Genomic DNA, 57,671 nt, shown 5'->3' with positions numbered 1-57,671 from the left:
CCCGCCATGACCGTAAACAACTCTCAACCATTAGGCGTGATGGCATGGTTGAAAATAGCTATGTCTTAAAAATTGTCAACAAAACCAATGAACGCCAAGTTTATCAAGTTCGTTTAGATGCAGAGAATACAGCTGGCATGACTTTACGCTCACGCTTTAAAGAATTACCATTGCAAGCCAGTGAGCTGTACGATTTGCCTGTCAGCATCATCGGCGACCCAAATATCATCAAGCCTGGCAGCACACCTGTAACCATCACTGTATATAGTAAAGATGGTCAATACAGTGCATCAGCTCAAGATGTCTTTATTTACGAACCAAAAAAATCCAAGCAGCCCAAATAACTAACCTTAACAACCAAGCTTGGTTTTTCACCTAAATGGGTCTGACTGTGCTACAATAAGACCCATTTTAGCTCAACCTACTTTGATGACAATCATTGGCAAATATCATGAAACTGACACCCAAACCCAATAAACAGGCAAATATTTGGTACAAAAACTATATGGTTTTAATTTTTGTCATTGGATTGCCTGTGTTGGTTGTAGTGATTTGTTTATTTTTTATTTTTTATTCCATAAAAATTCAAGACTCAACCGTCCGTGATGATTGGTATATGGATGGCAAAACCTTATACCAAGACTCATCTCGTGATCAATTAGCACATGATTTGGGCGTTTTTGGTGTCATGCGACTATCTTGGCATGCCAATACAACCGATATACGCTTTGAATTAAATTATCCCACCCAAAATCTTTCAACCCAAAACTTTCATAATGATACACCATTAACCTACCCAGATGAGTTATCGGTGCATATCTCGCATGCCACTGATGATACAAAAGATCGTGATTTTACCATTGTCCATCAAAAAGATAATGTGTATGTTGGCAAAGTGCAACTTGATGACACCCCTGCCAAATATTACTTGCAAATCAGTAGCCCCAAGCCACAAAACTGGCGATTAATTCAGCACGAAAATTTACCAAAAAGCAATATTATCTTCTTACCGCTGTCAAGTTTTGATGAGGAGCGTCGCATATTGCCCGACCAACGCAATAAACGCCCTTCTGCCAAACCATAAAATATCGCTTAAAGACACCTTAGATGGCTGCTATGCTTTGATGACTTGATTTTCTTCAGCAATGACTTGTCGTGCCACATGCAAAATTAACTGGCGTAACCAGCGATGAGCAGGATGATGCTGAAGAAGCGGTGACCATGCCATGGTCAGCTCAAACTCGGGAATAAAAAATGGCGGTTCTTTGATGATAATATTAGGATGATTATCTGCTTGTAAGCGAGCGACTCGTGTGGGCAGTGTTGCAATTAAATCTTTATTCGCAACAAGCATTGCAGGCATCTGATAATGCCTAGTAAATACACTGATTTGCCGCTTTTGACCAAGTCTTTGGAGTGCTTGGTCAATGGAGCCAAGACCACCTGACTTTTCAGGATTGACACCAAATCCCACGCCCATACCTGTCTTTGATACCCAAATATGGTGTGCTTTTAGGTAATTTTTTAAATTAAAACGATTGGCATAGGAACTGTCTGCCGATAAAAGGCAGCTGAATGTATCTCTCCAAACCAAAACTTGATGAAAGCTTTGTGGTATCTCATTAAAGCGATTAATCGCCAAATCCACCCGCCCTTGCTCCATGTCTCGATAAGAGACATCTGATGGCGTCAAAAAATCCAAGATAACATTAGGTGCTTCACTACGCAACGCTTTCACCAAACGAGGTACCAGTGTTGCTTCTGCATAATCACTGGTCATAATGCGAAACACTCGAGAAGTACTATATGGACGAAACTCGGTGCGTGGCTCAAGTAATGTTGTGATGTCTAACAATACCTCACGAATGCGTGGCTGTAACTCAAAAGCTCGTTCAGTTGGTGTCATGCCCTCAGATGAACGCACCAAAAGTGGGTCATTAAATAATGAGCGTAGTCGGCGTAGAATATTGCTCATTGCAGGCTGCGTGATGCCAAGCTGTTCAGCTGCACGAGTGACATTTTTTTCTCGTAATAAGACATCTAAATAAAATAATAAATTTAGGTCAACTTTTTGTAAATTCATACAACTACCTTTAGGTGGTGCTTTAATCAATTGGTGCGATCAACAAAAATTATTTTTCTTGCAATGATGATATCTGACAACCGTCAATTACTTTTACTTTGGCAAATGCCATCTTTGTGGTATCAAGTCATCGTATTAAGATGGTGTATCATTGAATCAGTACCAAATCTCCAACCTCAACCTTATCAAATAACCAAACAATCTCATCAATACGCATTCTGACACAGCCGTGCGACATCGGCCGACCCATAGGCTCTGTGTCGGGCGTTCCGTGAATATAGATATACCGTAACTTAGTATCAACCAATGCCCCTGTCTTATCCACGCCATGATTATAGCCATTGATTTGACCTTCAAGCCACAATATCCGCCCAAGTATCCAATCTCGATTAGGGAAATTTTGACCCAACTGTACATCATAAAGCTCGCCAGTAAATTGCCTTGCAACAAACACGGCATTGGGAGGCAAGCCACCGCCAATCTTTTGACCGATGACATGTTCACCAAGTGGTGTGCAACCTGTACCCTCTAGCTGACCTGTGCCGTTTTTTGCGGTTGAAACGGCAAATTGACGCAACAAAATATTACCTTGATACAAAGTTAAGCACTGTGATTGGGTGTCAATCACGATACGCCGATCTATAGTCATGATTAACTCCTAAACCATAATTAATTCCTAAATAATAGCTATCATTTTTTAAAATGATAGTATAACAAAAGCATCGCATATTTGGCATAATAAAGTGTTATAAAACTCATATTTTTACAACAAAAAGCAAATTATCTTAGGTTTCATATCCAATCATCATAAAAAATGTTATAATTTATTGATAATTTTATTTAGCCATATATCAAGGATATTCATATGAGCAACGCAACTATTTTGCAGCATCTGCCTATCGGTAAAAAAGTCGGCATCGCTTTTTCGGGTGGTTTGGATACCTCAGCTGCCCTGCTTTGGATGAAGCAAAAAGGGGCGCTGCCTTATGCTTACACGGCCAATTTGGGCCAGCCAGACGAAGATGACTACAATGCCATTCCTACCAAAGCTAAACAATATGGTGCGGTCAAGGCACGGTTGGTAGATTGCCGTTTACAGCTTGTTCAAGAAGGCATTGCTGCCATTCAGTGTGGGGCATTTCATGTAACCACAGGTGGCATGCCTTATTTTAACACCACACCATTGGGTCGTGCGGTGACAGGGACGATGCTGGTTACTGCCATGAAAGAAGATGATGTTCATATTTGGGGTGATGGTTCAACCTATAAAGGCAATGACATTGAGCGATTTTATCGCTATGGTTTGCTTGCCAATCCTGAACTAAAAATCTATAAACCTTGGCTTGACCAAACATTCATTGATGAGCTAGGTGGTCGGACTGAGATGAGTCAGTTTTTGATTGATAATGGCTTTGATTATAAAATGTCTGCTGAAAAAGCCTATTCAACGGATTCTAACATGCTTGGTGCAACGCATGAAGCCAAAGATTTGGAGTTTTTAGATGCCAGCATGCACATCGTTGAGCCAATCATGGGGGTGCGTTTTTGGGATGACAGTGTCAGAGTTGCTACCGAGACGGTTACAGTCAGTTTTAAAGAAGGTGTGCCAACAGCGTTAAATGGTGAGCATTTTGATAGCCCTGTTGATTTGATGTTAAAGGCAAATGAGATTGGCGGTCGTCATGGGCTTGGCATGACTGACCAAATCGAAAATCGCATCATTGAAGCAAAATCTCGTGGTATTTATGAAGCTCCCGGTATGGCATTGTTGCACATCGCTTATGAACGACTGCTGACAGGCATTCACAATGAAGACACCATTGAGCAGTACCGTATTAATGGCTTGCGTTTGGGCCGTCTGCTTTATCAAGGGCGTTGGTTTGATTCACAAGCACTTATGCTTCGTGAAACCGCTCAACGATGGGTTGCCAAAGCCATCACAGGTGAAGTCACGCTTGAGCTACGCCGTGGCAATGATTATAGCATTTTAAATACCAAATCACCAAATCTAACCTATGAAGCTGATCGCTTATCTATGGAAAAAGTTGAAGATGCTGCCTTCACATCGCTTGATCGTATCGGTCAACTCACCATGCGTAATCTAGATATTGCAGATACACGCCAAAAATTGGGGCTGTATGTCCAATCAGGATTATTAGGCTTCGGTGGTGGCAATGCTGTACCACAGCTTGACTATCAAGATAAACACTAATCTTAGAAAACTCCCAATCAAGCAATTGGGAGTTTTTGATATCTCCACTTAGTGATATAAGCAGCCTAAATTTGGATATCAGCTGTCATTTTTATCAAATTTGCTCTTAAGCCTTGACAAAAATACCAATCCCTACAATAATGAATTTTTTGTATACTTTTAGACCAAAGTAGATGATGACAAAGACATTAACTCTCATTCAGCCAGATGACTGGCATATCCATCTGCGTGATGGTGAAGCTCTGGCAACCACCGTTCGGCATGCGGCAACCAGTTTTAACCGTGTGATTTGTATGCCTAATTTGGTGCCACCTGTTAAAACTGCCAATCAAGCCATCGCTTATCGTGAACGCATCTTAAAGGCATTAAAAGACAGTGATTTACCGGCCACTCGCAAAGATAGTTTCGATCCACGCATGGTGCTTTATTTAACCGACCAAACCACTGCCAAAGATATTGACGATGCCGCACAAACAGGCATTGTATCGGCAGTTAAGCTATATCCTGCTGGAGCAACCACCAATTCAGCTGATGGTGTAACTGATATTTTGGCACGCAGCTTGGTATTTGAGGCCATGCAAAAGCATGGCATACCGCTACTGGTGCATGGTGAAATTACCGATAGCAACATTGATATCTTTGATCGTGAAAAACGATTTTTGGATGATGTGCTAAATAAAATTATCACACAATTTCCGAATTTAAAAATTGTCATGGAGCATATCACTACCGCCGATGCAGCGGATTTTTGTCTTGCTCAAGGCAATCACATCGCAGCGACAATTACCCCGCAGCATCTTTTATTTAATCGCAATCATCTGCTGGTTGGCGGTATTAAGCCGCACTATTATTGTTTGCCCATTTTAAAGCGTGCTGCACACCAAAAGCGTTTGCTTGAAGTGGCAACCAGTGGCAATCCTAAGTTTTTCTTAGGGACAGATTCCGCCCCTCATGCCACACACACGAAAGAATCATCGTGTGGCTGTGCAGGTTGTTATAGTGCCTTGCACGCTCTACCACTCTACGCCATGGCATTTGAAAGTGTCAATGCACTTGATAAACTTGAAAACTTTGCCAGCCGATATGGTGCACAATTTTATGGCTTAGCAATCAACACCACTCAAATCACCCTAATAAAACAACCACAGACCATACCTGAGAGTTTTCATTATTTAGGCAATAAGACGCTGACACCGTTGTTGGCAGGTGAAGTTTTACCTTGGCAAGTGGTTGGTATATGAGCAAGATAGTCAAACCAACCAAAACTCTCATCGCTGAACGATTTCGTGGATTTTTGCCAGTCGTGATTGATGTGGAGACTGCTGGATTTAATGCTGCCACCGATGCATTGCTTGAAATTGCTTGTGTGCCGATTTTGATGGATAATGATGGGAATCTTTATCAAGGTGAGCCATTAAATGCACACATTGAGCCATTTGATGGTGCCAATCTTGAGCCAGCTGCTCTAAAATTCACTGGCATTAATCCTGATAGCCCCTTTAGAAAAGCCATCAGCGAAAATGAAAAAACCGCCTTGTGTCGTATTTTTAAAGCATTAAAAGCCCTAAAAAAAGAACATGGTTGCCGTCAGTGTATTTTGGTTGGGCATAATGCACATTTTGATTTGGGATTTTTAAATGCTGCCATTGCACGAACCAATAGCAAAAACCATTCACCCTTTCATACTTTTAGTGTATTAGATACGGTGAGTTTTGCTGCATTGACTTATGGTCATACCGTTTTGGCAAAAACTTGTATGATTGCTGGGCTTGAATTTGATAATCAACATGCACATTCAGCACTATACGATGCCCAAAAAACTGCTGAACTGTTTTGCCATATTGTCAATCAAAATACACTTTTATCAACCAATCATGCCAATTTAACTCAAAATGACACGCCAACCAGCCCCCATCAGACGCCATCGCTGACTTGATGGATAAATTTAAAAATTACTTAAAACCAATTATAAGGAGAATTATCATGCCATCTTTTGATGTGGTTTCAGAATTACAAGTTTTTGAGGTTAAGCACGCAGTTCAAAATACTGAAAAAGAGGTTGCCAACCGCTTTGATTTTAAAGGCAGCGATATCAGTATTCAACTGAATGAAAAAGCCAAAACAGTTACCATTACCACTGATAATGAATTACAATCAGATAATGTGTATGCGATTTTTGAAAAACAATTGATTAAACGAGGCGTTGATTTACAATCACTTGACCCACAAGATAAAAGCCAATCAGGGAAACAAACCAAGCAAATCATCCATCTAAAAGATGGCTTAGACAGCGATACCGCCAAAAAAATCTCAAAAACACTCAAAGAATCTGATTTAAAAGTATCTGCCAGTATCCAAGGCGATAAAATTAGAATCAGTGATAAGAAAAAAGATAATCTGCAACTTGCTATGGCTTTTTTAAAAGAAAAGACATTTGGCATACCTTTACAATTTAATAACTTTAAAGACTAGCAGACCAAATTATTTTATTGAAAATCAATGACTTATTAATTTTTATCAAAATTTTTATATAAAATGATTGACGATTAAAAATATCATGATATAATGGCAACCAATTTCGGATCAATGGTGAAAGCACCGAAATTCAGCAAAGGTTAGGCTTTGCAAACTGCGTCCCATTCGTCTAGAGGCCTAGGACACCGCCCTTTCACGGCGGTAACAGGGGTTCGAATCCCCTATGGGATGCCAATATTTTAACACGCTCAGTACATTACTGAGCGTGTTTTTTATGCTTAATTTTTATTTGACAACAATCATAATCATACCAACGGCATCAATAAACCTTACCTTAATGAATAAATGAATTAAGGCTGATTGGTATTGGGTGCAATATCCATTGGCACATCCATCAATAAGACTTGGGCGTCGCTGGTCGCAGTCAATTCAAAACCATCCACATCCCAAATACCCAAACCATCACGCTCGCCAAGTTGTCGATCGCCAATGTTTGCACTACCTTTGATCACAAATACATAAACACCATTGCCTGACTTTTTGATTTGATAGTAGCGACTGGTGTCTTTATCAAAGTTGGCTAATGAAAACCAAGCATCTTGATGAATCCATACCCCATCATCATCTGCATTTGGCGATAAAATTTGTTGAAAATCATTTGGCTTGGCTTGATCGGCAATGGTGACTTGTTGATAGCGTGGTTTTATGCCATTTTTACGAGTTAAGACCCAAATTTGTAAAAACTTCACTGGCTTATCAGCGTTAGCATTCATTTCGCTGTGAGTAATGCCTGTACCAGCAGACATAACTTGGATATCACCATTTTTAATGATACTGCCATTACCCATGCTGTCTTTGTGTGCCAAATCACCACTCAAAGGCAGTGAAATAATTTCCATATCTTGATGCGGATGTCTGCCAAAGCCCATTCCGCCTTCAACACAATCATCATTAATGACACGAAGCACACCAAAGCCCATACGCTGTGGATCATAATACTCTGCAAAGCTAAAGGTATGACGGCTTTTTAGCCAACCATGTTCGGCATCACCACGAGAATCAGCGGCATGAAAGACGGTTTTCATCATTTTCTCCAAAGGTATTGATTATTAATGAATTATAAGGCAATTCATTGATGCGATAAACGATCATTTATAAGACTTAATGACAAATATAGAAATTATATCATTAAGAAAAACCAAGCAACAATTTAAGGGCAAAGATTATCAATATCAACCCTTTTAGCGATTGTATTTATCTATTTTTAGATTTAATTTATTTAATTTTATTAAAATTTATTATTATTTTATATATTTGCATTTGATTTTATCATAAAAATTAAATCATAAAAATGAAAAACATTATCCCTTTAAATATCAGATCTAAAGGGATTTAGCGGCTTAAGATTAACACAAGCCTATAAAATAACCGTTTTGTGCTGTCAATCAAAGAAAATATGTAAGCAATAGGAATGAAATAGCGCTGATAGTTGCTGCTGCTGGTAAGGTAATAACCCAAGCCAAACCAATAGGTTTCATCAAACGCCAATTGGTATTTTTATTCACCAAACCAATACCAAGCACAGCGCCCACCAAAATGTGCGTACTTGAAACAGGAATGCCCAAGCTAGAAGCACCCATGACAACTGCAGCTGCTGCAAGCTCTGCTGAAAAACCTGAAGCTGGATGCATTTCGGTAAGGTTGGTACCAACTGTTTGAATAACCTCTTTACCAATAAACCATAAACCTACAATCAGTGAAACGCCAAAGGTTAGCATGACAGGTGCTGGCACCGTTGCCTGAGCCTCAACTGCGTTATTTTTAATCACATCCATAATGGCAACAAAAGGACCGACTGCATTGGCAATATCGTTGGAACCATGGCTAAAAGCAAAGGCACATGCTGTAAATACCTGCATCCAGCTGAACATAACAAAAGTCGCTTTACCTAAGGCTTCTTTATGTTTACCACGAATGGTTTTGGTATAAATAAAAGCGGTCAACCATACCAAAGCACCCAGCATACCCATCACCAAACCAGCTTGGAGAATGGATAATTGTAAACCTGTATTTGCCAAACCCTTAAATACAACCATCGCTGTCATAATCACCGCACCCAAAGCGGCAATGAGTGGCACCCATGTCTTTAAAGCCTTTAGTGTATCAAGATTGTCACGGCGGCGTTCAAGGTCAAAAATGGCACGGTAATATTGGGTTTCTAAATCATCACGCTGACAATCACCGTCTTTAAAAGCCTCTTGGTCACGCAGCAGTGCATTGGTATATGGCAACTTTTCTTTATCATCAAGTGTCTCAAAATACTCTTTTTGTTCACGCTTAAGTGCCTTTTTTTTGGCTTTAATGGTCTTAACGACCAATTCCGCTTTATCATTATATGCCAATATATTTTTTTTAATAATACTGTATAATAAATATGATAATGCCCCGCCTAATACAGGCGATATCACCCAAGAAAGTGCAATATCACGAATCTTTGACCATTTGACCGTTGAAAATGCAAAATCAACCCCACCGATACTAATGCCAAGCACGATTGAACTGCCCACAATACCACCAATAATGGCATGTGTGGTTGATACTGGTAGACCACGCTTCGTTGCAAATAATAGCCAAAATGCCGCTGCAACGAGTGCTGAAAGCATCAAGTAAATAAACTGATTTGGGGAAACGCCCAATTGACCGATATCAACAATGCCGCTACGAATCGTATCTGTGACCGCTGCCCCCGCCAAAACGGCACCTGATACCTCAAAAATTGCCGCAACTGCCAACGCCTGAGTGACTGATAGCGTACCTGCACCCACGGATGTGCCAAATGAGTTGGCAACATCGTTACCGCCAATGTTGAATGCCATAAAAATACCAAAGAAACTTGCAATCATAAACAATAGCACCTGCTGATGCATTGTGTAGACCAAGCCCCATTGGATAAAATAGATACTCATTCCAGCCAATAGCAAACCAAAAAATAGATTGACTGCTATCGGCGTGGCTTGTTTTGTAGAATTTACCATAAATTCACCAAAGATAAACGAAAAAACCACTTCAAACAACCTAAGTTTCCAAGGTTTTTATGCAGTGGCTTAGTTACTTAAGCTGTACAAATTATAAATTTGGTTTATGACAATTTGATGACAATTTAGCAAAATGCCAAAAAGTTTCTTTAAAATAACAGAAAATAATAGGCAGTCAATTTTTATAAATTTATAACATGATAAGATTATCTAAAATAAATCAAACAAAAAATCACCGTCATGGTCAAAATATACCGCCCCACCCAAACATTTTCTTTAAAGGCGATAAAGCACGCTAAGCGTTCACGATTGGCGATAAGCTGATATTGCCGAAAAAACATCGCAAGCACAGGCATAAATGTCATAATGCACAGCCATTTGGGCAAATCATCAAAATAATGCCAAAATGAAACACTCATCAGCACCGTAAAGATAAGGTTCAAACCTATGATAATTGTGACATCATATCTACCAAAGAGTATGGCGGTTGATTTTACACCAATTTTAAGATCGTCATCTCGGTCACACATGGCGTACTCAGTATCATAAGCAACCGTCCAGCACATATAGGCAATAAATAGCACCCAAGTCCATAAATCAGGCGCACCTTGTACAGCGACAAATGCCATCGGAATTGCCCAGCCAAATGCTGCTGCCAATACCAATTGCGGTATATTGGTAAATCGCTTCATAAACGGATAAATAAATGCCAATAATACCGCACCCAAAGACCAATAAAAAACTGATTTGGGTAAAAAAAACAGCAAGCACGCCGCCAATAATGATAAGCCAATAAAAGTGAGTACTGCCGTTTTTGGTGACAGCCTGCCGTCTGCCAAAGGTCTTGCATGGGTGCGTTTGACTTGTCCATCCACCTTTCGGTCAGCAAAATCATTGATGGCACAGCCAGCAGCACGCATCAAAATCGCTCCCAAGGCAAAAATCACAATATGCCAAAAATTTGGTAATGCATTTTTACTTGCATAGACCAAAAATAATGCCCAAAGCGTGGGATGTAATAACAGCTCAGTGCCAACAGGTTTATCAAAGCGTGTCAGTTGCAACCATGCAATGAACTTTTCGTTAACCGTCATGGGTGCGTGGGTCTTAAGATTTTTCATGAGTGATTCTTTGGTGGGCTTACCATGACGTACAACTGCACGGCTTGCCTTAAGCTAATTTCTGGAAATTTGGCACGAATGGCTTTGATGGCTTTGACTTGTGGTAAATTTGCTTGCGATTGTGCGTACTCAAGCCATTCTTGTTTTTTATAGACAAACAACGCATCTTCAAGTTTTCTGATGCGAGTTTTTTGTGTGAAATTTTGTATTAATATCAAAACATTTAAGGCAAGGTATGCCCATATGATCCAGCCATCCATTTTAAATTCTCCCAAATAAATAGGTTTTCATAACCAGCCTATTGATAAATGATCATTACCCCAGATGTAAGGCTGAGTATCCGTTTTTATCATAGCGATCAAATCTTAATGCGTCGTTTTGAATGCTGTGATTTGGTGGTTGTTGAACAAAATATGGTGCGCCGATTGGTCTTTTGATAATCAGTCTGCCATTTGGTTTAATCATGTTCATCGACCGACAAAAAATCTGGTGTGCTTCTGATTGTGTTGGTGGTGCTGCCAATTCATGCAACGCTTGCATCTGCTTATTTACCTTGGCTTTATAGCTATCTTTGGGAAACATCGGATCTAAATACACACAGTCAAATTCCCCTGTCATCTCACTGGTATCTTTGTAAATAATATCCATACGACCCAAAAGTCCTTGCCAATTTGCCACTTGAGCCATTGCCTGATATTCATAATAGAGTAGTAATGCCATCACAGGATTGCTCTCGCACAAAGTCACATGAGCGCCACTACTTGCCAAAATTAGGGCATCATGACCAAAACCTGCTGTGCCATCTAGTACCGTCATACCTGCTTGAGGTTTACATGCCTGCAAAATTAGCTCTGATTTACGCCCTGCTGTCACAATGCGATGCTGAAGTGCTGACCAATTTAGTGTAGATTTGATGATTGTTTTGTCTTCGACTTTGATTAATGTTGGTGTGTTTTTTAAGATGGCGATGATGGGTGTATCGCCAGTTTGTTTCAACTGTAAAATTTGCTTATCATTGAGCTTATTGTGCCGGTGTACCACCCAGTCAAGTGGCAAATCATACGCCTGACAGATAGACAAAAGCTCATCTACTACGGTATTTGGCTTGTCATAAATCAATGATAATCGCACAATCGCTCTCTAAAATGTCAGTTTATTACTTAAAAGGATGACTCAAGCTTGGATTTGATAATTAAACCCAAAAAATGCAATCAACACCAAAACACCTGTCGCAATTCGCAACCAAGCAAAAATCATAAAGTCTTTTTGGCTCACCCAAGCCACCATCAATCGAATGCACAAAAGTGCGATAACAAAAGACACCCCCGTCCCAATCAGCAAGATCAGCCAATCAGTTAAGGTCTGTATTGCATCAAAATGCTTAATTAAATCAAGCAATGCAGCACCAATAATTACAGGAATGCCTAAGAAAAAAGAAAACTCCGTCGCCGCCTTGCGAGATGTCCCCAAAAGCAGCGCTCCAATAATCGTCGAACCTGAACGACTCGTCCCTGGAATCAATGCCAAGCACTGACACAGACCAATACCAAGTGCTGTTTTAAAGCTGATATTTTCAGCTTCTGGTGCGTGGATTGGACGAGGGTTTTTTTCAGCATAAATGATAATCAATGCACCTAAAATGAGCATGGTTGCCACCACCAAAGGATGAAACAGTGCATTGGTGATAAAATCCGCCATCGTAAAACCAACCACAACCACAGGCAAACTTGCAATCATCAAAGAAAAGCCAAGCTGTCTTGGCTTGGTAAGATCTGGTGAATGCCCTGTCACCAATCCTATGAACGCACCCCAAAGCCTGCCCCAATAATCATAAATGACCGCTAAGATTGCACCCAATTGAATAAATACAATGAATAAATTGCGAAATTCACCACTTAAAAAATTCATGATATCTGCAGACAAAATCAGATACCCTGTGCTTGAAATGGGCAAAAATTCAGCAATGCCTTCCACCACGCCCATTATGATCGCTTTGATAATCAGCAAAATATCCATCAATCATCTCAAAAATAAAAAAATAGACACGCCACCGCTTCAACCAACTTGAACACCATCAGCCCAATAAGGCTTGATTGGCTGTTAAATTAAATACTACCATTGACCAAATACATCACGATAAAGTGGTCAATCGTCGTTATTTGCCTTGCTCAGCCAAAGTTTTCCAAGCATTATCTCTAAGATAAACAGGTAAAGCGTGTTCTGCACGCACTGCATGACCTTGTTGATATTCACCCCAAGCCAATCGAGCGATATCGCTTGCTGTTGGTTGAAGTTTTAGTTTAATATTGGCATTTGTGTTAATTAAAGATACGCCATCACCAACGATAATATCAGCAGGCATGGTACTGCCATAATCTACCAAAAATTCGTTGCCATAGACATTGCTGATATCTACGATTGGCTGAATATTATCATGTTTGATCATAAAATTACCAGCATAGACTTGATTTTGGCGTGCATCCATAACCGCCGTGATGTACGATGATTCTGCAAATCGGTGTATCTGATGTGCCGTGTCTGCCAGTGCAGTCAAACTTGAAACACCTACGCACAAAGTTTCATGTGCCACCGATAAAGCTTGTACCACTGCGGTATTAATGCGAATGCCACTAAATGCACCAGGACCACGATTAAACGCCAAACAGTCTATGTTTGATAACTTAATATTCGTCTGAGACAACGCTTCATCCACCAAAGATAAGATAATCTCGGTTTGACCACGACCACCTGGCACAGTCTGTTCATAAATTACAGTACCATCTGCCAAAAGTGCAATCGAACATTGCTCAAATACCGTATCAAATGCCATTAAATTTGACATAACAGCCACCACCCATCAAAAACGCTTTTTAAAGTTTGGTGGAAGCTGACTTTGCATTTCTTGCATCTTTTTTTGCATCTCTTCCATGCTGGGCATATCTTCTGGCTTTAGACCCAAATCTTGCATGGATTTTTGCATGTCTTGCATATTGGGCGTACCTGCTTGATTAGTGTCTTTATTACCAAATAAAGGGCCACCACCTGACATACCACGAGCCAGACCCTGCACCGCTTTCATCATTTTACCAATCCCATCAGGGCGGCTGATCATTTTCATCATTTTTGCCATTTGTTTGTGCTGCTTGAGCAGGCGATTAACATCTTGAATCTGCCTACCTGAGCCTGCAGCGATACGGCGTTTGCGACTTGGTGTGATTTTATCTGGATTTTGGCGTTCAAACGGTGTCATTGAGTGGATGAGTGCTTCCATTTCTTTGACTTTTTCTTCAGGACGAGCTTCTTCCATGGCTTTTTGGATATCAGCACCGCCCAAGCCTGGCATCTTATCCAAAAATCCTGCCATCCCACCTAAGTTTTTCATCTGCTGGAACTGGGTCAGTAAGTCTTCTAAATCAAACTCGCCACCTTTTTGAATTTTTTTTGCCATTTTTTCGGCTTTTTCACGGTCAATTTTTTGTTCAACTTCCTCGACCAAAGACAGCACATCACCCATACCTAAAATACGCTGAGCAATACGCTCTGGGTGGAACAACTCAAGCGCTTCTAGTTTTTCACCACGACCCAAAAACTTAATCGGCTTACCTGTAATTGCACGCACTGAAAGTGCTGCACCGCCACGCGCATCGCCATCGGTTTTGGTTAAAATCACACCCGTCAAAGGCAGTGCATCATTAAATGCTTTGGCAGTATTGGCCGCATCCTGACCTGTCATCGAATCCACCACAAACAGCGTCTCCACAGGATTGACTGCCTTGGTTAACTCCTTGATTTCACTCATCATCTCATCATCAATATGCAGACGACCTGCGGTATCAATGATCAAAATATCTTGATACTGAAGTTTAGCCTCATCGATGGCTCGGCGTGCGATATCAATTGGGTTTTCATCGGTTGTTGAAGGTACAAAGCTTGCACCGACTTGTGCTGCCACCTGTTCAAGCTGCTTGATGGCTGCTGGACGATATATATCAGCTGATACCAGCATGACCTTTTTATTTTGTTTGTCTTGCAAAAACTTAGCCAGCTTGCCTGCAGTAGTCGTCTTACCTGCACCCTGCAAACCTGCCAGCAGATACACCAAAGGTGGCTTACCCGTCATCTCAAGCGTCTGATTGGCACTGCCCATCATCTCAGTGAGTTCATCATAAACGATTTTAACAAACGCTTGCCCTGGGGCGAGTTCTTTGAGTACTTCTTGACCAAGTGCTTGTTCCTTGACGCGTGCGACAAAGTTGCGTGCAACTGGCAATGCAACATCCGCTTCAAGCAGTGCCATGCGTACTTCTCTTAGAGTGTCTTTGATGTTGTCTTCGGTCAGCTGTCCTGTACCTGCGATATGACGCAAACTACCAGAGAGTCGTTCAGTTAAAGTATCAAACATAATTTTTCCAATGTGTTATTTCAAAGTTTGGACATCGCTTAAGATTTATCTGTCATCATTTGGATATCCATAAAAGTATTGCTACAAATACCTGCTATTTTATGCTAAATTAGGTAAATATTCCAATTTAATTGCACGATTTATGCTGATTGTTAGGATTTGGAGCAAAATTCTTTTACCGATATTATCCAAATGATTAATCAGACATCAACAAAGGGGTAGCCGTGCTTGTTATTTTTTTACTGTGTCTGATACTTTATATAGGATCAGGTCTTTATTTGGCATATGCCTTATTTCAAGATACACCGATTCATCGGTTGGTGCTTGGCATATTGATTTTTGCCATCTTATTACATGGTTGGGTGTTGACACCTGAAATCATCACGCTCTACGGACTAAACTTTAACTTATTTAACACGCTAAGCTTAACTAGCCTATTTTTTGTACTATTTTATGTATTATTTGGTCTGTATCGCCCAATTTTAAGCTTAGGGATTTTGGCGGTACCGATGGCAGCGGCTGGGGTGAGTTTGGGCTATTTTGGTCAAGTAGCTTATAAGCCACTCACGGATTTATCAAACACTCTACAAATTCACATTTTGCTATCATTTGCTGCATATTGTGTGCTACTGATGGCAGCCGTTCAAGGGGTGCTATTACGCTTACAAATTCGTGAGCTTAAACGCAAAACCATTCATCGATTTTGGGTCAGTCGCCTGCCATCTTTACAGAGTATGGAGAGTCTTTTGTTTGATATGGTGCTGACTGGATTTGTGATTTTGAGTATCGCACTTGGGTTTGGTCTGGTTGCAACTTATGACATCTTAGATCAACATTTGGCACATAAGATGGTATTTAGCTTGCTGAGCTGGCTATTATATGGGCTTTTGATTGCTGGTCATTATCGCTACGGCTGGCGGGGTAAGCGTGCCGCAAATTTTGCGGTATATGGATTTTTATTGCTGGCGATCGGTTTTGTCGGCTCAAAGGCGGTGATGGAATTTTTAATCGGCTAGCTTTTGATGATACTACTTTAATTTTGACAAAATTCCCCCATCTTATCTCTACACCAAAATTATTTAGGATAACTCATGACCAATACGCCAAAAACCCCAACACGCACCGAAATTCAAACGCCTGAGCTTTGGAATTTTCCTATGGATTATCCCATGAGCATCATCGGACACGAAGGACATCATGAAACATTGATCAATGAAGTCAAACTAATTTTAGCAGAAATTTTTCCTGAATTTGATGCAGCGACCATGCAGGTTCGTCCATCTCGCACAGGTCGCTTTCATTCTGTACGCGTGAATTTGTATTTAACCGATGCCGATCAAGTCAATCGCTTGTATACCGCTTTGGATAAAGCTGCAACTGTGCGTACCGCTGTTTGACCCAAGACCGCTGTTTGCGGTCTTTTTTTGATAATTTGGCAACTGTCATGACGATATTTAAAACACATCTAACCCATCAAAGCCCCATAACACCTGCCCTACCCAAGCCCAAGGATTCGCTGCGGCTATTACATACATCTGATTGGCATTTAGGCAAGCTTTTATACAATCAGTCACGCTATGATGAATTTGCTAAATTTTTAGATTGGCTGATTGAGGCTTTGATATTACATCAGGTGGATATTTTAATTATTGCTGGCGATATCTTTGATACCATGACGCCAAGCAACCGTGCAGAATACCTTTACCATCACTTTCTTGCCTCCGCCTTTAAAAATCACATTCAGCACATCATCATTGTCGCAGGCAATCATGACTCTCCCACCAGCCTACAAAAAACCAAAGAAGTACTCGGCGTGCTAAATACCCATGTGATTGGCAGTGTCAGCCAAGACAAATCTGATGAGCTCATCGTTCTAACAGATGATGTAGGCATCCCAAGTGCCATCGTGATGGCAGTGCCTTATATTCGTGATCGTGATGTCAGAAGTGGGATTGATGCCAACTCAATCCACCAAAAAAATCAGCTCTTACTGGAGGGTGTGGCCGAATATTATCACTCTTTAACCAATCTTGCCAAGGATAAGCAGCAAGCCGTTTATCACACTCACCAAAAAACCATCCCCATCATTGCCACAGGGCATCTTTATGCTGCTGGTGCTGCTGTCTCATCCACCGATGATGGCATGCGTGATATTCAGATTGGAACACTTGGTCAGATCAGTAGCCAGATTTTTGATGATGCCATTGATTATGTGGCACTTGGTCATATTCACGCTGCCCAAAAAGTTGGTCAAAAAAACCACATCCGCTACAGCGGCTCGCCAATTGCGATGGGATTTGGGGAAATTGGACGCCATAAACAAGTGCTGATTGTTGATTTACCACTCAATAAAAGTGTACCGATATCAAAGTTGCCAAAGAATGATGATTTGCATGGCGAAAATCAAGATAACAATGCCATATCAATCCATAGCCTACCTGTGCCAATTTTTCATAGCCTTGCTAAAATCTGTGGCGATATGGCGTTTATTACCAACGCCATCGATACACTAAAAACGCATGATGAGCCTATTTGGCTTGAGATTGAATATGTTGGCGACACCTTAGTCGCTAATTTAAAACAGCACATTTCCAATCTGCTGGAAGGCTCAAACATCTCTGCAATTAGTATCAAAAATAAAGCCATCCATCAAGGTAGCCTAAAATTGCACACCCCTACCCTAAATTTAGAAAAACTTGATGAAATGGATATTTTTTATCAGCGGCTTGATAAGGAAAACTTAAATCAAGATGAAAAAAATGATCTCATTGGTGCTTATCAAGAGTTAATCAAAGCCATCCAGGAAACTGATCATAAAGCCGTCTAATTTTAAGGGTTAAATCAAAATGAAAATCTTAAAACTCAGCTTTGAAAATATCAACTCCTTAAAAGGCAAATGGCAAATAGATTTTGAAGATGCCGCTTTTTATCACCATGCTCTATTTGCCATCACAGGCCCCACAGGTGCTGGCAAAACAACGATTTTAGATGCCATTTGTTTGGCGTTGTATGGTGAGACGCCCCGTCTGAATATTTCTGCCACACAAAATGAGCTGATGAGTATTGGTACTGCTTTTGCAGCCAGTAGCGTGATTTTTCGTGCTAATGACAAAATTTATCAGGTCAGTTGGTCACAGCGTAGAGCCAAACAAAAAACCGATGGCAATTTACAAGCCGTCAGCCGAGAAATCAGCTTACTTCAGCATGCCAACGACACGCATGGAAAAATTCTTGAAGAAAAAGCAAGCTTAGTTAATAAGGAAGTTGAGCGTATTTTGGGCATGAATAAAGTCCAATTCACTCGGTCGGTCATGCTTGTGCAAGGTGAATTTGCAGCGTTTTTACAGTCAGATGCCACTGAGCGTGGTCAAATTCTTGAGCAGATTACAGGCACACACATCTATGCCAAAATTGGTCAAGCGGCCTTTGAAAAGCATAAAGAACAGCTTAATTTATTAAAAAATCTACAAATTAAATTAGGAGAAGTCAATTTATTAAATACAGAAGAATATGATGGATTAATTAAGAAAATTAGCGAAATCACGCAACAAAAAAACTTGCTTGAAACACAAATTAAGCTGATGAGCGATCGCCAGAAAATTGCCAATGAATACCAAACCTTAAATCAGGAAATGGCTCATTATCAAGCAAAACTGATCGAGCATCAAGAAGCCTTAACAAACTTTGAGCCAAATATACAGCGCATGAAACACGCTCATGATGCCAAAAATTTGCAGCCGCTTTATACAGCGTTTCATGAGTACCATCTTGAGTATAACAATAAACAAGATCAATTGATTATACTAAATCATCGCTTAAATGAAATCCAATTAAGCCATCAAAAGCGTAGCCAAACACACAGTGAGCTTAAAGAAAAATTTAACAAAATAACTGATGATTATGAAAATTTAAAGCCAACTTTGCAAGCGGTTCGCAGGCTTGACCAACATATTGCCTCTTTGCGTAAAGAGCATCAAAGCATGATCCAAACCCTTGAAAAAACAAAGCAGGACTATACATCTACACAAAATTTACTCAAAGAAACTCAGTCAAATCAGTCAGCTTTGGTACAAGATATTGACACCATTCAACAAAAAATTAAAGGCATTGACAGCGAAAATTTAAAGAAAAACTTAAAATTATGCGATAATCATATCTCACAATACGATACACTCATTCAAGCAATAACACACGCCCATCAACAGCAGCTTTGGCGTATCAATGTATTTAGCAATCATCTTCATGAACTCAAAGATAAGCGAGAGCATTTTAAGTCTGTTAATCTAAATCTACAGTCTATAGATAATCAAATTGGCACTATAAACATAAAAATTATTGATAATTTAAACTTAACAAAAAAAGATGATATTAATGTAGATATTTTACAAAAAAATATAGAAGATCAGTACGAAAAAATCAAGCAGCAAACACATCATTTATATACGCTAGAGCGAATCTTGAAAGATTATGAGCAATATGCACGCATTCAATCTGACATCAGCGATACAAACCGTAAGATTATCAACCTACAAGAAGAAAAAATCAAAATTCAGGATATCTTAGAGACAGTTTCTCAAAATATCCATCAAGCAAGCCAAACCCACAAAGCCATCTTGGAAAATTATGAGCTACACAAGCAAATTTTATACATGAAAATGCACTTTGACCAACTGCAAGATGGTAGTCCTTGTCCACTTTGTGGCAGTACCGAGCATCCTTTTAAATTACAGCCCAATCATTTGGACGATGAACATGCCAAACAAGCCAAAGAAAAATTAGTATTCTGCGAAAATCAGCTTAACGAACTCAATCACACCGCTACTCAGCACACGACCACATTACACAAACTGCAGATGGCTTTGGATGATCATCAAGAGCATCTAAATACTGCACAAAATACAAGTAACTCTCTTTATCATGATCTTAATGCCCTATGGCAAACGATCGCCAGTGAATGCAGCCTAGAACATGCAAATACCCTACCAAGCCGAAATACTATTGGAAAATTTATTAAAAACAGTCAAGATAAAATTAAAAATCTAGAAGAGTCTTATCAGCTGAGCAATCGGCTATTGCATGAACTTAATCAGCTGATTGCTCAAAAAGATAGACAAATGATCGAAAAAGAAAACTTGAAAATCAATGGTCTAAAGCTTCGTGATGATGCTTTGGTGCTGATGCGTGAGATATATGATGGTAAAGTACATTTTTGCGATCAACTATTATCTGCATTTTATCAGCTCATCCAAGCACAAAATACCATCAGCCTGCCAAATGAGCTTAACGCCATTAAACAGCATTTGTCTAAAATCACCACTTGGTACGATAATATCACACATCACACCCAAGGCGATGTTCTACCAGAAGCTGAAGCATTCAACCCTAGCCCGTTAACGCTCAAGGAAGAAGAGTTTGGCAAAGTTCAGTATGTGTTATCACAAACCAAGCAAATGCTTGAAAATCAAGCCAATCAAGCCACCGCACTCAATGAAGATTATATCAATAAGCAAACCAAGCTGATTCACCTAGACGCTCAAATCAACGCACATACCAAAAAAATCCAAGAACTCACACCTGTTATTGCTGAGCTTGAGCATACGATGGCTAATAAAGTGCTTGAAATTAAAACACAAACCAACGAACGCATCACTTTATTGGGTGATAAAAATCCTGATCATACTGAAAACAATTATCAAGATAAGCTAACACAGATAAGACAGCAGTTAGAAAATGCCACTAAAAATGTACATGATGATATTGCCGACTTACATGCCCAAAAAGCAACCATTGAGAGCCTAAATCTAACCATAAAAGAACTGGCCAATAAACTCAGCCAAAGCAAGGTAAGCTTTGAGCAAGCACTGATGGCATCGGAGTTTGATACTCAAGCGGAGTTTTTGGCGGCATTAATCTTAGAAGATGAGTTAATCGAGCTAAAAACCGCTCATGATACTCTCATTAATCAACTAAGCCAAACGACAATATCAATCAATAACTGTCAAGAAAAACTTGATAATTTAATCAAATCAAATCCCAATGTTCATCAATTCAAGCTTGAAGATTTACACACAGAGCTCATCAATCTGCAACAACAGCTAGAGAGTGTCAACCAATCTATTGGCGAACTTAACGCCATCAAAAATAGTGAGCTTCAAAACCGTCAGCGGCATACACAGATTCTTAAAGACATCCAACGCCAAGAACAAGAAAATGCAATTTGGGCAAAACTTGATATGCTGATTGGCTCAGCAGATGGTAAAAAATACCGAAACTTTGTGCAGGGTTTAACACTGGATTTGGTGCTACATCATGCCAATCAAATTTTAGCAAAAATGAACGATCGCTACTTGTTGACCTTTGATGCAGACAGCTCAAGGACACTTGAAATCTTAGTGACAGATCTTCACCAAGGCGATGCGGTACGCAGCAGTAAAAATTTATCAGGTGGTGAAAGTTTTATCATCTCACTGGCTTTAGCGCTCGGTTTGTCGCAGATCAATAGCCAAAATATACAAATTGAATCACTATTTTTGGATGAAGGCTTTGGTACACTGGATGAAACCGCTTTAGATTTGGCACTTAATACCTTATTTGAACTACAGCAAAGCGGTAAAAGCATTGGTATTATTAGCCATGTCGCCAGCCTAAAAGAACGCATTGATACCCAAATTATCGTTGAAAAACATGCAGGCGGATATAGCACCTTATATGGTGCTGGTGTCAAAAACCTTTCTTAAATCAAATCAATTTTAACAATAAAAAACCTTGTTAGCCATAACAAGGTTTTTATGAAATCGCTACTATTTTAATGTGTAACGATTACTCATTATTATTACGCTCAAAATGGTTATGTTCCACTTCATAAAGTGCACCTAATCTTTCTTGCTGTTCTTCATCCAATAATTTTTTAGCTTGGATAAAAAACTTCTTTTCTTCTTCTTTTAGATGATGTCGTAGCTCATGGATTAGGGCATGGCAAGTTTCTTTCCAAGTATCATCACTGATACGCCCATCATTTAATTTATGCATCATCTCATCCATTTCATGATGTTCAGCAATGGCATGACGAGATAAATCCAGCCCATCATCATATTCCATGACAGGTGCATACAGATGACGCTCTTCGGCGGCAGCATGTGCCTGTAGCTCAATCTCAAGCTCAGGGTAGACTTTTTTGGCAGCATCAAGGTCAGAATCCATCAGCGATTCAATCTTATCACACAATTTACGCTGTCTATCATGTGATTCGGTTAGGGCTTGGAAAATATCTTGTTGGCTCATCATAGCATCCTTATCATTATTTGGCTTAATACCAAACGGTATCAGCTAAGTGTATAAAAAATTTTAATGAATTTTAATGGCTTAACCATCTTTCATTGGATTATTCTTATAATAACAATTTAGCCAAAATTTACCACTAATCATTTGTTGTGTTTGTGCTACAGTTTGTATACACAAAAAAATAATAGAGGTTAAGCCCAGCCAAGCACCCTTAACAATGCCATGCCCACCGCCATGCCAATCATCCCAAAGACTGTCGTAAACCCCAAAATGTTTGCTGCCAGTATATCATTACCGCCCATCGCCTTTGCCATGACATAACTTGCGGCAGCTGCTGGGCTTGCTACCATCAAAAATAACACGCCAAATTGCAAAGGTTCTAAGGCAAATGCCACACCCACCACCACCGCTAAGAGTGGTGCAATGACAATACGCCCAATGCTTGCCTGCATGGACAATCCTGATAAGCTTATCATGGATTTGATATTCAAAGTAGCACCAGCACAAATCAGTGCAAGTGGCAATGCGACCGCCCCTAATAATCCGCCTGTTTTATTAATAAATTCTGGCAACATGGGCAAATCAAGTGCTTTATAAACGAAGGCAGACACCAAAGCGATGATCAGTGGGTTTTTGATGATTTTAACCAAGATACTTTTGGCTTGCATAAATACGCTGTCCGCTTTTTGGGTGGTACGTGATAAGGTGATGACCGCCAAAACATTATATAAAATGGTGATAACCCCCATATAAATTGCACCCACACCCAAGCCTTCGCTACCGTATGCATTAAAAACGGTCGCAAGACTAACAATTGCCATGTTTGAGCGAAACACCCCTTGCACAAACACGCCCTTATCTTTAAGCTCGCTGATAAAAAACTTAGCGTAAATCTCTGCCAAAAAAAACAATGTAAAAGTTGTGATAAATCCTGCCAGCAAAAGCTTAGATTGTGCCAAAATCTGCACATCACTTTTTAGGACACTAAAAAATAATAAACAAGGCAGACAATAATTAAACACAATGCTTGACGCTACCTCGATAAATTCAGCATTGAGTGCTGAACGCCTTTTCATATCATAACCCAAAGCCATCAAAAAAAGATTTGGCAAGACAATTGAAAAGGCAAAGCCAATGGCTTGTAACATCACATTCCTTAATCTACCCAAGAGGTCATTTGAACTGTTTTGATGAACTGTTGATTTGATTGGGTTCCAAAATGATTTTTCAATGCTAAAATCTGCTTAGATAAATTCATCATAACACTCATCAAACTGCTTATAAATCTCTTTTACCAAAGCATAAAACAGCTACAGCAAGCTATTACCAACTTGCTGATAGGCTTGGCATCGCTAACAGAAATCTTAAGTTGTTAAAAAAATCCCTGCAAATAAATCAATGGCTTTTAAGTGAATTTGGGGGGGGGTGATTTTGCCCAAACTCAAAAGATATTTGCTTCATATCACGCTCAATCATATCATCACTGCTTGCGTTTTTTTAAGTTTCTTTATCGTCATCGCCAAAAGACTGACCGCCGCAGGGGTGACGCCACTGATGCGACTTGCCTGCCCAAGCGTTGTCGGACGGATTTGGCTTAATTTTTGGACAATCTCATTGGATAAACCAGACACACTTTTATAGTCAAAATCAAGCGGTAAGAGCGTATTTTCAAGGCGTTTCATTTGCTCAATCTCATCATTTTGACGCTCAATATAACCTTGATATTTAACACTTATCTCAATCTGTTCACCCACCTTAGCACTCACTGTACTGTCTGACACTTTGGCAATGTCGTCAAAGGTGATATTTGGGCGTTTTAATAAATCCAGTAACGAATTCTCTTTGGTCAAAATCTCACCTGTGTTTGCCATAAAATCTTGACCAATGGCATTGTTTGGGGTCGCCCAAATGTCTTTTAGGCGGGCGGTTTCGCTGGCAATAGACTCCATTTTTTGACTAAATCTCGCCCAGCGTTCATCGTCCACCAACCCAAGCTCTCGTCCGATGGCGGTCAAGCGTGCATCAGCATTATCCTCACGCAAAATCAGGCGATGCTCGGCACGGCTTGTGAACATACGGGATGGCTCTTTGGTACCATGGGTAATCAAGTCATCAACAAGCACACCCAGATAAGCCTCGTGTCTTTGTGGTACCCATGATGGCTCATCAAGTGCCATGCGTGCGGCATTAAGACCTGCCAATAACCCCTGTGCTGCTGCCTCTTCATAGCCTGTTGTGCCATTGATTTGCCCTGCAAAATACAAGGCATCAATAGATTTAGTCTCTAAAGTCGGTTTTAGATTTTGTGGGTCAAAATAGTCGTATTCAATGGCATAACCTGGACGGGTAATGTGGGCGTTTTCAAGCCCTTTCATGCTATGGATGAATTCAAGCTGAACATCAAAAGGCAGGCTTGTTGAGATGCCATTGGGATACAATTCATGGGTTGTTAGCCCCTCAGGTTCAATAAAAATCTGATGGCTGTCTTTGTCAGCAAAACGATGAATCTTATCTTCAATACTCGGGCAATAGCGTGGCCCAACCCCCTCAATCTTACCACTAAACATGGGGGAGCGGTCAAGATTGGCACGGATAATCTCATGCGTGCGTTCGTTGGTGTGGGTGATATAACAGTTGATTTGGCGTGGGTGCATGGCAACATCACCCATATAACTCATGACAGGCAAAGGTGTATCGCCTGACTGCACGGTCATCACGGAGAAATCCACCGTACGAGCATCAATGCGAGCAGGCGTGCCTGTTTTTAGGCGTCCAACAGGCAGTTTTAATTCACGCAAACGGTCAGCAAGACGAATGGCGGGCATGTCGCCTGCTCTGCCACCACTTTGATGGTCTAAGCCCACATGAATCACTCCGCCCAAAAATGTCCCTGATGTCAGCACCACCGCACGAGTATTTAGACGAATGCCTGTGGCTGTTACCACCGCCACCGCACGAGTATTTTCAACAATGATGTCATCCACAGATTGCTGAAAAATTGTCAGGTTTGGCTGATTTTCAAGCGTGTGGCGAATGGCTGCCTTGTACAAAATACGGTCAGCTTGGGCGCGTGTGGCTCGCACTGCTGCCCCTTTACGGCTGTTTAGCACCCGAAACTGAATGCCTGCCTTATCGGTTGCCAATGCCATCGCCCCACCAAGTGCATCCACCTCACGCACCAAATGCGATTTGCCAATACCGCCAATGGCAGGATTACAGCTCATCTGTCCGAGCGTCTCAATGTTATGCGTGATAAGTAGGGTATTAGCACCCATGCGAGCGGCGGCAAGGCATGCTTCTGTGCCTGCATGACCACCGCCGATGACGATGACATCAAATGTTTTGGGATGAGTATAAGAGATTGCATTCATGGATTGTTTCCAATAGACTTGCTTAATAGGCCAAATCAGTAATTTTAATTTTATAAAAACTTGCTATTTTAACATAATCTGTGCGATAATTTCATAAAATTCAATAACACTAAGTCATTTTTAAGTCGTTTAAATTTTGTTTAACTGTCAAAATTTGCTTAAATTAACCAAATAACCTTTACCAAAACCGACTAATACAACCGAAATATTTAATATAATTATGTAAGCCTATGAAACTTTTTTCTGTTTTAGCCATATTTATGACTTGCACCCTACTGAGTGCTTGTGTTCATAAAGTTGTCACTGTACCTGCCAAAATTGCCTATAAAACAACCAAAGTTGTTGTAAAAGGTACTGTTGCCATCGGTAAAGCAATCATTCCAAATGATAGTAACGATAAAAAAGATAAGAAAAAATAACCATGTCATCGGCTAAAAACTCTCAAAATAACGCTTGCATAACGCCATAATGATTTGATATAATCGCAACTGTTTTTTGAGAGCCCTTCGTTTCCCCAAATCTAAAAACAAGTAAAATCAAGCTTAGGCTTGACATTTTTATTTGTATTACTCTCAAACTCAACTAAATAGGTTTTATATGACTACTACTATCAGTGCCAAACCCGCTGAAGTTGTACATGACTGGTATGTCGTGGACGCTGAAGGCAAAACTCTGGGTCGCCTAGCTTCTGAGATTGCTTCTCGTCTTCGTGGCAAGCATAAGCCATCGTACACTCCACATGTTGATACAGGCGATTATATCGTTGTTATCAATGCTGACAAAATTGCTGTTACTGGCAAAAAAGCTCAGGATAAAAAATACTATCGTCATACTGGCTATCCAGGCGGTATTAAAGAAACTAACTTCACTAAACTTCTTGCACACAAGCCTGAAGATGTGTTGTTTAAAGCTGTTAAAGGCATGCTTCCAAAGGGTCCTTTGGGCTATGCGATGATTAAAAAGCTAAAACTGTATGCAGGCACCGAACATCCACATACAGCTCAGCAACCTAAAGCATTAGACATCTAAGGAGACATTATGGAACGCAATTACGGCACTGGTCGCCGCAAAACTTCTACCGCTCGTGTCTTCTTGTCAAAAGGCACAGGTAACATTGTTGTTAATGGCAAATCATTGGACGAATATTTTGGTCGTGAAACTTCACGCATGGTTGTTCGTCAGCCTCTAGAGCTACTTGAGCTTACTGACAGCGTCGATCTTTATATCACTGTTGTTGGCGGTGGTATCAATGGTCAAGCAGGTGCAATCCGTCACGGTATTACTCGTGCATTGATTGAATCTGATGAAAGCCACAAGCCTGCACTTAAAGCAGCTGGCTTTGTAACTCGTGATGCTCGTGAAGTTGAGCGTAAAAAATTGGGTCTACGCAAAGCTCGTAAACGCCCACAATTTTCAAAACGCTAGTTCACACTTATCGTTTCAAAAAGCTCTCGATTTATCGAGAGTTTTTTTACACTTATTTTTCATCAGCTCATTAATCAAATTATCGTGGTAAGTCAAAAATACCTATCAGTCTTATTGGTTTAATGACAGTTATTGCAAGTGCTAAATTTCTCAATTTTGAGTTAAATATTTGCAATTTCTGCGTATTTTATCAGCTTTAATGCAGAAAAAATTTTTAAAATATGGTAACATTATAGAGATAATCTTTTACGAAAATTTTAAGTATATTAGTTTTTTCAAACCCTTTTAACCAGCTAATATGTGATAAAGATACATTTTCGTTCAATCACTCAATTTTTTTTGACTTTTTTGATAAGTTTGTAAAAGAGTAATTTATTTTATTACAAAAATAGCTTAAAATAGTCATATTTAGCAAAAATAGGCACAGCAAATGTGGCAAATTTAATAAAAGTGTTTTATTATAGCCACACACCCAGTATGGGAATATTCCCATTCTTTTTCTGGAGGAAGTTTTAATGAGCCATGCCGAAGGCGTGAATATTAAACGCCGTAGAGTCCTGATTGCAACCACCGCTGCCATTGGAGCAGTTGGTGTTGGAGCGATTGCCACCCCGTTTGTGCGATCTTGGTATCCGAGTGCCAAAGCAGAAGCTGCAGGTGCTGCTGTCGTTCAAGACATTTCAGGCATCGAGAACGGTCAAATGATCACCGTTAAATATCGTGGCAAACCCATCTTTGTTGTCAAACGCACCGAAGAGATGGTAGCAAATCTTAGCAAAGTAACCCCAAAATTAAGCGATCCCAATTCTGAGGCTTCAGTTCAGCCTGAAGCGTGTAAAAATGAGACGCGTTCGCTACAACCTGAGCTTTTGGTGGTCGAAGGTGTGTGTACACATCTTGGCTGTGCACCAACCTACCGCCCTGAAGTTGGTGCAGCGGATTTAGGCGGTGCTGATTGGTTTGGTGGTTTCTTCTGTCCTTGCCATGGATCTTTGTATGATTTAGCCGGGCGTGTTTATAATGGCGTACCTGCCCCTACAAACCTACCTGTGCCAATTTATAGTATCGATGGCTCAATCTTGACCGTTGGGGAGGCTTAATCATGAGTATTGCTAAGAAGTTCATGAGCTGGGTAGATGCACGCTATCCTGCCACAGAAACTTATGAATACCATATGTCCAAATACTATGCACCAAAAAATTTCAACTTTTGGTATTTTTTTGGTGTCTTGTCAATGGTCGTCTTGGTGAACCAATTGGTAACAGGTATTTGGTTAACCATGATGTTTAACCCAAGTGCTGAAGGCGCATTTGCATCGCTTGAATATATCATGCGTGATGTTAAAGGTGGTTGGCTAATTCGCTATATGCATTCAACAGGTGCATCTGCATTCTTTATCGTTGTTTATTTGCATATGTTCCGTGGTTTATTGTACGGCTCATATAAAAAACCGCGTGAGCTGGTTTGGCTGATCGGTATGGGCATCTACCTATGCTTGATGGCTGAAGGCTTTTTTGGTTATTTACTCCCTTGGGGTAATATGTCTTATTGGGGTGCTCAGGTTATCTTGAATTTACCTGCTGCCATTCCGTTTATCGGTGATGCTTTGGCTGAATGGGTTCGTGGTGACTATCTGATCTCTGGTATCACTCTAAACCGCTTCTTTGCCTTGCATGTTATCGCCATTCCTTTAGTTTTGGTTGGTTTAGTATTCATGCACTTAGTGGCATTGCACCATGTTGGATCAAACAACCCAGATGGTATTGATATCAAAAAACTCAAAGACAAAAATGGTGTACCGCTTGATGGCGTTCCATTCCATCCATACTATACTGTGCATGACATGGTCGGTATTGTTGTCTTCTTTATCTGTTTCTTTGCTGTTGTATTTTTTGTACCTGAGGGGGGCGGCTACTTCCTAGAGAAGCCAAACTTTGAGGTTGCAAATGCACTAAAAACACCGCCACACATTGCACCTGTATGGTACTATATGCCATTTTATGCCATCTTGCGTGCAGTACCTCATAAACTTGGTGGTGTTATCGCTATGGGTGCTGCTATTGCCGTATTGTTTGTTCTACCATGGTTAGATCGCTCACCAGTACGCTCTATTCGTTATAAAGGCATGTTATCAAAAATTGCATTAGCAATCTTTGTTGTCAGCTTTGTTACTCTAGGCTATCTGGGTGGTACAGCTTCAACCCCAACTGCAACAATTATTGGTCGTATTTGTACCATACTCTACTTCCTATATTTCTTATTGATGCCATTTTATACATCGATTGAGAAGTGTAAACAACCACCAGAACGCGTTACCGGAGGCCACTGATGAAAGTACTTAATTCACTGATCAAATTTGGTGCAGGTGCGGTGTTGGCAACGGTTGGTGCTTTTGCCAGTACCAACGCCCTAGCCTCTGGTGGTCATGGTTGTGGTGAATATACCGAAGCTGATGGTACGGTTGTTACCTTAGAATGTAGCAAAGCTCCAATTGATTTAACCAACAAAGGCTCACTGCAACGCGGTGCTGCCATGTTTATGAATTATTGTGCAGGTTGCCACTCAGCCCAATATGTGCGTCATTCAAGATTGGCTCAAGATTTAAACATCCCACCTGAATTGGTTGAAAAATATTTGCTTGTCACAGGTGATGCCATTGGTGACCATATTAATGCAGGGATTGACCCAGAACTACAAAGCCAATGGTTTGGTGCTGCACCGCCTGATTTGTCTTTAGAGACTCGCCTGCGTGGTGATGACTGGGTCTATACTTATTTACTGTCATTCTATGAAGACCCAAGCCGTCCTTGGGGGGCTAATAACCTAGTACTTGCAAATGCAGCCATGCCTCATGTTCTTCATAATCTACAAGAAGAACTTGGCAAAGAAGAATATGAAGCGCGTGTTGGCGATTTGGTCAACTTCATGGCATGGATGGCTGAACCTGTTCGCCATGACCGTAAGATTTATGGTGCTTTTGTTATTTTATTCTTATTAATTTTATTAATTCCAGTTTATCTGCTCAATAAAGAATTCTGGAAAGATGTCAAATAAAATCTGCCAAAAAAGACCGAAAATATTCGGTCTTTTTTATTTTTATACAAATAATGATGTTAGGTCTAAGCACATAATTTCACACTTAAAGCAAAAATTTTGATACACTAAGAGGCTCATTTATATCATCGCTACACATGGCAAATTTACCTCATCTTTCTTTAACACAATTTATTCTTTATGCTGATCATGGAATTAATAGCCATATCGTACGGCTATTGCTTGAAGAAAAACACTTAAATTATGAAACTGTGTTCATTGGTGAGGAGCGCCCTGAAGAGCTGATTGAGCTAAATCCTTATCACACCCTGCCCATATTGGTCAATCGAGACATTTCACTGTATGAGCATAATGTCATCTTTGAGTATCTTGAAGAACGCCACCGAGTCCCACGGCTGATGCCTGATGCACCAAGTGAGCGAGCCAAAGTGCGTCAACTGGCGTGGCGACTACAAAAAGACTGGCTAAAGCACGGCTATACTCTACTGACCCATTCTGACAGCTTTGATATTCAGGCTGCGACAGCCGCCAGAAAGTCATTAAGCGATTCACTGGTAACAATCGCACCGCTGTTTGGGCATAAACCGTATTTTATGTCGGATACTTTTGGATGGTGTGATGTGTTATTACTGCCACTACTTTGGCGACTAAATAAAATGGGCGTTCATCTTCCGACACATCTCATACGCCCGTTAATACACTATCAAGAACAGCAATTTGCCAGACCAAGCTTTATTAATAGTATTTCTTTTAAGGAATGATTATGACCCCAAAACGCCCTTATATCGCACGTGCTTTTCATGAATGGATAGAGGATAACGATTTTACCCCCTATCTGATGATTGATGCGACACATGACGATGTTGTTGCACCGCTTGAGTATGCCCAAGATGGTCGCTTGGTGCTAGCTGCTTCTTATCAAGCCACGCACAATCTACAAATTCATAATGATGCCATTAGTTTTACTGCCAGATTTGGCGGTGTCTCTTCTGATATTTGGATACCCATGGCAGCCTTGATGGCAATATATGCCAAAGAAGACCCCAAGCATGGTGCATTTTTTGATCCTGGCGAATATGCCAATCATCAATCGCCCAAAACCGATGAAGATCGACCAACTTTAAAAGGCTCAACGCTCAGAGTATTGGACTAGCCAATGTGCATTGTTGCTTTGGCTTGACAGGTGTTACCTAAGACACCACTGTTATTAATCTCAAATCGAGATGAATTTTATGCGCGTCCAACCTTACCGCTGCACGCCTGTGATGGTATTATTGCAGGGCGAGACAAGCAGGCGGGTGGCACTTGGATGGGTGTGAATCTATCAGGTCGCTGGGCAGTTTTGACCAATTTTCGTGATGGACAGGATAAAAAATTGTACGCCACCTCGCATGGCACATTGGTGCAAAATTATCTTGACTCATAAATGACACCATTACAATTTTTGACATGCTTAAAACCATCACAAACAGATTATGCAGGATTTAATCTCATTGTCGGTGATCGCACTCAAGCTGCCTACATGAGCAACAAAGGCGTAGCACCAACCTTACTGGCATGGCGTGTATACCTTATCAAATGGTCTTATCAGTGATGAATGGTTTAAATGCACACATTTAAGAATGCATTTTTATCAAGAAATTCTACCTTTAGTCAGGCAAAACCTTGATTTTGATGGTTTGATCATCACGCCAAAGTTAAGCCAAGCGGTGTGGCAAGTGCTTGAAGATACACAAAAAGCCAAGGATAATCAATTGCCCAATACAGGTGTTGATCTATATTTGGAGCGGTTATTATCCAGTATTTTTATTCAAAGCTCAAATTATGGTACACGGGTTTCAAATTTACTGTGTCTTCAAAATCATCATCTGACTTGGCAAGAAAAACAGCAACAGGGTAAGCATATGGGTCAAATATTTTCTTGGTGGTCATTTACAATACAAATAAAAAACCATCGACAGTTTGCCGATGGTTTTTGATAATAAGCTAGATCAACAAATCAGCTATAACGCAGCTTATTAAAGGTGAATTGATCATTCAACCACTCAACAAAGATGGTATCTCCCGTGGTGAACTCACCAGATAATAAAAGTTGTGCTAATGGATTTTCAATCTCTTGCTGAATCGCACGCTTCAATGGGCGAGCACCAAAGACAGGATCATAACCCACCGATACCAAATGATTCATCGCCTCATCACTCACACTAAGGCCAAGCTCACGCTCTTTAAGGCGTGTACGCAAACGATCAAGCTGAATTTCAGCAATGCCCGTCATTTGATCTGCACCCAAACCATGAAAAACAACAATCTCATCGATACGGTTGATAAATTCTGGTCTAAAGTGTCCAGTGACCGAGGTCATTACCGCAGTCTTGATGTCTTCATAAGGCGAGTCTGTCATCTCATGGATCGCATGACTGCCTAAGTTACTGGTCATAATGATGACAGTATTTTTAAAGTTCACCACACGACCTTGACTGTCAGTCAATCGACCATCATCAAGCACCTGCAGTAAGATATTAAAGACATCTGGATGTGCTTTTTCAACTTCATCAAAGAGTACAACGCTGTACGGCTTACGGCGTACCGCTTCGGTCAGCACACCTCCTTCTTCATAACCGACATAACCTGGAGGTGCACCCACCAAGCGTGAAACACTGTGCTTTTCCATGTACTCACTCATATCGATACGAACCATCGCATCTTCAGAGTCAAATAAGAAATTTGCCAATGCCTTAGTCAGCTCAGTTTTACCCACGCCCGTCGGTCCCAAAAATAAGAAAGAACCGCTTGGCTTATTAGGATCTGACAAGCCCGAACGGCTGCGTCGTACCGCATTTGCGACCGCCGCCACTGCCTCATTTTGACCGATGACACGCTCATGTAATACATCTTCCATCGCCAACAGTTTATTACGCTCACCTTGAAGCATTTTGGCAACAGGAATGCCTGTGGCATGCGACACAACCTCAGCGATTTCGTTATCAGTCACTTTATTACGAAGTAGCTTGGGCGTATGTTCTGGCTCATCTGTCTGCTCTTCTGCCAATTGCTTTTCAAGTGCAATGATTTCACCATATTGTAGCTGTGAAGCACGAGCATAATCCCCTTCACGCAATGCTTTTTCTAAGGTGATGCGTGCGGTATCTAGCTTGGCTTGAAGCTGTTTACTTTTTTCAACACCTACTTTTTCAGCTTTCCAAACCTCTTCAAGCTCACTATACTGTTTTTGTGCGTCATCAATTTGCTGCTCAAGTGATTTGACTTGTGATTTTGCACCAGCATCTTCTTCATTTTTTACAGCTTCTAGCTGCATTTTTAGCTGAATGATACGACGATCTAGCTTATCCAAACTTTCAGGCTTACTATCAAGCTCCATTTTGATACGGCTGGCAGCTTCATCGATCAAATCAATTGCCTTATCTGGCAGCTGACGATCGGTGATATAGCGGTGGCTCATCTTAGCGGCAGCAATGATGGCCGAATCCATAATTTTGACACCATGGTGTAGCTCATAACGCTCTTTTAGACCACGCAAAATGGCGATGGTATCTTCAACAGTCGGCTCATCTACCAAGACTTTTTGGAAACGACGCTCAAGTGCTGGATCTTTTTCAATATATTGACGATACTCATCCAAAGTTGTTGCACCCACACAGCGTAACTCACCACGAGCAAGTGCAGGCTTAAGCATATTGCCAGCATCCATTGCACCACTGGTCTTACCAGCACCCACCATGGTATGTAGCTCATCAATAAATAAAATGATATTGCCGTCTTGTTTGGCAAGCTCATTTAGCACCGCTTTTAGTCGCTCCTCAAACTCACCATGATATTTCGCACCAGCAATCAAAGAACCCATATCCAGCGATAGCACGCTTTTATTTCTTAGGCTTTCAGGCACTTCACCATTAACGATACGCTGAGCAAGCCCTTCAACGATGGCAGTTTTACCAACACCTGCTTCACCGATAAGCACTGGGTTATTTTTGGTACGGCGAGATAACACCTGTACAGTACGGCGAATTTCATCATCACGCCCAATCACAGGGTCAAGCTTACCTGCCATCGCACGCTCAGTAAGATTGATGGTATATTTATCTAATGCTTGTCGATTTTGTTCACTATTTTGATTGGTCACAGCCTCATCTCCTCGAATATTTTTCATAATTGTTTGTAAATTTTGGGCGGTCACACCTGATGATACAAAGGCTTTATTGAGTGATTTATTCTCAAATAGTGCCAAAATCAGCCATTCAATCGGTACAAACTCATCGCCTGCTTTGGCCGCATAATTTTCTGTTGCCTGTAAGACCTTGATAGTTTCAGGTGATAAATTCACTTGTCCTGTGGGCTGATTGATCACCGCTTGATAAGAAAGCAGTGTCTTAATCTCATCTTGTAGCCGTGCTAAATTTGCACCGCTCGCCTCAATGATGGACAGTGCAGTATGATTATCAGCCACAGCACTCAGCAAATGCACAGGGGCAATTGCAGTATGATGATGCCCAAGACTGCTTTGCTGTGCCCCACGAATAACCTCTTGCAGTGTTCGAGTATATTTCTCAAAATTCATATAATTATCCTTAAATATAATCATTGGCACTATATATTCATTAAGATTTATTAATGACAAAATATCAATAAATATACATTGCATTATTGGCTATTATATGGTAGATAGTGCTAGATTTTTCAATAGTGGGCTAAAGTTATCCACAACTATTTTTATAAATTATTGATTTTACTCATATAATAATTTTTTAATCAGATAGTCTAAATCACAAAAGTATCGCCCTATGATATTCATCGGATGAATAAAAATATATTTTCTTAACAATAAAAAACAGGGTTAATGGCTTACCCTGTTATCATAATCATGATCATTGATGTCATGTGTGGTGATATCAATTCGTTTTGCTTTAAAGGTTTACTTATCAGACGATAAACCAAGCTTATACAAACTAAATCCATACAACTCTCAGCCCAAAATCAAGCGATCATCTTCCACCTTTTCACCACGAGTTTTTTCAAACATATTTAATAAGTCTTGAACATTCATGCCCTGCCTTTTATCCCCTGATACATCCAGCATCACTTGACCTTGGTGGAGCATGACAGTACGAGTGCCATGCGTGAGTGCTTGTTGCATGGAATGCGTCACCATCATCGTAGTCAGACGCCCTTCACTGACAATTTTATCAGTCAAATCCAAAACAAAAGCAGCGGTTTTTGGATCGAGTGCCGCCGTATGCTCATCTAGCAGCAAAATTTTTGAGGGCTGTAGGCTTGCCATCAATAGGCTGACCGCCTGACGCTGACCGCCTGACAAAAGTCCCATACGATCAGTTAGGCGATTTTCCAACCCAAGTTTTAAGATGGATAGCTTTTCACGAAATAACTCACGATTTTTGTGATTTAACGCACCTGCTAAGCCACGCATACCGCCACGCTTGTAAGCCAGTGCCATATTCTCCTCAATGGTGAGTGCCTCACAAGTACCTGCCATGGGGTCTTGAAAAACACGCGCTACTTGTTTGGCACGCTGATGCGTCTTTAAGCGAGTGACATCTTGACCATTAATTTTGATGCTGCCGCTATCGACACGCACCGCCCCACTGATGGCGTTTAAGAAAGTGGATTTACCAGCACCATTGGTACCAATCACTGTCACAAACTCGCCATCAGCAATTGATAACGACAGTCCGCGCAGTGCAGGATTTTCGATGGGCGTACCAAGATTAAAGGTTAGGCGAAGATCGGTAGCTTGTAACATGGTACACTCCTTAGTGTTTTTTTGGTGATAGCTTGGCTTTAATTTTTGGCAACATCAAGACAATGATCACCAAAAATGCTGTCACTAAATTTAAATCTTGAGATTTAAAGCCGATGCCACGCAATAGCTCACTAGAAAGTGCAATTTGGATAAATAAACGGTATAAAATCGCACCAATCACCACCGCCAAAGTCATCCAAAAAATTCGCTTGGCAGATAAAACCGCCTCGCCAATAATGACCGCAGCCAATCCAATCACAATCGTACCAATACCCATAGAAACATCAGCAAATCCTTGGGTCTGCACAAACAAAGCACCCGATAGTGCAATCAAACCGTTTGAAATCGCCATGCCAAGAATGATAATCCATGGCGTATTAATGCCCTGAGCTTGTGCCATACGCAGATTTGAACCTGTCGCACGCATTGACAGACCCATTTCGGTGATAAAAAACCAATCCAAAACCAGCTTTACCACCAATACAACCCCTGCAATGACTGCCACACGCACCCAAAATCCATTACCACCATCAATCAATGGTGTAAATACTGTCGGCTGTCCAAGTAGCGGCAGGTTTGGGGCATTCATAATTCGCAGATTGATGGAATATAAGGCGGTCATCATCAAAATACCAGCAAGTAGGTGTAAAATACCCAACTTAACATGCAGCCAAGCTGTCATCATACCTGCTACCATACCTGCCATCATACCAAAAACACAAGCCAGCCAAGGATTAATGCCTGCGACAATGCAAATCCCTGCAACCGCACCGCCCAACGGAAAGCTGCCATCGGCGGTTAGATCAGGGAAATCTAAAATGCGAAAGGAAATCAGCACACCCAGTGCCATCAAAGCATAAATCAGACCACTCTCCAGTGCTCCAAAAAAAGCAATCAAATTCATCAGCCATATCCGCCCAAAAAGTTAAAATGCCTATTATAACAAAGTCCAAGTTATTATCGGATTAAATTCACCAAAAAAACAAACCCAAGCGTGGCAGTCTATCAATCGGCTTGGGTCTAAAAAATGGCTACTTTGGCTTATGACATCAAGCATCATTGGCATCTTTTTGCCAAACTGGTCATTATCAAAAGCCTTATTCAACCACTTTGGTAGCTCGATCAATGACCGCTTGTGGTAAAATGATACCTTGCTCAGCCGCATGTTTTTTGCTGATATACAAGTCTAGATTTTCAGAGATATGAACAGGAATATCAGCAGGTTTTTCACCCTTTAAGATGCGTGCAATGATTTTACCAGCTTCTTTGCCAAGATCGGTATAATTGACGCCCAGTGCAGCCACAGCACCACGCTCAACAGTACTGGTATCTGCTGAAATTAATGGAATTTTGGCGGTTTTTGCAACTTGATATAACGCTTCATAAGCATTAATGACATTATTATCTGTTGAAGTATAAATCACATCAACACGCCCAACCAATGAGTTGGCAGCTTGAGTAATATCGCTAGATTTTTGGGCAGGTGCTTCGATGACATTGATACCAAGCGGTGCTAATTTTTCTTTGAGCGTTTTAAGTACCACAGTTGAGTTTACCTCGCCTGGGCTAAAAACATAACCAACATTTTTAACAGTTGGCACAAGCTCTTGGATTAAGGCAATTTGGGGTTCATAAGGCAGCGCATCTGACGCGCCCGTGATGTTATTACCTGAGTTTTCTAGGTTTGCAACCAACCGAGCTTCGATCGGATCAGTGACAGCCGAAAATACCACAGGAATATCCTGGGTTGCCGCTGCAATAGCCTGTGCTGACGGTGTGGCAATGGCATAAATAAGGTCGGGATTATCCGAGGTGAACTGTCTGGCAATTTGACCTGCCGTTGCCATATTGCCTTGGGCAGATTGGAAATTTACGGTCAGATTTTCACCTTCCTTAAAACCTTCCTTAGTCAATTGATCTAACGCACCTTGGCGAGCGGCATCTAAAGCAGGGTGCTCAACAATGGCGGTGATTGCCACTGTTTTGGCTTGGCTGGTAGCCAAATCAGCTTGAGCGGTAGGCTTATCACCACCACATGCCGCCAAGGTTAGTGCCACCAAACTTGCCCAAAGGGTCGTTTTTAAAAAGTTATTCATAGCAACTCCTGTCATGCCAAGTCGCTTAATTTAAATCATTTCAATTAAGCGTTTATGCAGTTTATCACACTGCAGATTATCCTGCCAAGATATTTGGTAAGATTTATTTACATGGGATTAACAAATTATAGATAATCCATGTCAGCTACTTTACTGTTTAAAACTTTCTCATTTAAGAATTTATCAATCATACTTTATAAAATACACCGACCCATAGACTCACACCCAATGCCGCATATTTTGGCTAAGAACATGCTATTTATTCGGCTGACGCGCTGGCGTGGTGTCAACATTGATACTCTCACCCAGTGTTGTCAAATCCACCGTTACGCCTTGATTGGCTGCGTGTTTTGGGCTGATAAATAAGGTCAAAGTATTCATCACTTCAGGTTTAATTTCATTTGGGGATTTACCATCTAACACTTGAGCGACCAATTTTGCGGTTGTCAAGCCAAAATCATAATCGTTCACACCCAAAGCAGCTGTCGCACCACGGCGTACCGAAAATTCATCTGAGGTAATCACAGGTATTTGTAACTCATTAGCAGCCAAAACCATCGCTTCCATCGCTGATGCCACACCATTATCTAGTGATGTATAAAGTAAATCCACCTTGCCAGCCAATGAACGCGTCGCATCGCCCACATCGCTTGATCGATTGGCGGGCACTTCCACCAAAGTCATGCCATATTTTGGTAAAATTTCAATTAACTTATTTTTGACGGCAACAGAATTGGCTTCACCAGGGCTAAAAACAAAGCCAATGCGTTTGGCTTCAGGCTTGATTTTTTGAAATAATTCAACTTGTGGCTCAATGGGCAGCTGACTGGATAAACCTGTAATGTTAGGCTGGGTAGCTTGATGATTGTTATTTAATAATTTGGCAGCCACAGGGTCAGAGACAGCCGTATAAATCAGCGGAATGCTTGTAGTCGCTGCCGCCAAGCTTTGGGCGCTCGGTGTGGTAATAGCTACGATGGCATCAGGTGTATCCGCCACAAACTGCTTGGCAATCTGCCCGACAGTCGCCATATTACCTTGGGCAGATTGGAAATTAACGGTCAAATTTTCACCGTCTTTATAACCTAAGCTTGCCAAACCATCCACCACGCCCAAGCGAATATCATCCAATGACGGATGCTCAACGATGGCGGTAATCGCAATGGTTTTGGTAGTTTTTTCGGTGGGGGTATTTGAGGTATCGGCAGGTGCTTGTGAGATTGTTTGGGTGGGTTGACTACAGCCAACCGCCAAAGCTGCGATGGCTATAGCGGCAAACTTTGGCATGACTTGAGCAAACTTATTTCGAGCCAAGGTCATAAATCTCTCCATTATATGTTGATTGTGATAAAATAAAAACTTAAAAATCTCATTGATTGTAACATAAATTTTATAGATTGCGTATCCATTTCAACAGCTCATCCAAGCCGTTATAGCCATCAAAAAACCCTTTTTGATGGTCAAAAGGGTTTTTTGATTTCAGGGTCAAACGGCAATCAATAGGTTTCGTTTGACTCAACGATACTGATACTTGTTTTGCCATCACTACTGGCATTCGCCGTTGGTGGCTGTGGGTGTGGTAAGTCTTGAGATGTCTTATTTGCAGAACGCTCGGTGGTACGCTCGGTATTGGCTTTGGCTTGACTATCACGATCCACACGAGGGGTGCTACCAGCTGCAGAAGATTGCCCTACCGAGTTTTGTGTGGGTGTCTGTGCTGAATTATTTGAAGACATCTCGCTGCGTGGGCGAGATGACACCTGTGCGTTAGGTGCTGGCTTTTGTTCAATGTACGTCGTTACACTAGAATCTTCTTGAGGATTTGATGGCATAGCTATTGGTGCCTCTGGCAGTCGCTCAATTGCTTGTGGTCGTGCGGTAACATCAGATTGTATGGATACTTGTGGCAAACTGCTTGTAGAAGCTGCCAAAATATCGGCAATCAGAAGAATGGCATTATGATTGTTGCCATACATCACCACATTACCATTGACCATTTGATAAGTTATTTGTTTGGCGACAATTGTGCCATTATAAAACTCAACTTGATCTTGGCTAGCACGCTGTAATAAAGTTACCCCTGAACGAGCAAAAGCAAATTCTGCATTCGCCAAATCTTGGGGGTTTACCGTTATATGTACATCCGCCATACAGCTATCGGCAAAATTCGTGGCATTTTGGGTGGTGATTTGTAAAGTATTCAGCTGCTGACCAATGGTATTTTGTATGGCGAGGCGTTGGTTGGGGTCTGCATCCGTCATTTGGCTCATCACGGCATCAAGAATGGACTGCTTGATACCATTTTGTAGATTTGCTTGCATGGCTGGTGCTTGGCAAATGTCATCAATCTGCTGAACGACAGGCTCAGCCACCGCCATCTCATCATCACGGTGGTTGTCATGACTACAACCAGCCAGCGTTAATAGTGCAGCAGTTGGTAAGCTTAAATATTGGATGGTAGATTTTTTCATAAAGATGCTCATCACTCAAAAGCCAATTTATAAAATTTATCGAAGAAAAGCACGCTGTGCTATAATACTTGATTGGCGAAAATGCCCTTATTATAACACAATTCATCAACAAATCACGCACACCAACCTTTACATTTGGTTGCTTTATTTTATTTATCAATTAACTATGACCATCACCAACGATAGAAATTTTGATGCCATTAGCGAACACTTTGCCAAAAAAGTATATGGCGGTCTTAAAGGACGCATTCGCTTAGCCGTGCTTCAGCAAGATTTAAGCGAAGCGATGGATCAGCTTATGCTCAATCGCCCTTTACGCATCTTAGATGTGGGCGCAGGACTGGCTCAGATTAGCCTATCTTTGGCATCAGATCATCATGTAACGGTCAATGACATTTCAACCAATATGCTAGATATGGCAAAAGATCATGCCAAATCGCTTGGGGTATATGATCAAGTACGGTTTATCACTTGCCCTTATCAGGCATTGTCAAATCATTTGGCAGGTGAGCAGTTTGATATTATCTTATGTCATGCACTACTTGAGTGGTTGGGCGAGCCTGAAAAAATCATGACTTTTTTTGATCAGTATTTGGCAGATGGTGGCATGCTGTCTTTGTGTTTTTATAATCCTGCCAGTAAAATTTATCGTAATTTAATCATGGGAAATTTTTATCAGCTTAATACGCCTCGCCCTGCTGATGATAAAAGTTTAACGCCCAATCACCCTGTCGCCCCCGATACCGTCGAAGCATGGCTAATTGCTCATTATTATAAAATCAGTATTCGCTCAGGTATTCGGGTATTTTCAGATTATGCACCCCTGAAGCGTGGTGGCCTAAATAACCCCGACGATGTGGTTGCGATGGAACTTGAATACTCACGCCAGCTGCCTTTTCGTGCCATGGGGCGATATCTGCATATCATCGCCTTCAAAAATCCTGCTTGATATCAGACTTAGCAAGCATATTTAAATGTATGAATCATAAAATCATAATGTGTTAAAATAAGTGATTTTCTTGGTTTTTATAGAATTGAGCCATGTTTTCTTTTCTGTCTTTAGAATTTACTTTAATGTTCATTGGTTTTTTGGCAATTTATTGGCTGTTTCGCCAAACACCAAAATTCCAAAATTTTCTCATTATCCTATTTAGCTATACGGTCATTTATCTAATGGCAGGTACGCTTGCGACAGAGATTTTATTTGGCTATACAATATTTGTATTTTTCATCACAAAGATGATGAATGGCTCTAAAATCAAGAAATTTTGGCTGATTTTAGGGATTGCCATCACACTGATTCAGTTGAGCATTTTTAAATATTATGATTTTTTCCGAGAAGGGATTAAGTACAGCCTTGATGCCATGCAGCTGGATTCATCAGGGGTGATGGCAAATATCATTTTTCCGCTCGGTATTTCTTATTATTCATTCCAAGCCATCAGTTATATGGTCAGTCGTTATTATGATGAATATGATGTACCTCAGTTAAGTTTTATGGCACTGTTGCACCACTTATCCTTTTTTGGGACAATCAGTGCAGGACCTATCGCACGCACCAAGTCGGTATCAGGACTGACTGATATTGAGGGCAATCCTTGTGGTATGAGCGAACAAATCATCAGCCAAAATCCACGCCGTATTTTATTTCCCACCATCGCACTTTGCCTGATTTTATTAGCACTCATTAAAAAATGGTGGCTGGCAGGCTGGTTGGCTGACCATTGGGTCAATCCCATCTTTGCCAATCCCATGCAATATCATAGCTTAGAGGTATTAGTCGCAATTTATGGCTATACGCTACAGCTATTTTTGGACTTTTCGGGGTACAGTGAGATGATGGTAGCATTTGGTTTATTGATTGGTTTTCGCTTGCCTGTCAACTTTAAAGCACCATTAATCGCACATAATATTCGTGTTTTTTGGGATAGGTGGCACATTAGTTTATCTACATGGATTCGTGATTATATCTATATTCCCTTAGGGGGCAGTCGCCAGGGCTTTATAAAAACCCAAGTCAATTTATTAATTGCCATGGCATTATCAGGCATTTGGCATGGCTCTAGTGTGAATTTTCTACTTTGGGGCGTGTTGCATGGGCTTGCCATCATTTGGTTAAATTGTACCGATAAACTCTACCAAAATATTTATGCTGTCGATGCCAAACATGCACGCAATGCACTATATCGCCACAGTTGGCTAGGTAAAGTGATTGGGATTTTTGTGACCATTCATTTTGTGGCATTTTGTTTTGTGTTTTTTCGTGCAACCAGCTGGAGTGAGGCAATACAAATTTTTGAGGCATTGGCATACAACCATACCAACATTGCTTGGAGTGGTAATCCGCTGTTTATACTGGCACTTTTTATGATAGCTTGGTTCATCTACCCCATCTACACACGCCAAACTCTTAATATTATTCGCCTTGGTAGTCTATTGCCCAAGCCCATCCTAATCAGTCTTTTATTTGTTTGTTTGATGATTGTTGTTATTTTTGCGCCGTCAGGCATTCCAGGATTTATTTATGCAAACTTCTAATCAACCAATCTCAAAGGTCGCCCAAACCAAGCAATACCCTGAGCCTAAGCATATTCGGCTAAAGCTGCGCCCCAAGCCTTATTTTCACGGCAAAAGTTACAGCTATTTGCTGATAGTGCTGTGCTTATTTGCCACACTTGGTGTATGGATAATGCAAAATTCCATTAATGCATATTATCTACAAACTTATCACAAAAGCAGCCCTTTAAGCTTACTTGATCGTTATCCTGCTTGGAAAATGGGTGGTGATATCGGCAATAAACTGTATGCTTGGCATGGTGATTTAACCAGTGCTATTAACCAGAAAAATCAGCAAATTGTTGATTATTTTAATGACAATTTGGCTTATACCCCCAAATATCAGGCAATGATGGCAAAAAGCCTTGAATCTACGCCCGCTGCACAGATGGATAATGTTGGCGTATCAGAGGCCAAACCTGACAATCCTTATGTAATACATTCAGGTGATGAGATTTTTTTTGCTGGCGACTCAATGATGCAAGGCGTCGCACCGCATATCCAGCAATATCTTCAAAAAAATTACAACATCAAATCCGTCAATCTTGCCAAACAAAGTACAGGTTTGGCTTATCCAAGCCTATTTAATTGGCCAAAAACCATCAAAGAGACACTGTCCATCAATGCCAATATCAAAATTTTGGTTGTATTTTTGGGGCCTAATGACCCTTGGGATATGCCTGATTTGGTCAATGGCGGTCAATTAAAATTCCAAACGCCAGAATGGGAGATGGGCTACCGTCAGCGTATGATGGATATTTTGGACAGTGCCAAAAATCACAATACGCAAGTCATTTGGATCACACCGCCAAATATGAAAAAACAAAAGCTCAATAAGCAGATGATTTATCTAAATCAGATTATGCAAGATGAACTAAAACGCCATCATGTACTTATCATTGATTCACGCAAGCTATTAGGCACAAGCGATGATATTTATAATGATTATCTGATACAAGATGGAAAAAGCGTTAAAATGCGTACCGCTGATGGTATTCATTTTAGTGTCAAAGGACAAAAGTTAATCGCCCAAGCTGTACAAGATCAAATCACCATCATACCATAATATCTATTAGGCAAATTTATGAAACAATTTTTTGCGTTATCTGTGTTAGCCATGTCAATGAGCACATCGGCAAATTATTTAACCAATTATCAAGATCCAAATACCGATCAGCTCATTCAAGCTCTCAATAATAACCGCATCCATATCGTACAGCTGGGCGACTCACATACTGCAGGCGACAGCATGACCGAAGCACTGCGTAGTCAGTTACAAAGTCGCTATGGTAACGGTGGTATGGGCTGGGCGATGCCGATGTATTTTAGCGGTCAGCGTATGGCACGCTATGGCTATGATAATTATCAATGGACACCCATCTCAAGTCGCCGCAATCAAAATGAGGATTATACATTAGGCGGTTTAATCGCTAAGCCAAATTTTTCAGGCAGTACGCTGACTATTAAAGCAAAAAATCAAGAGCCTATGCAATCAATGACCGTCAGCATTCGCCAAAGTGCCACTGATGGCTTATTTAAAATCAGTGATGCAGATGGCAATCATCTGATACTTGAAGCACCGATTAAAAACGATACTTGGCAAACCACAACTTTTGATGCCAAATTGCCTTTTACGCTCACTGCTGAAGGCAGTATGACAAATACCGCCATTGGTGGCTGGTGGGGTAGGTCAAAACATGAACTTGGTGCCATTGTCTCATCGCTTGGTATCAATGGTGCAGAGCTATCACATTGGAGCCGCTGGAATCAAAACGCATGGCAACAAGAGTTGGCAACCATTGCACCTGAGCTAATCATACTTGCCTATGGCACAAATGAAGCTTATAACAATCTTAGTGCCGAACGCATCGCTACCGTATTAGATGAGCGTATTGAACAAATTCGTCAAGCATCGCCACATTCAGCGATTATGATTGTCTCGTCGCCTGAGGTGCTAAAAAATACAGCAGGCAGCTGCGGTGTACGCCCACCAACTTTACATGCCATTCAAGAAGTGCAGCGTCAAACTGCCCAAAATAAACACACGCTTTTTTGGGATTGGCAATCGGCCATGGGTGGCAGCTGCTCAATGAAGCAGTGGATGAAAAGTGGCAAAGCTACCAAAGATGGGGTACATTTTACCCATTTAGGTTATCAACAATTGGGCAGGCAAATGGCTGATGACATTATCTCATTGTCTGCATTAAATTCATCTTCACACTTAACATCACCGCCACAGATGATATCCCCATCACCCATATCAATTGCACCATCTTTATCAACAACACGCACTTTTTATCAAAAATAGCACCGTTAATGATACTTTAGTGATTGATTATAGCCATCTACCCAGTAACGCATTGACCGCAGCTTCAGTGCGTAAAATTCGCTTGCCCAAACTGGCAGCTTGAACGCCTACACTGTCCAAAAGCTGAATTTCATAAGGAATAAATCCACCTTCTGCCCCCACAACCAAAACTTGTGGTAACTGGTTTTGGGTGAGTTTACCAAAGTGTTCTTCGGCATAAGGGTGTGCCACAATTGCACCGCCATCACCGATAAGGCTTGGCAAGTCATCTTGCACAAATGGCTTAAACCGTTTGGCAAGTGTTATCTGTGGAGTTATTGTATCTATGCCTTGTTGCAGACCCTCGATGACAAATTCATCCAATCGTGACAGTAATGGTGAACTCCAATAGGACTTATCCGTACGATAACTGTTAATAAAGACCATATGGCGAACACCTGCTGCTGTCATATCCATCACCAGCCTTCTTAAAACTTTTGGGCGTGGTAGTGCCAAAACAACCACAAGATTAAGTTTACAAGGTGGCGACTTGGTCAAAGTAATCTCTGATAATATCACCTGATTTTCATCCATATGGACAATCCTGCCATGACCCATATTGCCCCCCAGCTTTCCCAACTTTATAAAATCGCCATGGTGTACATTTAATACCGTTTTTAGATGTACAATGGTTGACTGATTATGAATAACGGCACTGTCGGCGGTGATAAAATCGTTATCGTTTAATAAAATAATATTCATGAGTGATGATATGTGATTAAGATAGTCGTCGATGTTGGTTCAAGTTTAGCACAGCTTTAATAATCAAATCACACCCATCCAATTCGGTAAAGTCTTAAGATGTCTTAGGAGATGCCTACCCTGATTACACACTATATCATTTAGATGGTTTAAAAAATAACATGATTATTTTTGCATAACATATGGCTAAATCATACGCAGCACAAATAAAAACTGCTCTTGTAAAGCACGCTGTTTTTGTTGTACCAATACAGCACCTGATCTGCCCGTCCATTGAGATAAAGATGCCTGCAATAAGCTTTTAAATAATTGCTCTGAAATATTAGGCTCATCTGGCAGTTGTACCAATGCACCAACCTGTTTTAGTGCTTCAACCAAATCCTTACAATTATCATCATAAGCACCCATAATAACAGGTGTAGCAAGGCTGGCAGGTTCAATGGGATTATGCCCTCCAATTGGCACAAACGAGCCGCCAACTACCGCAATCTGAGCGACTTGATACCAAGAAAGTAGCTCCCCCATCGTATCGGCAAGATAAATTTGTGTCTTTGGGCTAATGGTTTCACCCATTGAACGGCGAGCAGTCAAAAAACCACCTTGTAAACACATTTGGTGGACGACTTCAAATCGCTCAGGATGTCTTGGCACAAGGATGAGTAGTGCATTGGGGAATTTTTGTAAAAATTGCTGATGTGCCTTTAGGGCAATGCACTCCTCACCATCATGCGAACTTGCCATCACCCAAATGTATGTTTTACATGCTTGATTAAGCTGCCTTGTTAGGATGTTAACGGCTGCCAACTGGGCATCGCTTAGCGTACTGACACTTGCCCATTTTAACGAATCACTTTGGACAATATAAACCCTGCCCAGCTGTCCAAATCGCTTTGCAGAGCTGGCATCTTGAGCAATGATACCATCAAGATTTGCCATCATCGTTTGGCTTACTTTGGCAATTTTGGCATATCCTAGATAAGATTTTTGGGTTAAGCGTGCGTTAATCATTAATGTTTTAATGCCATGTTTTCGGCAGGCATATAAAGTATTAGCCCAAAGCTCTGTTTCAATGAACAATGCTGCAATGGGCTTGACATGCGTTAAAAAAGTATCAATCACCGAAGGCGTATCTACAGGTACAAAACTATGTGCCACACGCCCCAATCGGATTTCATTATCAAATAATTTAGCCGCACGCTCAAAACCTGTTTGGGTGGTACTCGTTACCCACAGCCCATAACCGTGATTCAAAAGCTTAAGCAATAATGGGTATACTGTATTTAGCTCACCCAAAGAAACGGCATGACACCAAATAACGCCTAGCCTGCCAACAGGTGGCGGCTGATAGTGCTTAGCAAAACGCTCATTTAACTCCCGCTTAAGCGTTGGCTTATTTTTGGATTTTTTGATAACCATTTGCCGATAAATGGGTGCAAGCATCACGGTTGCCAAACGATAATATAACGGCGGTCGAACAGCATGGGTATCAGACATGGCTATCAAGTGATTTTATGACTAAGATAAGATTGCATTCTTTGTTGAGTTAATATTTGTTTAGTTAAGTTAATAAAAGACTATCCTGATGAGAATAAAAATCATCAAATAATAAAACGGGCAAGCGGTTACCTGCCCGAATTAAAATGACTGATACTTATGCTACCGTTTGCATATTTTGCAAAAATTCAAGCACATTTTTTGATGAAACCTGAGAAGTAACTGCAGCCAGTTTTTCTTGAGCCATCGCTTTTTTATCAGCTGTCAAAGTATTCCAACGAGCCAACGCAGAAAGCAAGCGTGCCGCCAACTGCGGATTGCTACCATCTAAGCGTACAACCGATGACAAATACAAATCAAGACCCTCAGCTGTCCAAAGTTGCACAGGTTTGGCAGCCAAAGCACTTAAGGTCGTGCGTACACGATTTGGTGTGTTCCAATCATAATCGGTACGCTCCATGAGTGAGGCTATTTGAGAGACACTGGTACTATCTGGCGTTGCTTGTGCGACAAACCAAGCATCAATCACCAAATCTTCATGGCTAAATTTGGCATAAAAATCATCAAGATAGCTGTCTTTTTTATCCAAATTATGCTCAATCATTGCCATCAAAGCACCCAGTCGCTCACTCATGCAAGACGCATTATCGTATTGATGATAAGCATCTTGATGAGCCATCTCATCGCCTGCCGTCAAACGCAAATTCAATAAAACATTACGCAATAAACGGCGACCTCGTGCCTGCGGTGTGTCTTCATACGCTTGTAATGGTAATTTTTGATACCAAAGCTTGGTATTTTCTAGCAAACCATCAGCAATTTTGCCAATCAATTCATCTCGGCGAGCTTTAACACTGATAGGGTCATAATTTTCATCATAAGCCATCGCAAGCTCTTTTTGGCTTGGAATATCAAATAATCGTGCTGCCAGCATAGGATCATCTTCAATCAATTCATCAACAGCTTTTTGGATAACTGAAATGATTAAAGTGGCGTCCTCTACGCTACCGGATAACCATCGATTCATCAGTATTTGCAGTGCTTGCCAACGGTTGAATCCCTCACTTTCAAACGCCACCAAACTTGCCAAATCTTCATCTGTATAATCAAAGTCAATCTTGACAGGTGCTGAAAAATTACGCAACACTGATACCACAGGATGAGCACCATCAGACAGCTGAATGTGATCAAATTCAAATTGTGCATTATCTGTTGTCAAAAGCAACATTCTGCTTGCCAACATCTCACCTGTTAGGCTATCAAAAATTGCCGTATCTACGGGGATTGGTAGTGCAACGGGTGCATCATAATTAGGTACATGGCGGGTTTTTTGGGATAAATTAATAATAACTTTATCGCCAAGAACACGATAGCCACCTGATACAACTGGTGTGCCTGGCTGACGATACCACGCTAAAAAATCCATCACTCGAGCATCTGCCACTGACATCGCAGATAAGAAATCTTCAACGGTTACCGCTTGACCATCATAGCGAGCAAAATATTCATCCGAACCTTGGCGAAATTTCTCTTTACCCAAGAAATTGGCAATCATACGGACAATCTCTGCACCTTTTTCATAGATGGTCATTGTATAAAAGTTATTAATTTCAACAAAGCTCTCAGGGCGAACAGGGTGTGCTAACGAACCTGCATCTTCAGCAAACTGTGCTGCCCGTAATACAGCAACATCTTCGATACGCTGAACCGCTTTTGAGCGAAAATCACCTGAAAAACTTTGGTCACGAAATACAGTAAATCCTTCTTTTAGGCATAACTGGAACCAATCACGGCAAGTAATGCGGTTACCCGTCCAGTTATGAAAGTACTCATGAGCGATCACCGATTTAACCAAAAAACTGCGTTCGTCAGTTGTTGTTTCGGGGCTTGATAATACACAACTGGTGTTAAAGATATTTAAACCCTTATTTTCCATCGCACCCATATTAAACTGACCTGTCGCCACAATCATATAGCGATCTAAATCATAAGCACGACCATAATTATCTTCATCCCACTTCATCGCATCTTTTAGCGCTTGCATACCAACATGACATTTATCAATATCTTGAGCATCGGCATACACCTCAAGCAAAACTTCTCGACCTTCAATGGTTGTATAGTGGTCTTGAAGCACTTCTAGATTGGCAATGACAGCGGCGAATAGATAGCTGGGTTTTTTGGTAGGATCATGCCAAATGGTATAATGGCGATTTTCATCCACATCTCCTGACTCAACCAAATTACCATTGGCAAGCAAGGTTTTAAAATGCTTTGGTGCTTCTAGGCGTGTGGTGTATTCTGTCAAAACATCAGGGCGGTCAGGGAAAAAGGTGATTTTGCGAAAACCCTCAGGTTCGCATTGTGTCACAAACATCTTATCGTCACCTGTTCCTGCTTGATATAGCCCTTCAAGTGTTGTGTTGGTTTGTGGTGAAATCTCAACCAATGTCTCAATCACTGCGACATTTGGTGCATCTAAAATTGTTAAGCCTTCCTTATCAAGATGATACGCCTGCGACTCTAATTCCTGACCATTTAGGTGAATGCTTTTAAGCTTTAAATCTCGCCCAAGAAGCCGAAGCTCGCCTGCGTGTGCTCGTGTCATTTTAAGTTTGGCACCAACGACAGCATGATCATCAAACAAGCGGATATCCAAATCCACTTTATCAACTGCATATACTGGCGGCGTGTAGTCTTTTAGATAAACTTTTTTGGGGGACTGTGCTGTATCTTTTTGTACTGTATCTGTCATAATCATCTACTTTTCGTTGTTAAGTTTTTGGCGTATGTTAAGTTAATCCATTTAACTCGGTATTCCATTTAACTCGGTATATTATTATTGCTCATCAATACCAAATAAAGCCTACCAAAGGGGCTATCATGTTAGCAAAATTTTAATCATTTGGCAATTTTAGCACTCATAAATTTAACGATGCCAAATAATCACACGCTCATCACTAATAATTAAGCTGGAACATATCCTAATCTTGATAAAAAATCCTTGTAAAAATGTGATAAATTTGTCATTATATTCACATATAAGAAAGATTATTACTTGATAAATACTTTTTTACCCTTATTAATTGACAATCACTATAAACCGTTACAATAATTGACAAGCCAAAATCTGGTATCCTTATGATGTTACATATTCAAATTGCCGCCGCTGCCGCCGCTTTATCGGTACTAACTTTTATGACAGGCTGTGCCAATAAATCAACAAGTCAAGTTATGGTTGCTCCTAATGCACCCACAGGTTACACTGGGGTTATCTATACTGGTGTTGCACCTTTGGTAGATAATGATGAGACCGTTAAGGCTCTAGCAAGCACGCTACCCAGTTTGGTTTATTTTGACTTTGATTCTGATGAGATTAAACCGCAAGCTGCTGCCATCTTAGACGAACAAGCACAATTTTTAACCACCAATCAAACAGCTCGTGTTTTGGTTGCAGGTCATACCGATGAGCGTGGTAGTCGTGAGTATAATATGTCACTGGGGGAACGCCGTGCGGTGGCGGTACGCAACTATTTGCTTGGTAAAGGCATTAATCAAGCCAGCGTTGAGATTATCAGTTTTGGTGAAGAACGCCCTATCGCATTTGGCACAAATGAAGAAGCATGGTCACAAAATCGTCGTGCTGAACTGTCTTATTAATGATAACCAGTCAAGCAAGCTCAAATCAGGGTCAGCCTGTTTTGAGCTTTTTATTTTTTGATCATCATGCTTAAGATTCACTCTGCCATTTTTTTACAACCTGCACCACAAGTCATCATCGCATTTGCAAAAATGGTACAAACAAGCCGTCAGCGACTTAAACAAAAAAAGGCTCAATCTGCGTGTGTGCGTTCACTTTTACAAATCACCATGCACCGCTTTGACATTGTTGGTGAATTTCATGACCATGCACACCCTTATTATATTAACTCAAATAAAATACGCTACTTTGTCAGCTTTAGCCATTCAGATAATCAAGTCGCTCTCATCATCAGCTTAACACCTTGTGCCATTGACATAGAAGTTAACGATATTAAATACAGTGTGGTTGAACGATACTTTCATCCCAATGAAATTTATCTACTTAATAAATTTAGCTATACTGATAGGCAACAGCTTATTAATACCTTATGGCGATTAAAAGAGTGCCGAATTAAACTGATTCAAGATCAGCTGTACACTGGCATGGGTGCGGATATGTCATGTTATCTGACTGACATTCGGCCCAATTCAATCAATTTAATAAAAAATAATGACGATTACTTTTATAACCACCCTAAGCTCAACTTAACAGCTTTATTTTAAATTTTAATTTAACAAATAAAAAGGCAATGCATAAGCATTGCCTTTTGATTCAAGCCTAAGCTTAAATTAGAAGCGGTAAGTTACACCAACTTTAGCGATTGGGAACCAGTTGGCATATTTTTTATCTTCGATGTCACGCTCTGCTTGTTTTGCAATGTCAGCTGCATTTTTCTTAGTTATACCATCAGTAGCAGTTACCTTACCCTCTACTACCTTAACTGGATTTTTTGCTTCAACAGTAGCGTCTACTTTGCCCAAATAAGCAGCACCAACTTCACCAAATACACCCCAGTTACTGTGTAGATTTGGGCGGAAACCCAGTGTCAAATAAGGTGCTACTTTATTACGATGCTCAAGCTTACCAGTCAACTGACCTACATCGCTTTGTTTGTAGTCTTTACCATCAACACGGAAAACACCATCGGTTGTGTTATTTGAGCGGACTTTGATGTCGTTCTTAGGTACGATGATACCTGTCCCAACGGTGAACCAGTTGGCAGCAGGACGCACTTGAGCACCTAAGTATGGGTTAGAAAAATCAGTTTCAAGTTGATAGTTAACGCCATTAGCATTAAAGTTATCATTGATAGATTTTGCGATATTGCCACCAGCCCAACCTGCTTGTAGCTCAACAGTATCATTCACTGCCCAGCCAATGTTAGCACCATAACCCAAAGTACCAACCTCAGCACTCACAGCTGCAGGTTTAACCAGTGTGCTAAAGATGGTACGAGTACCGTCAACAACGGTCGCACCAGTATTGGTAACAACATTTGCCATTGCAGAAGTTGACAGTAGAACTGCAGCAGAAACTACAGATAATTTAATAGCTTTCATCACTTTCTCCTAAAATCGATACACCGAACAACCTAAAGGCATATCTAAGTTATTAATGGTTACATTTTAATACGATTAATCGCTTAATGCCACCCCTATTTTTATGGTATTTCTATGCGTTTATGTAAATAAATAGGTCAAAATTGTATTAGCTATCTATTATATGATAGAAATGCGTTAGTATTGTTACAATATTTTACAATTATAGCAACATCAACAAATCCACAAAAAATCTTGACTATTTTACCACAGCCAAATAAAAATTACAGTGGCTACGGTAATTTTTTGTGAACCATCAGTTCTTCTAAATCTATTCACGCATTGAGCGTATATCATAGGTTCGCAAAGGCATGATACGAATAGCATTGGCCGCTTCGGCAGATGAATCGGTCTTTTGAATTTTTTGACGCCAAATTAACCATTCAGCAACGCTGATTTTATGAATAATCCCGTGGTCATTTAGGCAAGTGGTGATGCGTGTTTGATATAGCGGTTCTTGACACTGGATGATATCTTGTGAATTTTGAGCGGCGATGGCATATAATCTTAAGTGAAAAATTTCATAGTGAGCTGTGTCATCATTCACTGCTTGTTGATCGGGGTTTTGAATATCATGGGCTGATTTTTTTGACAGTGTATTTTGGAGCAATGTATTTAGATAATGATTGGCACCAATTGGCTCTATATAAGTAGCTTGCCAACTTACAATAGGTGCAGTGTGATGGCATTGTATTGGCGGATCGTCAAGCGTACTGATACTAAATGTTTGCCAGTCATTACAGCTTTGAGCTGTATAAATTTTTGTCAAATCATTCTTATCGGATAATAGTGAGGCAAGCCATGTATCAGTCTGAGCCATATGAACAAGATGTTTGGGAGACAACTGCCATAGATTCATCACCGCCTTATCAGCTGCGATAAAAAGCTTGTATTGATTTTGGTGATAAAGTACACTGCGTACATCCACAGAATTTTGGCTCATCATGAGTGCCGTCAGCCCACTGATGAAAAGTAGCACAACCAAAACGACCAATAATACAAAGCCTGATTGCAATTTATCATAAGTTTTTATTGATAATACTTTTAAATGATTAAATTGGTTGGTGGATTTATTCATGGATGATTTTGGCGTTATTTTGGTTCATCTTGGTCTGATTCAAAGAAGCATTGACAAAATTGACATTCATCGTATGTAATCTTCTTGGTAAACCATCATTCGGCGGCGAGATGCTTTCATCAAAAATTAAAAAGTTGTGTGTCTGGCTTGCATGTGGTGCAGGTGAACTGCGGCTGAGTATAGCAAGCTGTACACCAATAATGGGATAACCATACCAATGTGTTTGATAATTTTCAATCGTCATGCTATGTCTGGTTGATCCATCAGCCACGATCAGTCTCACCCAAAAACCTTCAATATCTGACAGTATCACATCTCCTTTACCAAGCCCACGAATATGGTTTGGTTTATCGGTGCCAAATCGCTTATTGACCTGAGCATCAATCACTGCAGTTATATAAGGTGCGCTGATACCGTGTCGATTTCGAGTGCCATCACGCATGATTTCATCGGTGATGTATCGCCCTGCATCACAGCGTAAGGATAAAGAACCGTCTGTTTCTGTTTGTACAAAATATCTTTCGATAACAACTTGACCATCTACCATAGCCATCTTACCATTTTTTAGGCGAGCTGGACGGGGTCCAAGAACAACACTCCCTTCACAATCCCACATATCCGCAGGCGCAATATAATGTATGGTAAGCTGATCGGAGGATTTAGGATAGTGGCTTGGTAAGCCACCTGTTTGGGATAGCTGATGATTAAGATTAATACTTTGGCTACTACTGATGCCAAGTAACTGTTCTTTATGAACAAGCACAGCTGGCATATCTATGATGCCAATGCCTGCCAGTCTAAGCTGCTCGGTCATGGCCGTGATGCCCAAAGTCTCACGATCTATAAATTGTGCAATACTGTGCGTATAGGCACTATTTTTGGCTGATAAAGCATAAAAATTCACTGCCATCAAAACAATGAATGAACCCAAACCTAAGGCAACCACCAGCTCCATCAAAGTCATGCCTTGCTGATTTGTCAATATTGGTTTCATAGACCATCCATGATGGCACAGTCTAATGAGCTGATATTTAACCCAAGCTCATCGTTAGAACAAGTTTTGATTAATTCAAAAGCTTGCATACCCCATCCAGCGACCCAGCAATGACCCAACTGACAATCGGTGACCGACAGTATGATATTTGCCCGTGCAGCAGCTTGTGCTGATTGTATCGCCAAAGATTGGGCTTGTTCATTCAAATGGCACTCTGGGCGACAACGGATAGTGGTAGCATAAGCTGCGATACGATAACTATTCATGTCTGATTCTGAGCGGCTTTGTGCTGTTTGTGCGATCCTTTGAAGTGTTTGGATATAAATCTGCTTTTGCTCTGGCGTAAATGACCGAACTGCATGGTAGTCATTTGCCATCAGCTGAACTGCTTGTAAACGAAGATCAGCATGCTTAGTTTGCACAAGCAGTCGTCCCTGTACTGTGATTAGTCCAAGTGCCACCACGGATAACAATAAAAGTGAGATCAATACCTCAATCAGCCCAAAACCACCTTCATTAGTCGTTATCAAAGCGGTGGATGGATTATTATCTGTCATGAGTATCAAAACCGAAATCAGCAGAACCATGTGCCATACAAATTGCAATCAGTCGAATATCTTGACGATGCCGTATTAATAAATTTGCCACCGCTGCTACTGTTGCCCCTGTGGTGATGACATCATCAAATATAATGATTTGACGATTGGGAATTTGTTGACATAAATAAAAATCTGTTTGAGTATTAACTAAACGCTCATGACGAGTTAGCCCACGCTGATGACGCTTGCCATCATGGCGAGCCACACCCTGCCAAAGTGGTAATTGCCAGTGCCACGCCAAAAATTTGGCTAAGATTGCAACAGGGTCAAATCCACGCTGACGCATGCGTTCTTGGGTCGTTGGTATGGGTAAAATGACCGTATTACCTGCATGGCAATAGTCAGGCTTTGGTAAGTGGGCAATCAATGCGTACAATGCTAACAATGATTGTGAATTTTCATGGTCTTTAAATTTTTTGATGAGCTGATTGACAGGATACTGATAATAGCTTATAGGATAAGCACGGATATGTTGTCGCTTTGGGGTTTGTTGGGCGGTCAACCTATCTTTATTGGTAGGAAAATCTTTGCCAATGTTTAGGTGGATGTTAAAATACGAAACTTGGGTGGCAATGTTTGCTTGGCAATCAGCACAAATAAAATTCATCCGACCCATCTGATAATCCAGATGGTGTAATTGGCATAAAACACAGCGACGATGCAACCTAAATAGCCAAATTGCGGCCTGATGATGCACCCAGTATGGTTGATCAAATACGGGCTTAGCTAAAAAGCCCTGATTAAAAGCCCGCTTATGCTTATGGTTTTTTAGCAAGTTTATCAAGCCGTGTTCCATATTGATTTGCCGTTGAGTTATAGACCCATCCAGTCGTTAAGCATAAGTCCGACGCCAAAGCTTGTCGCCTCATGATTATAATCAATCAAAGACTGCCCATAGCCTTGAAATATTTGAAAATAGCCACTAATTCCCTTACCAAGCGGATAGACATAGTCAAGTTGCAACGCACCTTTGCCTGAGCGTGGATTATAGCGTACCGTACCTGAAATATTACTTTTATTTTCTAGTTGATATAAAAAACGCACATCACCATAACCATAATAGTCCAAGATATCAGGATTATCATCTGGCTGGCTGCCACTACCCTCTTTAAAGATACGCCCCCAAATGCGTGGCATGACAGTCAGGTTTTTCCATTCCATGCCTGCCATCAAATAAGCACGATTCCATGAGCGAGACAGTTTGGCACTTTCACCATTGGAATGATGTACCGCACCCATGCCAATCATGCGGACTTTGCCATCCCATGGTAAGTCTGAGTATACAGGTTGAGTTAAGAAAATCTCTGGCTGGTAGTCATGTACTCTAAAAGGACGAGAGTTTTTTCCATTAAAAATCTGCCAGTGCGATTGCTGTGTATATCCAAACCATAAATCTGAATCCGTCCCCCATAAATCCTCAGCAGCTTTAACCTTAACAGAAACCTGAAATTTTAGCTCGGGAGCACGAAATTCATTTGGGGTAAATTGTTTTGCTTCATGACTGGGCGTATTTGGGCTTCGATTAGGCTTACCGTGCATAAATATGGGCAATACATACATCGGATTGTGTGGTCGTGATGACCAAAGTGGTGTATTATTTCGGTCTAAATCAAATGATAAGCTCAGTGGTGTAAACTGTTTGGCTGCATATTCAAGCTGTTTGGCATCTTTTTTGGTCAGCATGCCTTTTTCATTACCCATTAAAAAAATCGGATCTGTCGTTTCTTGATAGATAACCTGGGGTTTGCCTTTGATGGTCTGCCAAATTGTTTCATCAAGGCGAATGGAACGCTTGGTTTTAATTACCGCTGGCGTCTCACCATGCACCAAAGTGTCATAGCACGCCAAACGCATGATATCTTGATTAAGTGCTGAGCAGTTAATCAGCATGGTTTTATTTTCTAAAGCTGTCGTATAA

At 40.8% G+C, this 57,671-nt stretch carries 52 protein-coding genes, 1 tRNA gene and 1 pseudogene (2 of these 54 cut by a window edge); 26 read left to right on the top strand and 28 right to left on the bottom strand.

The window, feature by feature from the left end; translation table 11 throughout:
- Together ccoG and HMPREF2573_RS02635 are read left to right on the top strand one after the other, a co-directional pair.
- Positions 1-344: the 3' end of a cytochrome c oxidase accessory protein CcoG gene (gene ccoG / locus HMPREF2573_RS02640; RefSeq protein ID WP_070472470.1), read on the top strand. The gene continues 1,108 nt to the left of window position 1, outside the view; 344 of the gene's 1,452 nt are visible here — the last part of the coding sequence; its start codon lies off the left edge, out of view; its stop codon occupies positions 342-344.
- Between the two features lie 107 nt (positions 345-451).
- On the top strand, positions 452-1,084 hold the full coding sequence (locus HMPREF2573_RS02635; protein WP_003657548.1) for a FixH family protein: 633 nt from the start codon (positions 452-454) through the stop codon (positions 1,082-1,084).
- A 30-nt stretch (positions 1,085-1,114) separates the two neighbouring features.
- Here the strand turns inward: HMPREF2573_RS02635 and HMPREF2573_RS02630 are convergent, their stop codons facing one another.
- Positions 1,115-2,083, bottom strand: coding sequence for a LysR family transcriptional regulator (locus HMPREF2573_RS02630; protein ID WP_003657549.1), 969 nt, complete (start codon positions 2,081-2,083; stop codon positions 1,115-1,117).
- Positions 2,084-2,231: 148 nt separating this feature from the next.
- A complete protein-coding gene (locus HMPREF2573_RS02625; RefSeq protein WP_003657550.1) occupies positions 2,232-2,732 on the bottom strand; it encodes a L,D-transpeptidase in 501 nt (166 codons plus the stop codon).
- Positions 2,733-2,948: 216 nt separating this feature from the next.
- Between HMPREF2573_RS02625 and argG the strand changes: the two genes are divergently transcribed.
- From argG to HMPREF2573_RS02600, 5 genes are all read left to right on the top strand, one after another.
- Positions 2,949-4,295, top strand: coding sequence for an argininosuccinate synthase (gene argG / locus HMPREF2573_RS02620; RefSeq protein ID WP_003660304.1), 1,347 nt, complete (start codon positions 2,949-2,951; stop codon positions 4,293-4,295).
- Positions 4,296-4,468: 173 nt separating this feature from the next.
- Positions 4,469-5,536, top strand: a complete 1,068-nt coding sequence (gene pyrC / locus HMPREF2573_RS02615; protein ID WP_003663057.1) for a dihydroorotase — start codon at positions 4,469-4,471, stop codon at positions 5,534-5,536.
- Complete coding sequence (rnt, locus tag HMPREF2573_RS02610) at positions 5,533-6,231, top strand: ribonuclease T (protein WP_065249038.1); 699 nt, start codon at positions 5,533-5,535, stop codon at positions 6,229-6,231. Before pyrC ends, rnt begins: the two co-directional genes overlap by 4 nt.
- 47 nt (positions 6,232-6,278) lie before the next feature.
- Positions 6,279-6,767 (top strand): YajQ family cyclic di-GMP-binding protein, encoded by a 489-nt coding sequence (locus HMPREF2573_RS02605; protein WP_013108086.1) that lies wholly within the window; start codon positions 6,279-6,281, stop codon positions 6,765-6,767.
- Positions 6,768-6,928: 161 nt separating this feature from the next.
- Positions 6,929-7,004: transfer RNA gene (locus HMPREF2573_RS02600), tRNA-Glu, on the top strand.
- Between the two features lie 116 nt (positions 7,005-7,120).
- Here HMPREF2573_RS02600 and HMPREF2573_RS02595 read toward each other — a convergent pair.
- From HMPREF2573_RS02595 to ffh, 8 genes are all read right to left on the bottom strand, one after another.
- The gene (locus tag HMPREF2573_RS02595) at positions 7,121-7,855 is read right to left on the bottom strand and encodes a pirin family protein (RefSeq protein WP_003671708.1); all 735 of its coding nucleotides are present in this window, start codon (positions 7,853-7,855) and stop codon (positions 7,121-7,123) included.
- Positions 7,856-8,215: 360 nt separating this feature from the next.
- Positions 8,216-9,844 carry an inorganic phosphate transporter gene (locus HMPREF2573_RS02590; protein WP_003660308.1) on the bottom strand — a complete coding sequence of 543 codons (1,629 nt, stop codon included), beginning with the start codon at positions 9,842-9,844 and terminating at the stop codon, positions 8,216-8,218.
- Between the two features lie 167 nt (positions 9,845-10,011).
- A complete protein-coding gene (ubiA, locus tag HMPREF2573_RS02585) occupies positions 10,012-10,926 on the bottom strand; it encodes a 4-hydroxybenzoate octaprenyltransferase (protein ID WP_003673312.1) in 915 nt (304 codons plus the stop codon).
- Positions 10,923-11,186 (bottom strand): hypothetical protein, encoded by a 264-nt coding sequence (locus tag HMPREF2573_RS02580; protein WP_049156389.1) that lies wholly within the window; start codon positions 11,184-11,186, stop codon positions 10,923-10,925. The genes ubiA and HMPREF2573_RS02580 overlap by 4 nt, the downstream gene beginning before the upstream one ends.
- 55 nt (positions 11,187-11,241) lie before the next feature.
- Positions 11,242-12,057, bottom strand: coding sequence for a class I SAM-dependent methyltransferase (locus HMPREF2573_RS02575; RefSeq protein ID WP_003671712.1), 816 nt, complete (start codon positions 12,055-12,057; stop codon positions 11,242-11,244).
- Between the two features lie 42 nt (positions 12,058-12,099).
- Positions 12,100-12,942, bottom strand: coding sequence for an undecaprenyl-diphosphate phosphatase (locus tag HMPREF2573_RS02570; RefSeq protein WP_003657559.1), 843 nt, complete (start codon positions 12,940-12,942; stop codon positions 12,100-12,102).
- Positions 12,943-13,081: 139 nt separating this feature from the next.
- Entirely contained in the window at positions 13,082-13,768 is a 687-nt protein-coding gene (gene tsaB / locus HMPREF2573_RS02565; protein WP_003671714.1) for a tRNA (adenosine(37)-N6)-threonylcarbamoyltransferase complex dimerization subunit type 1 TsaB, read from the bottom strand.
- 15 nt (positions 13,769-13,783) lie between these two features.
- On the bottom strand, positions 13,784-15,328 hold the full coding sequence (gene ffh / locus HMPREF2573_RS02560; RefSeq protein WP_003660316.1) for a signal recognition particle protein: 1,545 nt from the start codon (positions 15,326-15,328) through the stop codon (positions 13,784-13,786).
- 224 nt (positions 15,329-15,552) lie between these two features.
- Here ffh and HMPREF2573_RS02555 point away from each other — a divergent pair, with 224 nt between their 5' ends.
- The 4 genes from HMPREF2573_RS02555 (at position 15,553) to HMPREF2573_RS02540 (ending at position 22,065) form a co-directional block, all read left to right on the top strand.
- Entirely contained in the window at positions 15,553-16,344 is a 792-nt protein-coding gene (locus tag HMPREF2573_RS02555; protein WP_003657562.1) for a cytochrome C assembly family protein, read from the top strand.
- A gap of 75 nt (positions 16,345-16,419) precedes the next feature.
- Positions 16,420-16,725: a YbeD family protein gene (locus HMPREF2573_RS02550; protein ID WP_003657563.1), complete on the top strand. Its 306-nt coding sequence runs from the start codon at positions 16,420-16,422 to the stop codon at positions 16,723-16,725.
- Positions 16,722-18,155, top strand: a complete 1,434-nt coding sequence (locus tag HMPREF2573_RS02545; protein WP_070472467.1) for an exonuclease SbcCD subunit D C-terminal domain-containing protein — start codon at positions 16,722-16,724, stop codon at positions 18,153-18,155. Before HMPREF2573_RS02550 ends, HMPREF2573_RS02545 begins: the two co-directional genes overlap by 4 nt.
- Positions 18,156-18,174: 19 nt before the next feature.
- Positions 18,175-22,065: an AAA family ATPase gene (locus tag HMPREF2573_RS02540; protein ID WP_070472465.1), complete on the top strand. Its 3,891-nt coding sequence runs from the start codon at positions 18,175-18,177 to the stop codon at positions 22,063-22,065.
- Between the two features lie 82 nt (positions 22,066-22,147).
- Here the strand turns inward: HMPREF2573_RS02540 and HMPREF2573_RS02535 are convergent, their stop codons facing one another.
- From HMPREF2573_RS02535 to mnmG, 3 genes are all read right to left on the bottom strand, one after another.
- Positions 22,148-22,609 (bottom strand): hemerythrin domain-containing protein, encoded by a 462-nt coding sequence (locus HMPREF2573_RS02535; protein WP_003657567.1) that lies wholly within the window; start codon positions 22,607-22,609, stop codon positions 22,148-22,150.
- A 191-nt stretch (positions 22,610-22,800) separates the two neighbouring features.
- Positions 22,801-23,757, bottom strand: coding sequence for an AEC family transporter (locus HMPREF2573_RS02530; RefSeq protein ID WP_003660320.1), 957 nt, complete (start codon positions 23,755-23,757; stop codon positions 22,801-22,803).
- Between the two features lie 324 nt (positions 23,758-24,081).
- Positions 24,082-25,980, bottom strand: coding sequence for a tRNA uridine-5-carboxymethylaminomethyl(34) synthesis enzyme MnmG (mnmG, locus tag HMPREF2573_RS02525; RefSeq protein ID WP_070472462.1), 1,899 nt, complete (start codon positions 25,978-25,980; stop codon positions 24,082-24,084).
- A gap of 230 nt (positions 25,981-26,210) precedes the next feature.
- Here mnmG and HMPREF2573_RS02520 point away from each other — a divergent pair, with 230 nt between their 5' ends.
- From HMPREF2573_RS02520 to HMPREF2573_RS09005, 9 genes and pseudogenes are all read left to right on the top strand, one after another.
- A complete protein-coding gene (locus HMPREF2573_RS02520; protein WP_003657571.1) occupies positions 26,211-26,399 on the top strand; it encodes an NF038104 family lipoprotein in 189 nt (62 codons plus the stop codon).
- 178 nt (positions 26,400-26,577) lie between these two features.
- The gene (gene rplM, locus HMPREF2573_RS02515; RefSeq protein WP_003657573.1) at positions 26,578-27,009 is read left to right on the top strand and encodes a 50S ribosomal protein L13; all 432 of its coding nucleotides are present in this window, start codon (positions 26,578-26,580) and stop codon (positions 27,007-27,009) included.
- A gap of 9 nt (positions 27,010-27,018) precedes the next feature.
- Positions 27,019-27,405 (top strand): 30S ribosomal protein S9, encoded by a 387-nt coding sequence (rpsI, locus tag HMPREF2573_RS02510; RefSeq protein ID WP_003657574.1) that lies wholly within the window; start codon positions 27,019-27,021, stop codon positions 27,403-27,405.
- Positions 27,406-27,920: 515 nt separating this feature from the next.
- Complete coding sequence (gene petA, locus HMPREF2573_RS02505; protein ID WP_003657575.1) at positions 27,921-28,505, top strand: ubiquinol-cytochrome c reductase iron-sulfur subunit; 585 nt, start codon at positions 27,921-27,923, stop codon at positions 28,503-28,505.
- Between the two features lie 23 nt (positions 28,506-28,528).
- Positions 28,529-29,734, top strand: coding sequence for a cytochrome b (locus HMPREF2573_RS02500; RefSeq protein ID WP_003657576.1), 1,206 nt, complete (start codon positions 28,529-28,531; stop codon positions 29,732-29,734).
- Entirely contained in the window at positions 29,734-30,459 is a 726-nt protein-coding gene (locus HMPREF2573_RS02495) for a cytochrome c1 (RefSeq protein WP_003657577.1), read from the top strand. Before HMPREF2573_RS02500 ends, HMPREF2573_RS02495 begins: the two co-directional genes overlap by 1 nt.
- A gap of 137 nt (positions 30,460-30,596) precedes the next feature.
- Positions 30,597-31,220, top strand: a complete 624-nt coding sequence (locus tag HMPREF2573_RS02490; protein WP_003657578.1) for a glutathione S-transferase N-terminal domain-containing protein — start codon at positions 30,597-30,599, stop codon at positions 31,218-31,220.
- Between the two features lie 2 nt (positions 31,221-31,222).
- Positions 31,223-31,612 (top strand): stringent starvation protein B, encoded by a 390-nt coding sequence (locus tag HMPREF2573_RS02485; protein WP_070472459.1) that lies wholly within the window; start codon positions 31,223-31,225, stop codon positions 31,610-31,612.
- Between the two features lie 30 nt (positions 31,613-31,642).
- A pseudogene (locus tag HMPREF2573_RS09005) lies at positions 31,643-32,438 on the top strand (NRDE family protein).
- A gap of 20 nt (positions 32,439-32,458) precedes the next feature.
- Here the strand turns inward: HMPREF2573_RS09005 and clpB are convergent.
- From clpB to HMPREF2573_RS02445, 6 genes are all read right to left on the bottom strand, one after another.
- Positions 32,459-35,035 (bottom strand): ATP-dependent chaperone ClpB, encoded by a 2,577-nt coding sequence (clpB, locus tag HMPREF2573_RS02470; RefSeq protein WP_003657580.1) that lies wholly within the window; start codon positions 35,033-35,035, stop codon positions 32,459-32,461.
- A gap of 405 nt (positions 35,036-35,440) precedes the next feature.
- Positions 35,441-36,235 (bottom strand): ABC transporter ATP-binding protein, encoded by a 795-nt coding sequence (locus tag HMPREF2573_RS02465; protein WP_003657581.1) that lies wholly within the window; start codon positions 36,233-36,235, stop codon positions 35,441-35,443.
- A 10-nt stretch (positions 36,236-36,245) separates the two neighbouring features.
- Complete coding sequence (locus HMPREF2573_RS02460) at positions 36,246-37,139, bottom strand: ABC transporter permease (RefSeq protein WP_003657582.1); 894 nt, start codon at positions 37,137-37,139, stop codon at positions 36,246-36,248.
- A gap of 193 nt (positions 37,140-37,332) precedes the next feature.
- The gene (locus HMPREF2573_RS02455) at positions 37,333-38,331 is read right to left on the bottom strand and encodes an ABC transporter substrate-binding protein (RefSeq protein ID WP_003657583.1); all 999 of its coding nucleotides are present in this window, start codon (positions 38,329-38,331) and stop codon (positions 37,333-37,335) included.
- A gap of 255 nt (positions 38,332-38,586) precedes the next feature.
- Positions 38,587-39,651 (bottom strand): ABC transporter substrate-binding protein, encoded by a 1,065-nt coding sequence (locus tag HMPREF2573_RS02450; RefSeq protein WP_003657585.1) that lies wholly within the window; start codon positions 39,649-39,651, stop codon positions 38,587-38,589.
- A gap of 176 nt (positions 39,652-39,827) precedes the next feature.
- Positions 39,828-40,802, bottom strand: a complete 975-nt coding sequence (locus HMPREF2573_RS02445) for a hypothetical protein (RefSeq protein ID WP_003660327.1) — start codon at positions 40,800-40,802, stop codon at positions 39,828-39,830.
- Between the two features lie 4 nt (positions 40,803-40,806).
- On the opposite strand from HMPREF2573_RS02445, the gene HMPREF2573_RS02440 reads away from it, so the two are divergent.
- The 4 genes from HMPREF2573_RS02440 to HMPREF2573_RS02425 all read left to right on the top strand — a co-directional run bounded on the left by HMPREF2573_RS02440 (position 40,807) and on the right by HMPREF2573_RS02425 (position 45,666).
- Positions 40,807-41,751 (top strand): methyltransferase domain-containing protein, encoded by a 945-nt coding sequence (locus tag HMPREF2573_RS02440; protein WP_003660328.1) that lies wholly within the window; start codon positions 40,807-40,809, stop codon positions 41,749-41,751.
- 92 nt (positions 41,752-41,843) lie between these two features.
- Positions 41,844-43,340, top strand: coding sequence for an MBOAT family O-acyltransferase (locus HMPREF2573_RS02435; RefSeq protein ID WP_003673321.1), 1,497 nt, complete (start codon positions 41,844-41,846; stop codon positions 43,338-43,340).
- The gene (locus tag HMPREF2573_RS02430; RefSeq protein WP_013108102.1) at positions 43,327-44,424 is read left to right on the top strand and encodes an SGNH/GDSL hydrolase family protein; all 1,098 of its coding nucleotides are present in this window, start codon (positions 43,327-43,329) and stop codon (positions 44,422-44,424) included. The genes HMPREF2573_RS02435 and HMPREF2573_RS02430 overlap by 14 nt, the downstream gene beginning before the upstream one ends.
- An 18-nt stretch (positions 44,425-44,442) precedes the next feature.
- Positions 44,443-45,666: a GDSL-type esterase/lipase family protein gene (locus HMPREF2573_RS02425; RefSeq protein ID WP_049166805.1), complete on the top strand. Its 1,224-nt coding sequence runs from the start codon at positions 44,443-44,445 to the stop codon at positions 45,664-45,666.
- A 27-nt stretch (positions 45,667-45,693) separates the two neighbouring features.
- On the opposite strand, the gene HMPREF2573_RS02420 is transcribed toward HMPREF2573_RS02425, so the two are convergent.
- The 3 genes from HMPREF2573_RS02420 to pepN form a co-directional block, all read right to left on the bottom strand.
- Entirely contained in the window at positions 45,694-46,407 is a 714-nt protein-coding gene (locus HMPREF2573_RS02420; RefSeq protein WP_003665663.1) for a 16S rRNA (uracil(1498)-N(3))-methyltransferase, read from the bottom strand.
- A gap of 186 nt (positions 46,408-46,593) precedes the next feature.
- A complete protein-coding gene (locus HMPREF2573_RS02415; protein WP_070472448.1) occupies positions 46,594-47,901 on the bottom strand; it encodes a 3-deoxy-D-manno-octulosonic acid transferase in 1,308 nt (435 codons plus the stop codon).
- A 157-nt stretch (positions 47,902-48,058) separates the two neighbouring features.
- Positions 48,059-50,662, bottom strand: coding sequence for an aminopeptidase N (pepN, locus tag HMPREF2573_RS02410; RefSeq protein WP_070472445.1), 2,604 nt, complete (start codon positions 50,660-50,662; stop codon positions 48,059-48,061).
- A 383-nt stretch (positions 50,663-51,045) separates the two neighbouring features.
- Between pepN and pal the strand changes: the two genes are divergently transcribed.
- Positions 51,046-51,561: a peptidoglycan-associated lipoprotein Pal gene (gene pal, locus HMPREF2573_RS02405; RefSeq protein ID WP_003657595.1), complete on the top strand. Its 516-nt coding sequence runs from the start codon at positions 51,046-51,048 to the stop codon at positions 51,559-51,561.
- A gap of 66 nt (positions 51,562-51,627) precedes the next feature.
- On the top strand, positions 51,628-52,206 hold the full coding sequence (locus tag HMPREF2573_RS02400; protein ID WP_070472442.1) for a 4'-phosphopantetheinyl transferase family protein: 579 nt from the start codon (positions 51,628-51,630) through the stop codon (positions 52,204-52,206).
- A gap of 66 nt (positions 52,207-52,272) precedes the next feature.
- Here HMPREF2573_RS02400 and HMPREF2573_RS02395 read toward each other — a convergent pair whose 3' ends face one another.
- The 6 genes from HMPREF2573_RS02395 to HMPREF2573_RS02370 form a co-directional block, all read right to left on the bottom strand.
- The gene (locus tag HMPREF2573_RS02395; RefSeq protein WP_070472439.1) at positions 52,273-53,043 is read right to left on the bottom strand and encodes a hypothetical protein; all 771 of its coding nucleotides are present in this window, start codon (positions 53,041-53,043) and stop codon (positions 52,273-52,275) included.
- A gap of 310 nt (positions 53,044-53,353) precedes the next feature.
- Entirely contained in the window at positions 53,354-54,160 is an 807-nt protein-coding gene (locus tag HMPREF2573_RS02390) for a hypothetical protein (protein ID WP_003657599.1), read from the bottom strand.
- Positions 54,153-55,154: a PilW family protein gene (locus tag HMPREF2573_RS02385; RefSeq protein WP_003657600.1), complete on the bottom strand. Its 1,002-nt coding sequence runs from the start codon at positions 55,152-55,154 to the stop codon at positions 54,153-54,155. Before HMPREF2573_RS02385 ends, HMPREF2573_RS02390 begins: the two co-directional genes overlap by 8 nt.
- Entirely contained in the window at positions 55,151-55,711 is a 561-nt protein-coding gene (locus tag HMPREF2573_RS02380; RefSeq protein ID WP_003665674.1) for a prepilin-type N-terminal cleavage/methylation domain-containing protein, read from the bottom strand. Before HMPREF2573_RS02380 ends, HMPREF2573_RS02385 begins: the two co-directional genes overlap by 4 nt.
- A complete protein-coding gene (locus HMPREF2573_RS02375) occupies positions 55,701-56,369 on the bottom strand; it encodes a ComF family protein (RefSeq protein WP_227502604.1) in 669 nt (222 codons plus the stop codon). The genes HMPREF2573_RS02380 and HMPREF2573_RS02375 overlap by 11 nt, the downstream gene beginning before the upstream one ends.
- Before the next feature lie 197 nt (positions 56,370-56,566).
- Positions 56,567-57,671, bottom strand: partial view of a phospholipase A gene (locus tag HMPREF2573_RS02370; RefSeq protein ID WP_070472433.1) — the 3' portion only. It continues 224 nt past the right edge of the window; only the last 1,105 of its 1,329 coding nucleotides appear in the window; its start codon lies beyond the right edge, outside the window; the stop codon is at positions 56,567-56,569.

Origin of the sequence: Moraxella sp. HMSC061H09 (assembly GCF_001809255.1) — a bacterium.
In the GTDB taxonomy this organism is placed as follows: domain Bacteria; phylum Pseudomonadota; class Gammaproteobacteria; order Pseudomonadales; family Moraxellaceae; genus Moraxella; species Moraxella catarrhalis.
Note: the sequence above shows the minus strand (reverse complement) of the source record. Positions and strands in the feature narration are given on the sequence as shown.

Bases quoted from the DNA above. Each gene is read 5' to 3' on its own strand.
- HMPREF2573_RS02635 (WP_003657548.1), top strand. From the start codon at position 452: ATGAAACTGACACCCAAACCCAATAAACAGGCAAATATTTGGTACAAA.
- HMPREF2573_RS02630 (WP_003657549.1), bottom strand. From the start codon at position 2,083: ATGAATTTACAAAAAGTTGACCTAAATTTATTATTTTATTTAGATGTC.
- HMPREF2573_RS02625 (WP_003657550.1), bottom strand. From the start codon at position 2,732: ATGACTATAGATCGGCGTATCGTGATTGACACCCAATCACAGTGCTTA.
- argG (WP_003660304.1), top strand. From the start codon at position 2,949: ATGAGCAACGCAACTATTTTGCAGCATCTGCCTATCGGTAAAAAAGTC.
- pyrC (WP_003663057.1), top strand. From the start codon at position 4,469: ATGATGACAAAGACATTAACTCTCATTCAGCCAGATGACTGGCATATC.
- rnt (WP_065249038.1), top strand. From the start codon at position 5,533: ATGAGCAAGATAGTCAAACCAACCAAAACTCTCATCGCTGAACGATTT.
- HMPREF2573_RS02605 (WP_013108086.1), top strand. From the start codon at position 6,279: ATGCCATCTTTTGATGTGGTTTCAGAATTACAAGTTTTTGAGGTTAAG.
- HMPREF2573_RS02595 (WP_003671708.1), bottom strand. From the start codon at position 7,855: ATGAAAACCGTCTTTCATGCCGCTGATTCTCGTGGTGATGCCGAACAT.
- ubiA (WP_003673312.1), bottom strand. From the start codon at position 10,926: ATGAAAAATCTTAAGACCCACGCACCCATGACGGTTAACGAAAAGTTC.
- HMPREF2573_RS02580 (WP_049156389.1), bottom strand. From the start codon at position 11,186: ATGGATGGCTGGATCATATGGGCATACCTTGCCTTAAATGTTTTGATA.
- HMPREF2573_RS02570 (WP_003657559.1), bottom strand. From the start codon at position 12,942: ATGGATATTTTGCTGATTATCAAAGCGATCATAATGGGCGTGGTGGAA.
- tsaB (WP_003671714.1), bottom strand. From the start codon at position 13,768: ATGTCAAATTTAATGGCATTTGATACGGTATTTGAGCAATGTTCGATT.
- ffh (WP_003660316.1), bottom strand. From the start codon at position 15,328: ATGTTTGATACTTTAACTGAACGACTCTCTGGTAGTTTGCGTCATATC.
- HMPREF2573_RS02550 (WP_003657563.1), top strand. From the start codon at position 16,420: ATGACCAATACGCCAAAAACCCCAACACGCACCGAAATTCAAACGCCT.
- HMPREF2573_RS02540 (WP_070472465.1), top strand. From the start codon at position 18,175: ATGAAAATCTTAAAACTCAGCTTTGAAAATATCAACTCCTTAAAAGGC.
- HMPREF2573_RS02535 (WP_003657567.1), bottom strand. From the start codon at position 22,609: ATGAGCCAACAAGATATTTTCCAAGCCCTAACCGAATCACATGATAGA.
- HMPREF2573_RS02530 (WP_003660320.1), bottom strand. From the start codon at position 23,757: ATGTTACAAGCCATTGGCTTTGCCTTTTCAATTGTCTTGCCAAATCTT.
- mnmG (WP_070472462.1), bottom strand. From the start codon at position 25,980: ATGAATGCAATCTCTTATACTCATCCCAAAACATTTGATGTCATCGTC.
- HMPREF2573_RS02520 (WP_003657571.1), top strand. From the start codon at position 26,211: ATGAAACTTTTTTCTGTTTTAGCCATATTTATGACTTGCACCCTACTG.
- rplM (WP_003657573.1), top strand. From the start codon at position 26,578: ATGACTACTACTATCAGTGCCAAACCCGCTGAAGTTGTACATGACTGG.
- rpsI (WP_003657574.1), top strand. From the start codon at position 27,019: ATGGAACGCAATTACGGCACTGGTCGCCGCAAAACTTCTACCGCTCGT.
- petA (WP_003657575.1), top strand. From the start codon at position 27,921: ATGAGCCATGCCGAAGGCGTGAATATTAAACGCCGTAGAGTCCTGATT.
- HMPREF2573_RS02500 (WP_003657576.1), top strand. From the start codon at position 28,529: ATGAGCTGGGTAGATGCACGCTATCCTGCCACAGAAACTTATGAATAC.
- HMPREF2573_RS02495 (WP_003657577.1), top strand. From the start codon at position 29,734: ATGAAAGTACTTAATTCACTGATCAAATTTGGTGCAGGTGCGGTGTTG.
- HMPREF2573_RS02490 (WP_003657578.1), top strand. From the start codon at position 30,597: ATGGCAAATTTACCTCATCTTTCTTTAACACAATTTATTCTTTATGCT.
- HMPREF2573_RS02485 (WP_070472459.1), top strand. From the start codon at position 31,223: ATGACCCCAAAACGCCCTTATATCGCACGTGCTTTTCATGAATGGATA.
- clpB (WP_003657580.1), bottom strand. From the start codon at position 35,035: ATGAATTTTGAGAAATATACTCGAACACTGCAAGAGGTTATTCGTGGG.
- HMPREF2573_RS02465 (WP_003657581.1), bottom strand. From the start codon at position 36,235: ATGTTACAAGCTACCGATCTTCGCCTAACCTTTAATCTTGGTACGCCC.
- HMPREF2573_RS02460 (WP_003657582.1), bottom strand. From the start codon at position 37,139: ATGAATTTGATTGCTTTTTTTGGAGCACTGGAGAGTGGTCTGATTTAT.
- HMPREF2573_RS02455 (WP_003657583.1), bottom strand. From the start codon at position 38,331: ATGAATAACTTTTTAAAAACGACCCTTTGGGCAAGTTTGGTGGCACTA.
- HMPREF2573_RS02450 (WP_003657585.1), bottom strand. From the start codon at position 39,651: ATGACCTTGGCTCGAAATAAGTTTGCTCAAGTCATGCCAAAGTTTGCC.
- HMPREF2573_RS02445 (WP_003660327.1), bottom strand. From the start codon at position 40,802: ATGAAAAAATCTACCATCCAATATTTAAGCTTACCAACTGCTGCACTA.
- HMPREF2573_RS02440 (WP_003660328.1), top strand. From the start codon at position 40,807: ATGCTCATCACTCAAAAGCCAATTTATAAAATTTATCGAAGAAAAGCA.
- HMPREF2573_RS02435 (WP_003673321.1), top strand. From the start codon at position 41,844: ATGTTTTCTTTTCTGTCTTTAGAATTTACTTTAATGTTCATTGGTTTT.
- HMPREF2573_RS02430 (WP_013108102.1), top strand. From the start codon at position 43,327: ATGCAAACTTCTAATCAACCAATCTCAAAGGTCGCCCAAACCAAGCAA.
- HMPREF2573_RS02425 (WP_049166805.1), top strand. From the start codon at position 44,443: ATGAAACAATTTTTTGCGTTATCTGTGTTAGCCATGTCAATGAGCACA.
- HMPREF2573_RS02420 (WP_003665663.1), bottom strand. From the start codon at position 46,407: ATGAATATTATTTTATTAAACGATAACGATTTTATCACCGCCGACAGT.
- HMPREF2573_RS02415 (WP_070472448.1), bottom strand. From the start codon at position 47,901: ATGTCTGATACCCATGCTGTTCGACCGCCGTTATATTATCGTTTGGCA.
- pepN (WP_070472445.1), bottom strand. From the start codon at position 50,662: ATGATTATGACAGATACAGTACAAAAAGATACAGCACAGTCCCCCAAA.
- pal (WP_003657595.1), top strand. From the start codon at position 51,046: ATGTTACATATTCAAATTGCCGCCGCTGCCGCCGCTTTATCGGTACTA.
- HMPREF2573_RS02400 (WP_070472442.1), top strand. From the start codon at position 51,628: ATGCTTAAGATTCACTCTGCCATTTTTTTACAACCTGCACCACAAGTC.
- HMPREF2573_RS02395 (WP_070472439.1), bottom strand. From the start codon at position 53,043: ATGAAAGCTATTAAATTATCTGTAGTTTCTGCTGCAGTTCTACTGTCA.
- HMPREF2573_RS02390 (WP_003657599.1), bottom strand. From the start codon at position 54,160: ATGAATAAATCCACCAACCAATTTAATCATTTAAAAGTATTATCAATA.
- HMPREF2573_RS02385 (WP_003657600.1), bottom strand. From the start codon at position 55,154: ATGAAACCAATATTGACAAATCAGCAAGGCATGACTTTGATGGAGCTG.
- HMPREF2573_RS02380 (WP_003665674.1), bottom strand. From the start codon at position 55,711: ATGACAGATAATAATCCATCCACCGCTTTGATAACGACTAATGAAGGT.
- HMPREF2573_RS02375 (WP_227502604.1), bottom strand. From the start codon at position 56,369: ATGGGTCGGATGAATTTTATTTGTGCTGATTGCCAAGCAAACATTGCC.